At 66.7% G+C, this 55504-nt stretch carries 54 protein-coding genes (1 of these 54 cut by a window edge); 25 read left to right on the top strand and 29 right to left on the bottom strand.

Annotation, left to right across the window (positions count from 1 at the left end; translation table 11 throughout):
- Positions 1-669, top strand: the 3' portion of a protein-coding gene (locus tag CFB24_RS11915; RefSeq protein ID WP_088520846.1) for a bifunctional acetate--CoA ligase family protein/GNAT family N-acetyltransferase. Its footprint begins 2052 nt before the window's first position; only the last 669 of its 2721 coding nucleotides appear in the window; the start codon falls outside the window, past its left edge; its stop codon occupies positions 667-669.
- 57 nt (positions 670-726) lie between these two features.
- On the opposite strand, the gene CFB24_RS11910 is transcribed toward CFB24_RS11915, so the two are convergent.
- Positions 727-2130 (bottom strand): L,D-transpeptidase family protein, encoded by a 1404-nt coding sequence (locus tag CFB24_RS11910; protein WP_245295403.1) that lies wholly within the window; start codon positions 2128-2130, stop codon positions 727-729.
- 274 nt (positions 2131-2404) lie between these two features.
- On the opposite strand from CFB24_RS11910, the gene CFB24_RS11905 reads away from it, so the two are divergent.
- Positions 2405-3094, top strand: coding sequence for a DUF2076 family protein (locus tag CFB24_RS11905; RefSeq protein ID WP_244593319.1), 690 nt, complete (start codon positions 2405-2407; stop codon positions 3092-3094).
- Positions 3095-3275: 181 nt separating this feature from the next.
- Here CFB24_RS11905 and irrA read toward each other — a convergent pair whose 3' ends face one another.
- Positions 3276-3779, bottom strand: a complete 504-nt coding sequence (gene irrA, locus CFB24_RS11900) for an iron response transcriptional regulator IrrA (RefSeq protein ID WP_088520844.1) — start codon at positions 3777-3779, stop codon at positions 3276-3278.
- Between the two features lie 228 nt (positions 3780-4007).
- On the opposite strand from irrA, the gene fabA reads away from it, so the two are divergent.
- The 3 genes from fabA to fabI are packed head-to-tail and all read left to right on the top strand — an operon-like array spanning position 4008 to position 6623.
- Positions 4008-4520: a 3-hydroxyacyl-[acyl-carrier-protein] dehydratase FabA gene (gene fabA, locus CFB24_RS11895; RefSeq protein ID WP_088520843.1), complete on the top strand. Its 513-nt coding sequence runs from the start codon at positions 4008-4010 to the stop codon at positions 4518-4520.
- A gap of 48 nt (positions 4521-4568) precedes the next feature.
- Positions 4569-5789: a beta-ketoacyl-ACP synthase I gene (gene fabB, locus CFB24_RS11890; RefSeq protein WP_088520842.1), complete on the top strand. Its 1221-nt coding sequence runs from the start codon at positions 4569-4571 to the stop codon at positions 5787-5789.
- A 15-nt stretch (positions 5790-5804) separates the two neighbouring features.
- Positions 5805-6623 carry an enoyl-ACP reductase FabI gene (gene fabI / locus CFB24_RS11885; protein ID WP_088520841.1) on the top strand — a complete coding sequence of 273 codons (819 nt, stop codon included), beginning with the start codon at positions 5805-5807 and terminating at the stop codon, positions 6621-6623.
- A 79-nt stretch (positions 6624-6702) separates the two neighbouring features.
- On the opposite strand, the gene nth is transcribed toward fabI, so the two are convergent.
- Positions 6703-7377 carry an endonuclease III gene (gene nth, locus CFB24_RS11880; protein ID WP_244593320.1) on the bottom strand — a complete coding sequence of 225 codons (675 nt, stop codon included), beginning with the start codon at positions 7375-7377 and terminating at the stop codon, positions 6703-6705.
- A 173-nt stretch (positions 7378-7550) separates the two neighbouring features.
- On the opposite strand from nth, the gene CFB24_RS11875 reads away from it, so the two are divergent.
- Positions 7551-8249: a cyclic nucleotide-binding domain-containing protein gene (locus tag CFB24_RS11875; protein WP_088520839.1), complete on the top strand. Its 699-nt coding sequence runs from the start codon at positions 7551-7553 to the stop codon at positions 8247-8249.
- Between the two features lie 4 nt (positions 8250-8253).
- Here CFB24_RS11875 and CFB24_RS11870 read toward each other — a convergent pair whose 3' ends face one another.
- Together CFB24_RS11870 and CFB24_RS11865 are read right to left on the bottom strand one after the other, a co-directional pair.
- A complete protein-coding gene (locus CFB24_RS11870) occupies positions 8254-8568 on the bottom strand; it encodes a hypothetical protein (RefSeq protein ID WP_088520838.1) in 315 nt (104 codons plus the stop codon).
- Between the two features lie 87 nt (positions 8569-8655).
- On the bottom strand, positions 8656-8955 hold the full coding sequence (locus CFB24_RS11865; RefSeq protein WP_088520837.1) for a hypothetical protein: 300 nt from the start codon (positions 8953-8955) through the stop codon (positions 8656-8658).
- Positions 8956-9038: 83 nt separating this feature from the next.
- Here CFB24_RS11865 and CFB24_RS11860 point away from each other — a divergent pair, with 83 nt between their 5' ends.
- Together CFB24_RS11860 and CFB24_RS11855 are read left to right on the top strand one after the other, a co-directional pair.
- Positions 9039-9965 carry a hypothetical protein gene (locus tag CFB24_RS11860; protein ID WP_141098435.1) on the top strand — a complete coding sequence of 309 codons (927 nt, stop codon included), beginning with the start codon at positions 9039-9041 and terminating at the stop codon, positions 9963-9965.
- 139 nt (positions 9966-10104) lie between these two features.
- Positions 10105-10893 carry a DUF2189 domain-containing protein gene (locus CFB24_RS11855; protein ID WP_088520835.1) on the top strand — a complete coding sequence of 263 codons (789 nt, stop codon included), beginning with the start codon at positions 10105-10107 and terminating at the stop codon, positions 10891-10893.
- Between the two features lie 67 nt (positions 10894-10960).
- Here the strand turns inward: CFB24_RS11855 and CFB24_RS11850 are convergent, their stop codons facing one another.
- A complete protein-coding gene (locus CFB24_RS11850; protein ID WP_088520834.1) occupies positions 10961-11380 on the bottom strand; it encodes a four-helix bundle copper-binding protein in 420 nt (139 codons plus the stop codon).
- Positions 11381-11464: 84 nt separating this feature from the next.
- Here CFB24_RS11850 and CFB24_RS11845 point away from each other — a divergent pair, with 84 nt between their 5' ends.
- A complete protein-coding gene (locus tag CFB24_RS11845; protein ID WP_088520833.1) occupies positions 11465-12127 on the top strand; it encodes an SOS response-associated peptidase in 663 nt (220 codons plus the stop codon).
- A 144-nt stretch (positions 12128-12271) separates the two neighbouring features.
- Positions 12272-12703, top strand: coding sequence for a phasin family protein (locus CFB24_RS11840; protein WP_158255324.1), 432 nt, complete (start codon positions 12272-12274; stop codon positions 12701-12703).
- Positions 12704-12762: 59 nt separating this feature from the next.
- Here CFB24_RS11840 and CFB24_RS11835 read toward each other — a convergent pair whose 3' ends face one another.
- The 17 genes from CFB24_RS11835 to CFB24_RS11755 all read right to left on the bottom strand — a co-directional run bounded on the left by CFB24_RS11835 (position 12763) and on the right by CFB24_RS11755 (position 32969).
- Positions 12763-13683, bottom strand: a complete 921-nt coding sequence (locus CFB24_RS11835; RefSeq protein ID WP_088520831.1) for a PhzF family phenazine biosynthesis protein — start codon at positions 13681-13683, stop codon at positions 12763-12765.
- Positions 13658-14515, bottom strand: a complete 858-nt coding sequence (locus CFB24_RS11830) for a CDP-alcohol phosphatidyltransferase family protein (RefSeq protein ID WP_088520830.1) — start codon at positions 14513-14515, stop codon at positions 13658-13660. Before CFB24_RS11830 ends, CFB24_RS11835 begins: the two co-directional genes overlap by 26 nt.
- A 1-nt stretch (position 14516) precedes the next feature.
- Positions 14517-15257: a phosphatidylserine decarboxylase gene (locus CFB24_RS11825; RefSeq protein ID WP_264581128.1), complete on the bottom strand. Its 741-nt coding sequence runs from the start codon at positions 15255-15257 to the stop codon at positions 14517-14519.
- A 70-nt stretch (positions 15258-15327) separates the two neighbouring features.
- Positions 15328-15528, bottom strand: a complete 201-nt coding sequence (locus tag CFB24_RS11820; RefSeq protein WP_088520828.1) for a SlyX family protein — start codon at positions 15526-15528, stop codon at positions 15328-15330.
- A gap of 12 nt (positions 15529-15540) precedes the next feature.
- Positions 15541-17346: a DNA mismatch repair endonuclease MutL gene (gene mutL / locus CFB24_RS11815; protein ID WP_088520827.1), complete on the bottom strand. Its 1806-nt coding sequence runs from the start codon at positions 17344-17346 to the stop codon at positions 15541-15543.
- Positions 17347-17431: 85 nt separating this feature from the next.
- A complete protein-coding gene (locus CFB24_RS11810) occupies positions 17432-18712 on the bottom strand; it encodes a M16 family metallopeptidase (RefSeq protein WP_088520826.1) in 1281 nt (426 codons plus the stop codon).
- Positions 18713-18758: 46 nt separating this feature from the next.
- Positions 18759-20096, bottom strand: coding sequence for a M16 family metallopeptidase (locus tag CFB24_RS11805; RefSeq protein ID WP_425332130.1), 1338 nt, complete (start codon positions 20094-20096; stop codon positions 18759-18761).
- Between the two features lie 101 nt (positions 20097-20197).
- Positions 20198-21220, bottom strand: a complete 1023-nt coding sequence (locus tag CFB24_RS11800; RefSeq protein WP_088520825.1) for a hypothetical protein — start codon at positions 21218-21220, stop codon at positions 20198-20200.
- Positions 21221-21290: 70 nt separating this feature from the next.
- Positions 21291-21782 (bottom strand): signal peptidase II, encoded by a 492-nt coding sequence (gene lspA, locus CFB24_RS11795; RefSeq protein ID WP_158255325.1) that lies wholly within the window; start codon positions 21780-21782, stop codon positions 21291-21293.
- Positions 21779-24715 (bottom strand): isoleucine--tRNA ligase, encoded by a 2937-nt coding sequence (gene ileS, locus CFB24_RS11790; protein ID WP_088520824.1) that lies wholly within the window; start codon positions 24713-24715, stop codon positions 21779-21781. The genes lspA and ileS overlap by 4 nt, the downstream gene beginning before the upstream one ends.
- Positions 24716-24906: 191 nt before the next feature.
- On the bottom strand, positions 24907-26307 hold the full coding sequence (locus CFB24_RS11785; RefSeq protein ID WP_088520823.1) for an NAD(P)(+) transhydrogenase (Re/Si-specific) subunit beta: 1401 nt from the start codon (positions 26305-26307) through the stop codon (positions 24907-24909).
- Between the two features lie 3 nt (positions 26308-26310).
- Complete coding sequence (locus CFB24_RS11780; RefSeq protein ID WP_088520822.1) at positions 26311-26739, bottom strand: NAD(P) transhydrogenase subunit alpha part 2; 429 nt, start codon at positions 26737-26739, stop codon at positions 26311-26313.
- Between the two features lie 33 nt (positions 26740-26772).
- On the bottom strand, positions 26773-27906 hold the full coding sequence (locus tag CFB24_RS11775; RefSeq protein WP_088520821.1) for a Re/Si-specific NAD(P)(+) transhydrogenase subunit alpha: 1134 nt from the start codon (positions 27904-27906) through the stop codon (positions 26773-26775).
- Between the two features lie 353 nt (positions 27907-28259).
- Positions 28260-29618, bottom strand: coding sequence for an ABC1 kinase family protein (locus tag CFB24_RS11770; RefSeq protein WP_088520820.1), 1359 nt, complete (start codon positions 29616-29618; stop codon positions 28260-28262).
- A gap of 67 nt (positions 29619-29685) precedes the next feature.
- Positions 29686-30222: a YbhB/YbcL family Raf kinase inhibitor-like protein gene (locus CFB24_RS11765; RefSeq protein WP_244593321.1), complete on the bottom strand. Its 537-nt coding sequence runs from the start codon at positions 30220-30222 to the stop codon at positions 29686-29688.
- A gap of 12 nt (positions 30223-30234) precedes the next feature.
- Positions 30235-31176: an alpha/beta fold hydrolase gene (locus tag CFB24_RS11760; protein WP_088520818.1), complete on the bottom strand. Its 942-nt coding sequence runs from the start codon at positions 31174-31176 to the stop codon at positions 30235-30237.
- Positions 31176-32969, bottom strand: a complete 1794-nt coding sequence (locus CFB24_RS11755; protein WP_088520817.1) for a M3 family oligoendopeptidase — start codon at positions 32967-32969, stop codon at positions 31176-31178. The genes CFB24_RS11760 and CFB24_RS11755 overlap by 1 nt, the downstream gene beginning before the upstream one ends.
- A 135-nt stretch (positions 32970-33104) precedes the next feature.
- Here CFB24_RS11755 and CFB24_RS11750 point away from each other — a divergent pair, with 135 nt between their 5' ends.
- Together CFB24_RS11750 and CFB24_RS11745 are read left to right on the top strand one after the other, a co-directional pair.
- On the top strand, positions 33105-34586 hold the full coding sequence (locus CFB24_RS11750) for a sigma-54-dependent transcriptional regulator (protein ID WP_088520816.1): 1482 nt from the start codon (positions 33105-33107) through the stop codon (positions 34584-34586).
- Between the two features lie 112 nt (positions 34587-34698).
- Positions 34699-36165, top strand: a complete 1467-nt coding sequence (locus CFB24_RS11745; RefSeq protein ID WP_088520815.1) for a L,D-transpeptidase family protein — start codon at positions 34699-34701, stop codon at positions 36163-36165.
- 27 nt (positions 36166-36192) lie between these two features.
- Here the strand turns inward: CFB24_RS11745 and CFB24_RS11740 are convergent, their stop codons facing one another.
- Positions 36193-37815, bottom strand: a complete 1623-nt coding sequence (locus CFB24_RS11740) for a hypothetical protein (protein WP_088520814.1) — start codon at positions 37813-37815, stop codon at positions 36193-36195.
- A gap of 285 nt (positions 37816-38100) precedes the next feature.
- On the opposite strand from CFB24_RS11740, the gene CFB24_RS23385 reads away from it, so the two are divergent.
- From CFB24_RS23385 to CFB24_RS11725, 3 genes are all read left to right on the top strand, one after another.
- Positions 38101-39672: a peptidoglycan L,D-endopeptidase MepK gene (locus CFB24_RS23385; RefSeq protein WP_245295402.1), complete on the top strand. Its 1572-nt coding sequence runs from the start codon at positions 38101-38103 to the stop codon at positions 39670-39672.
- Between the two features lie 138 nt (positions 39673-39810).
- Positions 39811-39999, top strand: coding sequence for a hypothetical protein (locus CFB24_RS11730; RefSeq protein WP_088520813.1), 189 nt, complete (start codon positions 39811-39813; stop codon positions 39997-39999).
- A 39-nt stretch (positions 40000-40038) separates the two neighbouring features.
- The gene (locus tag CFB24_RS11725) at positions 40039-41229 is read left to right on the top strand and encodes an SGNH/GDSL hydrolase family protein (protein WP_088520812.1); all 1191 of its coding nucleotides are present in this window, start codon (positions 40039-40041) and stop codon (positions 41227-41229) included.
- Here the strand turns inward: CFB24_RS11725 and CFB24_RS11720 are convergent, their stop codons facing one another.
- Positions 41230-42210 (bottom strand): MaoC/PaaZ C-terminal domain-containing protein, encoded by a 981-nt coding sequence (locus CFB24_RS11720; RefSeq protein WP_088520811.1) that lies wholly within the window; start codon positions 42208-42210, stop codon positions 41230-41232.
- A gap of 204 nt (positions 42211-42414) precedes the next feature.
- Between CFB24_RS11720 and CFB24_RS11715 the strand changes: the two genes are divergently transcribed.
- Both CFB24_RS11715 and CFB24_RS11710 read left to right on the top strand, forming a co-directional pair.
- Positions 42415-43452, top strand: a complete 1038-nt coding sequence (locus CFB24_RS11715; protein WP_088520810.1) for a glycosyltransferase family 4 protein — start codon at positions 42415-42417, stop codon at positions 43450-43452.
- Between the two features lie 57 nt (positions 43453-43509).
- Positions 43510-44097, top strand: coding sequence for an alpha/beta hydrolase (locus CFB24_RS11710; protein ID WP_088520809.1), 588 nt, complete (start codon positions 43510-43512; stop codon positions 44095-44097).
- Here the strand turns inward: CFB24_RS11710 and CFB24_RS23065 are convergent.
- Positions 44094-44858: a transporter substrate-binding domain-containing protein gene (locus tag CFB24_RS23065; protein ID WP_170133753.1), complete on the bottom strand. Its 765-nt coding sequence runs from the start codon at positions 44856-44858 to the stop codon at positions 44094-44096. The two genes, CFB24_RS11710 and CFB24_RS23065, sit on opposite strands and share 4 nt — an antisense overlap.
- Positions 44859-45037: 179 nt before the next feature.
- Here CFB24_RS23065 and CFB24_RS11700 point away from each other — a divergent pair, with 179 nt between their 5' ends.
- The 4 genes from CFB24_RS11700 to CFB24_RS11685 all read left to right on the top strand — a co-directional run bounded on the left by CFB24_RS11700 (position 45038) and on the right by CFB24_RS11685 (position 49058).
- On the top strand, positions 45038-46939 hold the full coding sequence (locus CFB24_RS11700; protein WP_088520808.1) for a glycosyltransferase family 2 protein: 1902 nt from the start codon (positions 45038-45040) through the stop codon (positions 46937-46939).
- 11 nt (positions 46940-46950) lie between these two features.
- A complete protein-coding gene (locus CFB24_RS11695) occupies positions 46951-47295 on the top strand; it encodes a DUF6496 domain-containing protein (RefSeq protein WP_088520807.1) in 345 nt (114 codons plus the stop codon).
- Between the two features lie 147 nt (positions 47296-47442).
- Complete coding sequence (locus tag CFB24_RS11690) at positions 47443-48369, top strand: polyprenyl synthetase family protein (protein WP_088521000.1); 927 nt, start codon at positions 47443-47445, stop codon at positions 48367-48369.
- The gene (locus CFB24_RS11685) at positions 48366-49058 is read left to right on the top strand and encodes a DUF1345 domain-containing protein (RefSeq protein WP_244593353.1); all 693 of its coding nucleotides are present in this window, start codon (positions 48366-48368) and stop codon (positions 49056-49058) included. The genes CFB24_RS11690 and CFB24_RS11685 overlap by 4 nt, the downstream gene beginning before the upstream one ends.
- Here CFB24_RS11685 and CFB24_RS11680 read toward each other — a convergent pair.
- Both CFB24_RS11680 and ispG read right to left on the bottom strand, forming a co-directional pair.
- Positions 49045-50253 carry an MFS transporter gene (locus CFB24_RS11680; RefSeq protein WP_206605510.1) on the bottom strand — a complete coding sequence of 403 codons (1209 nt, stop codon included), beginning with the start codon at positions 50251-50253 and terminating at the stop codon, positions 49045-49047. The genes CFB24_RS11685 and CFB24_RS11680 overlap by 14 nt on opposite strands.
- A 15-nt stretch (positions 50254-50268) precedes the next feature.
- Positions 50269-51561 carry a flavodoxin-dependent (E)-4-hydroxy-3-methylbut-2-enyl-diphosphate synthase gene (gene ispG / locus CFB24_RS11675; protein WP_088520805.1) on the bottom strand — a complete coding sequence of 431 codons (1293 nt, stop codon included), beginning with the start codon at positions 51559-51561 and terminating at the stop codon, positions 50269-50271.
- A 209-nt stretch (positions 51562-51770) separates the two neighbouring features.
- On the opposite strand from ispG, the gene CFB24_RS11670 reads away from it, so the two are divergent.
- Genes CFB24_RS11670 through CFB24_RS11655 form a run of 4 tightly spaced genes read left to right on the top strand, consistent with a single transcriptional unit; the run spans position 51771 to position 55193 of the window.
- Positions 51771-52556 (top strand): 3-hydroxybutyrate dehydrogenase, encoded by a 786-nt coding sequence (locus CFB24_RS11670; protein WP_088520804.1) that lies wholly within the window; start codon positions 51771-51773, stop codon positions 52554-52556.
- Complete coding sequence (locus CFB24_RS11665; RefSeq protein ID WP_088520803.1) at positions 52556-53572, top strand: patatin-like phospholipase family protein; 1017 nt, start codon at positions 52556-52558, stop codon at positions 53570-53572. Before CFB24_RS11670 ends, CFB24_RS11665 begins: the two co-directional genes overlap by 1 nt.
- 41 nt (positions 53573-53613) lie before the next feature.
- Positions 53614-54354, top strand: a complete 741-nt coding sequence (locus CFB24_RS11660; protein ID WP_088520802.1) for a 3-deoxy-manno-octulosonate cytidylyltransferase — start codon at positions 53614-53616, stop codon at positions 54352-54354.
- Positions 54351-55193: a prephenate dehydratase gene (locus CFB24_RS11655; protein ID WP_088520801.1), complete on the top strand. Its 843-nt coding sequence runs from the start codon at positions 54351-54353 to the stop codon at positions 55191-55193. Before CFB24_RS11660 ends, CFB24_RS11655 begins: the two co-directional genes overlap by 4 nt.
- Here the strand turns inward: CFB24_RS11655 and CFB24_RS23060 are convergent.
- A complete protein-coding gene (locus tag CFB24_RS23060; RefSeq protein ID WP_158255364.1) occupies positions 55190-55354 on the bottom strand; it encodes a hypothetical protein in 165 nt (54 codons plus the stop codon). The genes CFB24_RS11655 and CFB24_RS23060 overlap by 4 nt on opposite strands.
- Positions 55355-55504 lie beyond the last annotated feature (150 nt).

The raw sequence follows: 55504 nt of genomic DNA, 5'->3' as shown, positions 1-55504 counted from the left end.
AATCCGGTTCTCGCCGACGCCGATGGCGTGGTGGTGGTGGATGCGCGCGTCTCGGTGGCGCCGTTCACAGGCCGTCTGGGCGTCGCCGCCGCCAATCCCCGCTTCGCGGTCGCGCCCTATCCCAAGGCGCAGGAGCGGCGCGCGGCGCTCAAGAACGGAACGCCGGTGCAATTGCGGCCGGTGCGGCCCGAAGACGAAGAAATGTACAAGGTTTTCTTCACCCATGTCGCCCCGGAGGATATTCGGCTGCGATTTTTCGGTCCGGTGAAGGAGTTTACCCACGCGTTCATCGCCCGCCTCATCCAGATCGATTACGCCCGCTCTTTCGTGATGGTCGCGGTGGAGGAGGCGACCGGGTTGATGCTGGGCGTGGTCAGGCTGATGCTCGACGCCGATCATGAGAAGGGCGAATACGCGATTCTGCTCCGCTCCGACATGAAAGGGCAGGGCCTGGGCTGGAAGTTGATGAAATATATGATCGAGTTCGCCCGCGCCGACGGCGTGCGCGAGATCGAGGGACAGGTCTTGAGCGAGAACGGGCCGATGCTGTCGATGAATCAGGCTTTGGGCTTCAAGATCATGGACGATCCGCACGAGCACGGCGTGAAGAAGGTCGTGCTCGATCTCACGGAGCCGCCGACGGAAGCTGCGATCCGCCCCGACAAGTGAGGCTGGCGTCAGCCTCACTTATTGGGTGAGAAAGGGTGGGGCTGCGCCTTACGGGCCTCAACCCCCGACATTATCCACATTATAAACGTCGTCGCGGAAATGCACGACGCCGTCGGCCGAGGCCCAGCCGGTCATATAGACCCAGATCACCGGCACCGGCGCGATCAGCTTGATGTCCTCGCGCGCGCCCGAGGCGATGCGTTGCTGGATTATGTCGCCGGTCCAGACGCCGCCGTTAGGGGCGGGGCTCTCGCGCAGCAGCCATGCGGCGAGATCGTAGACGCCCTGGACGCGGACGCAACCGTGCGACAGGAAGCGGTAATCGTTGGCGAACAGGTTCCGCGATGGCGTGTCGTGCATATAGACCGCATCGGGATTGGGCATGGCGATGCGGATCAGGCCGAGCGAATTGCCGGCGCCGGAATCCTGCCGCAGCGTGAAATTCTTGGCCTGGTCGGAATTCCAGTTGATCGCGCCAGGATTCACCTCCTGGCCCTTGTTGTTGAGAATGCGGATTCTCGCGCGCGAAAGATAGTTCGGCTGCGACCGCATTTTCGGAATGATCTCGTTCTTGATGATCGATTCCGGCACGGTCCAGGTCGGGTTGAGGTTGATGGCGACGATCTTGGCCGAAATTTGCGGCGAGTGATGTTCGGGACCGCCGACGATCGCCGTATAGCGGTGGGCGACATGGCCATATTCCACCGCATCGACGGCGGTCGAGGGCAGGTTGACGACGACATATTTTTCGCCGAACGGGAAGTTCATGCCCGCGAGCCGGTTGGCCGAGGACGCCAATTGCTTGAAACGGGTGCGAGCCGGGACGTTGAGCGCCCGCAGCGTCGCGCCGGCGACCACGCCGGTCTGGCGCAGGCCGTTACGGAACTGGAAGTGCTTAACGGCGGCCGTGAGCGCGGGACTCCAGCCGGCGCCATTGGCTTCGGCGCCGGCGAGATCGCCTTCGATCGCCAGACGCTTGCGCAGGGCCGCGACCTCCGCGCCTTTCGCGCCCGGCGACAGCGCCGAAACCGTCGGCCAGCCGCCGGCGTCGGCGATCGCCGCATAGCGTTCGGAGGCCTTGGCCGTCGCGAAGAAGGTTTCCGGCTGCAACACCGGCGTCGGATCGTCAGACAGCGCCATTTCGCGCGCCGGCGCGGCCGGCTTCGGCTTGGGCTTTTTCGGCGCCGGCGTGGGCGCGGCCGAGGCGGCCGGCACGGGCGCCGGTTCTGCTGGCGGGGGCGTCGGCGTTTGCGCGGCGGGCGCCGGGGCGGCGGGCGCGGGCGTCGAGGGCGCCGCAGGCGGGGCGACGGGCGCCGGCGTTTGCGCGGCGGGGGCCGGGGCGGCGGGCGCGGGCGCAGCCGCCGGGGGCGTCTGGGCGGATGGGGCCGGCGACAGCGGGCTCGTTTCGGCGCTCTGCGCCGAAACGCCGCTCGGCGCAGCGCCGAGCGCCGCGGCGGCCAAGACTCCGATCCAGTGATTCGCGCGTCTCATATTCGCCAACCCAATGTCCTGAACTTTGCGGTCAGCTATAAATCGGTCCAGACGGTCAAGGCCAGATGTTTGTTGGCCTGGCCTCGTATTCCGTTACGGCTGTGACCTTTTTACGCCGCCGCCTTGCGCAGGTCTTGCCGAAAGATGACGGAAATTTCATCCAGGCGTGTCTTTGCTTTGCCAAGAACCCGCCCCATATTGCCAGCGTTGGCCTCGCGCCGACGAAAAAACAGGGAAATGCGTCATGTCAATGTCGCCCGAAGAACGCCAGATGCTGACCGAATTGTTCGACCGTGTGCGCGGCCAGGCCGGCGCGCCGCGCGACAAGGAAGCGGACACGTTCATCGCCGATGCGGTGCGCGCCCAGCCCTACGCGCCCTATCTGCTGGCTCAGGCGGTTCTCGTTCAGGAACAGGCGCTGAAAGGCGCCGATCAGAAAATTCGCGATCTCGAAACCCGCCTCGCCCAGGCCGAGGAGGCTGCGCAGCAGCAGCAGCAGCAGCCGCAGCAAGGCGGCGGGTTTCTCGGTGGTTTGTTCGGCGGCGGGGGGCCGCGCGCAGCCGCGCAGCAACCGTCGCCTTGGGGCCGTCCGGGGCAGGAACCGCAGCAGCAGGCGCCTCAGCCCGGACCGTGGGGCGGCGCCCCCCAGGCGGGCGGCGGACTGTTCGGCAATGGCGGCGGCGGCTTCCTTAAGGGCGCGCTCGGCGCCGCCGCGGGCGTGGCCGGCGGCGTGTTGCTCGCGGATACGCTGAAAGGCGTGTTTGGCGGTCATGGCGGCGGTTTCGGCGCCGGCGGCTTCGGCGGCGGCGGCGGCGGCGAGACCATCGTCAACAATTATTATGAAGAACCGCAGGGCGGACAGAACCATCAGGACGCCAGTTATCAGGACGACGGAGGCTATGCCGGCGACGACGGCTACAGCGACGACGTCTGAGTTCGCGCGAAGTTTCGCCCCGCCGCCGGCGGGGCGGAAGATGTAGAATAAGCTATTGTGGTGAGGAGTTCCGTTTCGAACCATGGCCTCGAAACGAGAGTTTGTCATCAGACTAAGCCGCCCCGTCGCCTCCGGGGCGGCTTTTCGCTTTTCGAGCGGTCTTGCGCCCGCGCCGCCTTTCTCAGTTCGACGGGGGCGCGTCTTTTCGCCGCAGCCGCACCACCACGTCGATGCGGGCGATCTCCATGCCCTCAGGCGGTTCCGGTAGAGCGCGGAAGTCGATCAGTTCCTTGGGCAGGTCCACCAGCAGATGCGCCTCCTCCGTCAGGAAATGCTGGTGTTCGTCGATATTGGTGTCGAAATAGGTGCGGGCGCCGTCGATGGTCACCTCGCGCAGCAGGCCTGCGGATGTGAACTGATTCAGGGTGTTGTAAACCGTGGCGAGCGAAATTTGCGCGCCGGAGGCCTGCGCCTCCTCAAACAGTTTTTCGGCGGTGATATGCCGGTCGCCGCGTCCGAACAGCAGCCAGCCCAGGCGCATGCGCTGCTTGGTCGGCCTCAGACCGACCGCGTCGAGCTTGCCGCGCAGGTCGTGCAAGGGGCATCCCGCCAGATCGCTGTTCGACGGCTTGCGGGCGGCGCGCGGCTTGCGCGGGGCCGGCGCGGATGCCTGTGGTTTTTCCATGCGGTTTTTCCTGGCCGTTTTTCCGGGCGGTGGTCATTGGCGGGGCGATCCCCTACGCCCGCGCGGGCGGGCCGTGGGATTATAGAATTTCGAGCGCGCGGCCACAACCGAGCGCCTCTGCGTCAGCTTGACCCGATACGCGGTCTTTCGGCGCCGACCGCGCTATGCTAGAAGGCGCGGTTTTCAAATCGCGGCGCAGGCCGCAAGCCATCGGGGGATCGGCCAAAAATGGGGGAACGGCGCTTCAGTTTCGATTACCAGGACCTGCTTTCTTGCGGGCGCGGCGAATTGTTCGGTCCCGGCAACGCGCAATTGCCGTTGCCGCCCATGCTGATGTTCGACCGTATCGTCGAAATCAGCGAGGAGGGCGGCGCCAATGGCAAGGGCCACATCCGCGCCGAGTTCGACATCAAGCCCGATCTCTGGTTTTTCGGCTGCCATTTCCAGGGCGATCCGGTCATGCCCGGTTGCCTCGGTCTTGACGCTCTCTGGCAATTGACCGGCTTTTTCCTCGGCTGGCTCGGCTTGCCCGGACGCGGCCGGGCTCTGGGCGTCGGCGAGGTCAAATTCTCCGACCAGGTGTTGCCCACCGTCAAAAAGGTGGTTTATGGCGTCGACTTCAAGCGCGTCATGAAGGGCAAGCTTAAGCTGGGCATTGCCGATGGCTGGCTCGAAGCCGACGGCAAACGCATCTACGAGGTCAAGGACATGCGGGTCGGGCTTTTTCAACCGGCCGTCTGAGACATCCCAAAGGGAATGAGCGCCCCGTCGGGCGCAGGAGTTGGAAGCATGAGGCGCGTCGTCGTCACCGGTCTGGGCATCGTCTCCTCCATTGGCGACAATGCCGGGGAAGTTCTCACCTCGCTGCGTGAGGCCCGTTCGGGCATTTCGCGGGCGGAAAAATACGCTGAACTTGGCTTTCGCTGCCAGGTTCACGGCGCGCCCAAGCTGAATCCGGCCGACGTGGTCGACCGCCGCGCCATGCGGTTCCATGCCGACGGCACCGGCTGGAACCATGTCGCCATGGATCAGGCCATCGCCGATTCCGGCCTGGAGCCGGGCGATATCTCCAACCCGCGCACCGGCATCATCATGGGCTCGGGCGGTCCTTCGACTCGCACCGTGGTCGAATGCGCCGACATCACCCGCACCAAGGGGCCGAAAAAGGTCGGTCCGTTCGCCGTGCCGAAAAGCATGTCCTCGACCGCTTCCGCGACACTCGCCACCTGGTTCAAGATCAAGGGCGCGAACTATTCGATCTCGTCGGCCTGCGCGACCTCCTCGCATTGCATCGGCAATGCGGCGGAGATGATCCAGTATGGCAAGCAGGACGTGATGTTCGCCGGCGGCTGCGAGGAACTCGACTGGACGCTGTCCGTGCTGTTCGACGCCATGGGCGCGATGTCCTCGGCCTATAACGACACGCCGGAAAAAGCCTCGCGCGCTTATGACGCTGATCGCGACGGTTTCGTCATCGCCGGCGGCGCCGGCGTGCTGGTGCTCGAAGAGTACGAACACGCCAAGGCGCGCGGCGCGAAAATCTACGCCGAACTCGCCGGCTACGGCCTGACCTCCGACGGCCACGACATGGTGGCGCCGTCGGGCGAAGGCGCCGAGCGCTGCATGCGCATGGCCCTGGAAACGTGTAAAATTCCGATCGACTACATCAACCCGCACGCCACCGCGACGCCCGTCGGTGACGCCAAGGAGATCGAGGCGATGCGGCGCGTGTTCGGCGCCGACAAATGCCCGCCGATCGCCGCGACCAAATCGCTCACCGGCCATTCGCTCGGCGCCGCCGGCGTGCAGGAGGCGATTTATTCTCTGTTGATGCAGCAGAACAGCTTCATCTGCGAGAGCGCGAATATCGTCAATCTCGACCCGGCTTTCGCCGACATGAACATTGTCCGCGCGCGGCAGGACGGCAAGCAACTCGGCGCGGTGCTGTCCAATTCGTTCGGATTCGGGGGCACCAACGCCACCCTGATCTTCAAGCATGTCGACGCTTAAACAGAGTTTTTCCGCATGAGTGTTTCCGCCAAGGGACTAATGACCGGAAAGCGCGGCCTGATTATGGGCGTCGCCAACAGTCATTCCATCGCCTGGGGCATCGCCCAGGCGCTCGCGGCCGAAGGCGCGCAACTGGCCTTCACCTACCAGGGCGAAGCCTTGGGCAAGCGCGTCGCGCCGCTGGCCGAAAGCGTGGGATCGAAGCTGATCCTGCCTTGCGACGTCGAGGACATTTCCAGCGTGGACGCTTTGTTCGCCACGCTTGAGAAGGAATGGGGCTCGCTCGATTTCGTCGTCCACGCCATCGGCTTTTCCGACAAGAACGAACTGAAGGGCCGCTATATCGACGCCACCACGCGCGAGAATTTCTCGCGCACCATGGTGATTTCGGCCTTCTCCTTCACGGAGATCGCTCAGCGCGCGCACAAGCTGATGCCGCTCGGCGGCTCGCTGCTGACCCTCACTTACGGCGGCTCCACCCGCGTCATGCCCAATTACAATGTGATGGGCGTGGCCAAGGCGGCGCTGGAATCCAGCGTGCGCTATCTCGCCGCCGATCTCGGCGAGCAGGGCGTGCGCGTCAACGCCATTTCCGCCGGGCCGATCCGCACGCTGGCGGGCGCCGGCATTGCGGAAGCGCGCTTCATGTTCAATTTCCAGCGGGCGCACGCGCCCCTGCGCCGCACGGTCACGATCGAAGACGTCGGCGGCTCCGCGCTCTACCTGCTGTCCGACCTGTCGGCGGGGGTGACCGGCGAAATTCACTATGTCGACGCCGGCTACAACATCATCTCCATGCCGCAGCCCGGCAGCCTCAAGAGCGAAGGCGAATAAACGGGATCAGCGACGGCCGGGCGTGAAAAGTCCGGCCGCGCTTGCCGGCGCCATCGCGCGGACCCGCAAGGGCCGGCGGTCAGACGGTCGTTTTTTCGGGCCACAGGCAGAGATCGGCGATCGGACACAGCGGACAGTCCGGCTTGCGCGCCTTGCAGATGTAGCGCCCGTGCAGGATCAGCCAGTGATGGGCGTGCTGGAGATAATCGTCGGGAACGACGGCCAGCAGGCCCCGCTCCACGGCTTCCGGCGTCTTGCCCGGAGCGAGGGGAATGCGGTTGGAGACCCGGAACAAATGGGTGTCCACGGCGATGGTTTTCTCGCCAAAGGCGATGTTCAGGACGACATTGGCGGTCTTGCGCCCGACGCCGGGCAGGCTTTCGAGATCTTCGCGCGTTTTCGGGACCTGGCTGTCGAATCGCGCGATCAATTGCCGCGACAGTTCGATGACGTTCTTGGCCTTGGCGCGGAACAGGCCGATGGTCTTGATTTTCTCGCGCAGCGCCTCCTCGCCGAGCGCCAGCATTTTTTCGGGCGTGTCGGCCACCGGGAACAGCGATTTGGTGGCGCGGTTGACGCCGACGTCGGTCGCCTGCGCCGAGAATACCACGGCGACCAGCAGCGTGAACGGATTGACGTAATCGAGTTCGCCCCGGGGATGCGGGTTGCGCGCCGCCAATCGCGCGAAAATCTCGCGGATGCGGGCGGCGGCGTCGGCGGCTTTCCGGCCGCGCGTTCGGGGTGTTCCGGTCATGCTTTCGGAATAATTCATCCGCTGGCGCGGAACAAGCCGTCGGCTTGGTCTCGGGATTTTGCACAAAAAATCGGCATTATGGCCATCAGACTTTGACTGAAAGCAATGTTGATCAAATCCACGCTTGATAAAGGTTGTGTCGTTTTGACCTTCGAAAGGCGCCAGAGATTTCGATGCGTATGGAAGAGCGAGCGGAGGCCGCCCAATGTTCGTTTCTCGCGGCCTGCCGGCCCGAAACGGCGGAATTCCTGTTGCAGGGCGCGTTCCTGCAGCGGTTCCCTGCACACACGCAACTGACTCGCGAAGGCGAGCGGGCTGATTTTCTCTACGTTGTGCTCGGCGGCGCCGTCGAGCTTTACGCCAGTTGGCGCGATCGTGAGACCACGGTCGTCGTCCTCGGCCCCAATGATGGCGTGATCGACGCCTCGGTGGTGCTCGATCAGCCCTATCCGCAATCTGCGCGCACCCTGGAGGCTTCCCGCATCCTGATGGTGCCCTCCAAATCGGTGCGCCACGCGTTGGAGGCTGATGGCGGCTTCGCCGCCGCCTTCACGCGCGAGATCGCCCGCAGCTACAGCCAGATGGCGCAGGAGCTGAAAAATCAGAAATTGCGCACCAGCCTGGAGCGTCTGGCCAATTGGCTGGTGCAGCGCGATCGCGAAACCGGCGGGACTCGCCGCCTGGTGATTCCCTTCGAGAAAAAGATTCTCGCGGCGCGGCTCGGCATGGCGCCGGAGGTGCTGTCGCGCTCGTTCGCGGCGCTGGCCAAGTTCGGCGTGCGCGTCGATGGCGCGCAGGTGACGATTCGCGATCTGCCCGCGCTGGAGGATCTCGCGGGCGCGGAAAAACAGATGGTCGAAGAGGCGAGTTAAAGAATCAGTCGTGACGATTGGTGAGGAGCGCGCGCAGTTCCTGCGGATCGTGCGCGTCTTCCGGCAGCACGTCCTCGGCTTCGCCCGGCGCTTGCGCCTCAATCAGAGATTCGGCCTCGTCCGGCCGCTCGTCGGCTTCTTCGGCCGGCTTTGGCTCGTCGTCCGGCGCGGAGCGGTGACGCCGCCGTGCGGCCGCGTCCTCGTTGATCAGGAGCGCGGTGAACTCGCGCGTATCTTTCGCGGAGTCGCCTTCTTCCGACCGCGAGACGGCCGAGACGCGCGCATAAGGACCAATGCGACTCACCTGGGGCGTATCCATGGCGCGGCTCCCAATCGCTGCCCATGATACGCTAACCCGGAAGCCTTGCGCCAGTCTTGCGGCGCAGATGCGGGCGCCGCCTTGGGCTTAACGATAATAGGTCGTCGGATAGTTGCGCGTGGGATAATAGGTCGGCGACTCGTAGGTCGGCGTTTCCCAGGTCGGCTGGTTGATCTGCGGCGGCGGCGGCGGGCTTACGGCCGGCGGCGTTGCGACCGGCGGCGAATAGACCGGCGCCGATGGCTGCGGCGGGTAATAGGCCTGGGCGACGACGGCGGGACCCTGGATTCGCGATAGGATTGAACCGGAAAATTGCGCGTCGGCCGCGTTCCACAACCAGGAAATCAAAAAGCCGGATGACAGCAGCAGACCCAGGCGAAGCAACATAGCGACGCTCCTTAGGACTCGATTTTCAGTGCGGGCGATCCTAAGACCGGAAGCTGGATTGGAGCCTGCGGCGGAGAATGCCGATGCGACGCATGTTGGTTTGTTTCGCGCTGATGACGCTGACAGCGGCGGCGGAGGCCGCGCCGCGCTACTGCGACGAGGTCGCCGCAGCGATCAAGAATCGTCTGCGCACGGACGCGCAGTCCGGGTTGGCGGATCGCGGCGCGCCCGCCAGCGAGGCGGATCTGGCCGCGTTTCCGCTTGCCGCCGCCGACCGCGAGGCGCTGAAGGCGGCGTCCGTGCGACTCGCCCGCGCCGGCGGCGCCAAGGGGCTGGCGCTGATCGACGCCGAATCCGGCGCGGCGAATTGCCGCCGGCCCCTGCTGTTCAGTCTCGCTTCGGGCGAGACAAAAGCGCTGGCGGCGCCTGCGCCCGGCGATCCATTCGACCGTTGCGGTCACGGCGCCGTCGGGCTTGGCGCAGCGGGCGGCCGCGCTTTCTTCCTGCAAAGCGACGGCGGCGCTGACGATCTCGAACAGGCGGCCATTTTCGTTCAACAGGGCGAAACGCTCAGGAAAACCTGCAACATTTCCATTCGTTATACGCTGGAGTTCACCGCGACCGACGCCTTTTGCGCCACGCCGGATCTCTGTCGGCTCGGCCCGAAAGCGGCCGTATGGGCGCGGTCCTGGCGGGCGGGCGGTCCGGAATTGCTCGACCCGGCCTTCAGCCCGGCGGCGGCGCCGAAATCCGGCGACGCCGCCTCCGCCGCATTGCCGCTCGCCGGCGCGGCGGCGCAAACTTTCGCGTTCGACGCGCCCGAAAGCCATTTCGCCATTCTGGGCGAGCCCGCCGCCGATCGGCTTCGCATTGGCGCGGCGCGATCCGGTCCCGGCGTTCCCCCGGACGCGACCCTGGTCGCGCTCTACAAGGGGGATCGTCCCGTCGCCAGTTTTGTGGTGGCGCGCCGCCGCGGCGCGGCGGCGGCGGTGATCGCGCAACCCGACTGATCCCATCACTTCTGCGTGTGGCCGGTCGCTTCGCCTTGTGACGGCCGGGATTTTACGTTCGAATTTCCCCAGCGCAATCTGAGGCGCGCCCGACCTGAAGGCGCGCCCGATTTGACGACGCGCCAATTGGGGGGAGTTCATGGCCACTATCTTGCACAGCGACACGCCGCGTTGGCCTTATGCGGATCGCATCAATCGCGTCGATCTCGCCGACGTCCAACCCTGGTTCGAGCAGGGCTTCCGCGATTTCGCGGCGGCGCCTGCGGCAAGTCTTGTCTATGGCGGCGTGTTCGCCTGCCTGGGATTGGCGATCGCCGGCCTGCTCTGGTCCACGGACGCGCTTTATTTGCTGCTGCCGGCCTCCTGCGGCTTCCTGTTGCTCGGTCCGGCGCTGACGGTCGGCTTTCAGGCGATTAGCCGCGATCTCGAACGGGGCCGCAAACCGTCGCTGATCCATGCGTTCGGCGCCTGGCGCGAGGATGCGCCGGCGGTGTTCGGACTCGCCGCCGCGCTGCTTGGCGTGTTCCTGGTGTGGATGCGGCTGTCGCAGATTCTCTATGCGCTGGTGTTCCCGCCACAGGCCAGCCTGTCGCTGGACGGACTGCTCACGACGACGTTCGCCACCGCTGGCGGCTTGCAGTTTCTGGCGCTGTTTGGGCTGCTGGGCGCGGGATTCGCCGCGGTGGTTTTCGCCGGCGGGGCTTTTGCGCTGCAACTCATGCTCGACCGCAAGGTGGGGCTGATGGAAGCCGTCGGGACGAGTTTCGCCGCCGTCGCCGCCAACCCCGGCCCGATGGCGCTGTGGGCGGCCCTGCTCGCCGGTCTGGTGTTCGCGGGCATGGCGTTCTTTTACGTTGGATTGGCTGTGACCCTGCCGCTCGCCGGCCATGCCGCCTGGCGCGCCTATCGCGCCGTCATCAAGCGCTGAGGCGGACTTTCGCCAGGTTTCGGCATGAAGGCCCGGCAGTCCGGCGCCTTCGCGCCGAAGCGCATGATCAGGCCGCGGCCTTGCGACATTCCTCGGCGCAGGCCCGGCAGGACTCGGCGCAGGCCTTGCATTCGGCGGTCTCCGGGAATTTCTCGCATTCCTTCTGGCAGGCGAGGCAAATTTCCTCCGTCGCCTTGGCGAAGGCGGGAACGGCGGGCGAATTCAGCGCGGCGAGCGTTTGCAGCGCCCCACAGGCGGCGGCCACCTGGGTCGCGGTGTTGACGCAGCCGCTCATGGAGAGATCTTTCATCGCCAGCATGCCGACGCAATGGCGCAGGCAATCGTTGGCGGCGGCGACGCAATGGCCGCTGGCGTCCTGCAAAGCCTTGTATTTGGCCGGGTGCATCGAATGTTGACGCTCCTCGGCCAGCGCGGGCGTGGCCAGCGCCGCCGCCGCGACGGCCCCGAGAAATTCACGACGCTCCATGGCATCCTCTCCCCTCGCGGCCTTCCCGGCCGTTGTCGCCGGCATTATATCAAGCCCTGGCCTGACCGGAAGAATGGAGGCGCCATGTGCGGACGTTTTGCGCTCACCGCGCCGCCCGAAGCGGTGCGCGCCTATTTTCGCTTTCTTGAACAGCCCAATTTCCCGCCGCGCTACAATATTGCGCCGACGCAGCCGATCGCCCTGGTGGCCGCGCGCCGCGACGGACGCCATTTCATGCTGGCGCGGTGGGGCTTCCTTCCGGGCTTTGTCAAAGACGTCAAGAAATTCCCCTTGCTGATCAACGCCCGCGCCGAGACGCTGGCGGAAAAGCCCAGCTTTCGCGCGGCGCTGCGGCGGCGCCGCTGCCTGATTCCCGCCGACGCCTGGTATGAATGGCGCGCCAATCTGTCCGGCCCGAAAACGCCGTTTCTATTCCGCCGCGCCGACGGCGGGCTGCTGGCCTTCGCCGGGCTGTGGGAAACCTATCTCGACCCGTCGGGCGGCGAAATCGACACCGTGTGCGTCATCACGACCTCGGCCAATGGCGCGACCGCCGCGATCCACGACCGCATGCCGGCGATCCTGGCGCCCGAAGATTTCGACGCCTGGCTCAATCCCGACGAGACCGTCGCGCCGCGTCTTGCGCTGTTGCGGCCGGCGCCGGACGACGCCATCGTCTTTTACGCCATTTCACCCCGAATCAATCGCGCCGGCGAAGAGGGCGCGGAGCTGCAGGCGGCGGTTTGAGCGCGGAGGCGCCGCGTCGGGTAGATCTACGAGGTCTTCAGGCAGGAACTATCGCCGCGGCGCGGGGTTACCGGGGTCCAGCCCTGCGCGAGCAAGGGCGGCATGAGGGAAGGATCGACAATGGCGTCACCCCAGCAGCAGCCAATGGAACATACAGCGGTCTCCAGCTTCCGGACCTTTTTCGGCAGCGTGACCAGCGTCGGACGCAAGGCCCAGGAAATCGCGGGCGAATTTGCGAAAATGTCGGAGGAAAACATCGGGGCCGGCACCAAAGCCGCCGAGCGTTTGCGGAACGCGCAATCGCTTCAGGAGGTCACGACCATTCAGTCGGAATTGCTGAAGGAATCGTACGAAGCCACCACCAATCACTATCGCAAGATCGCCGAACTCGCGATCTCCACGCCTCAGGAACTGGCCCAATCGGCGCGCGAATTTGCGTCCACATTCGCTCAGGCCGGCCAGGAAGGCGCGCAGCAGGCTTCGGATCTCACCCGCAAGATGGGCGGCCATGCCGCCGATGTCGTTGAGAAAACCGCCGAAACCGCCCAATCGGCCGTACGCGGCGGCCGGGGGTAAAAGATAAATCCTGCACGCCTGCGTCAAATGGCCGCCGGAAAGTTCCCGGCGGCCTTTTATCATAGGGTCAATGTTCCTTCGCCCAGGATCACGCTGGCGCCGCCGACCTCCACCTGGATCAGCGCGCCCCGTTCGATCTGCAGTGTCAAGGCGATCAGACTCGGGCGGCCCATCGCATAGCCCTGCTCGATGCACAGGAGGTGTTCGCCATCTTCGGGGCGTTCGAACCTTTGGGCGATGGCCGCGAAGGCGATGGCGGCGACTCCGCTCGCGGCCTCCTCGGCCAGGGCTCCGTTCCGGGCGGCGTGGCTGGCGCCGAACACGCGGACTTGGACATGGTGGGCGGGATCGTCCGTCTCGCGTGTGTAAAGGCTGACCGGCGGGCGCGCCAGCGGCAGGATTTTGGCGAGCGCCCGGGCGTCGGGCGCGGCCCGGTCCAGCGCGGCCCGGTTCGCCACGGGAACGAAGGCGAAAGGCAGGCCGGCGCTGGCGAGCATGGGATGGTGCGCGTCGAAGCCGATCTCGTCGGGCGCGAGTCCGAGCGCCGCCGCGAGACGGACCGCACCGACGGGCGCGTCCACGATTTCCGGCGGATGCGGCGCGACGAATTGCGCCCGCAGCGCGCCATTGATGCGCGCGACTTCGCAAACGATCACGCCAATCTCCTCCTCCAGCGCCACGCGAATCGGGGCGCGGCCGAGCATGTCGCGCGCGCGTTCGAAGGCGATCAGCGCGGCGGCGCCGATGGTGGCGGCGCCGGCGAAAGGCCGTTCGACGGTGGGGGTGAAGATGCGCAGCCGCGCTGTGTTGACGGGATCGCGCGGCTTGAGCAGGAAGACGGTTTCCGGCAGGTTGAACTCGCGCGCGATCTGCTGCATGCGCGCGGGCGCGAGACCGTCGGCGTCGAGCACGACCGCTAGCGGGCGGCCCGCCAGCGGTCGTTCGGAGAAGACGTCAAGCCGGCGGTACTTGAGCGGCATCGGGCTCGTCTTTGCGCGCCGTCTCGCCAGCCCCGTCCGCCGCCGCGAGGGTCTTGTAGGCGCGGATCGAAGCGGGGATCATGCCGAGATAGAGCAGGCTGAGGCCGATCAGCATCTGCATCGGGAAGAAGGCCAGCATCACCAGCGCCGCCGCCACGACGAACAGCACGAAGATGAATTTGTCGCGCGGCACCCGTCCCAGGCTCTTGCCGGAATAATGCGGGATTCGGCTCGCCATCAGCAGCGCCACCAGCAGCACATAGCCCGCCTCCAGCACGGAGGCTTTCGGCGTGGTCTCGAAGCCGAACACCAGATGCAGGTAGAGCGGCAGCAGCACCACGATGGCGCCCGCCGGCGCCGGCATGCCCGTGAAGAACTTGGTCATCCAGGCGGGGCGGTCGGGATCGTCGATCATCACGTTGAACCGGGCGAGGCGCAGCGCGGCGGCGATGGCGAAGAACAGCACGGCGACCCAGCCGAGCGTCCCCAGCTGATGCAGCGACCAGAAATACAGCACGAGGCCCGGCGCCACGCCGAAGTCAATGAAATCGGCCAGCGAGTCCAGCTCCGCGCCGAATCGCGTCGAGCCCTTGAGCGCGCGGGCGATGCGCCCGTCCACGCCATCCAGCACGGCGGCGACGACAATGGCCAGCACCGCGCTTTCCAGATGGCCGTCCGCCGCCAGCCGAATCGCGGTCAGGCCCGCGCACAGCGCCAGCAGGGTGACGACATTGGGGATGACGAAACGCAGGGGCAGGCCGCGCAGCCCGCGCGGCCCGATTCGGGCGCGCGTGGGGTAAGGCTTGGCGTCGGCTTGGGGTTCTTGAGACATGTCATGCGACCTTGTAGGGCCGTTCCTGAGCGGCCGGTCCGTAGTCGGCCAAGACGGTTTCACCGGCTGTGGCGCGCGAGCCCAGGCCGACCATGAGACGCGCGCCCGGAGGCATGTAGACATCGACGCGCGAGCCGAAGCGGATCAGCCCGAAACGGTCGCCGACGCCGAGATTCTGGCCTTCGTGGACGAAGCTGAGGATGCGGCGGGCGATCAGGCCGGCGATCTGCACCACGCCGAACGTGCCCTGGGCGGCGTCGATCAGCAGGCCGTTGCGCTCATTGTCCTCGCTGGCCTTGTCCAGATCGGCGTTGACGAACACGCCGGGCTTGTAGGCGATGCGGGTGACGCGGCCGGTGACCGGCGCGCGGTTCACATGGCAGTCGAACACGCTCATGAAAATGCTGACGCGCTGCATCGGCTCCGGCCCGAGGCCGAGTTCCGGCGGCGGGGCGAATTGTCCGATCGAGCAGACGTAGCCGTCAGCCGGGGCGACCACCAGCCCGTCCTGCACCGGGGTGACGCGCTGAGGATCGCGGAAGAAATAGGCGCACCACAGCGTCGCGATCGCTCCGATCCAGCCGAGCGGCGACCAGATATAATGCAGGATCACGGCGCCGATGCCGAACAGGATGATGAAATTGCGGCCTTCCGGATGGACCGGGACAACCTGCTTGCGGATGGATTCGATCATGGACATGGAGGAGCCTCGGAAGAAAGTCCGGCGCTGTTTTGGCGCCAATTGACGATAAAGTCACGCACCACAACAGCGCAGGCGCGGCGCTCCCGGCAGGACGCTTCGTGAGGCCGCATCAGTAATGCGGCGGCGGGCGGTCGGGCGCCGTGCGCTGGCTCAAACCCTGCACGTCCTCGCGCAGGCGCAGCACCTCGCGCGTCAGCGCGTCAATGCGCGCCCATTGGCCGGCGACGAGATCGCTCAACTCCTGCACCGTGCGCTCCTGATGCGCATAAAGCGCTTCCAATTCGTCGACGCGCGCTTCAAGCGGCCCCATGATTGTTCCTTCTCATTTGCGGCCAAACAGCTTTTCAATATCCGCCAGCTTCAATTCGACATAGGTCGGGCGGCCGTGGTTGCACTGGCCGGCGCCGGGGGTGCGCTCCATTTCGCGCAATAACGCGTTCATTTCCTCCGGGGCGAGCCGCCGGCCCGCGCGGACGGAATGATGGCAGGCCATCGTCGCCAGCACATGGTCGAGTTTTTTCTCCAGCGGCGCGGCGGCGCCGTCCTCCGCCAGCGAGCAGGCGAGATCGCGCAGCAGCGCATCGAGCGCGCCGATTTTCAGCGCGGCCGGGGTTTCATGCACCGCGACGGCCCCCGGGCCGAACGGTTCAAGCGCGAGGCCGAGCGAAGCGAGCAGCGGTTCGGCTTCGACAAGGCGCGCGGCGTCGGCGGGGTCGAGATCGACGATATAGGGCGACAGCAGCGCCTGCCGCGCCACGCCAGCCTCGGCGCGTTGTTTTTTCAGGCGCTCGTAAACCAGCCGCTCATGGGCGGCGTGCTGGTCCACCAGCACCAGCCCGTCGCGGGTCTGCGCCACAATATAGGTCTCGTGCAACTGGGCCCGCGCCGCGCCGAGCGGGGCGTCGAGGGCTTCCTCCGCGATCGGCGCCAGATGCGGCCGCGCGTCGGCGGCGGGCGGCGCGCCGGGGCCGGCTTCCTCGAAGGCGAAGGCCTGCGACGGCCGCATTTGCGGCGCGAAGGGCGGTTCCGGCGCGGCGGGCGAGGCGCGCCAGTCCCAGTTTTTCGGCGCCGCCGGGCGGTTCTGCGCGAATTGCTCCAGCGCGCGCGGCGCCAGCGACGGCGTGGCGCGATGCAGCGCCGAGGCCAAAGCCTGTTTCAGCGCGCCAATGACAAAGCCGCGCACCAGCCCGGAATCGGCGAACCGCACTTCCGCCTTGGCCGGATGGACGTTGACGTCCACCTGCCGCGGCGGGCAGTCGAGGAACAGCGCCAGCGTCGGATGGCGGTCGCTGCTGAGAAAATCCATATAGGCGGCGCGGATCGCCCCGGCGAACAGCTTGTCCCGCACCGGCCGACCATTGACGAACACATATTGGGCGCTCGCGTTGGCGCGATGCCAGGTCGGCAGACCGGCGAAGCCCCACAGCCGCAGGTTTTCCCGGACCGCTTCGACTTGCAGCGCGTTTTCGCGGAATTCGCGGCCGAGAACCTGGGTCAACCGGGTCAGCAGCCCGTCGAATCCGTCCGGGCAGGCCTGATAATCGAAACCGGCGAGGCCGTCGCCGCCGAGCGAAAAACGCACGCCATGGTTGGCCATGGCGAGCCGCTTGAGCACATCGGCCACGGCCTGCGCCTCGGCCCGCGTGCTTTTCAGGAATTTCAGCCGCGCCGGGGTGGCGGCGAACAGGTCGCGCACCTCGACGCGCGCGCCAAACGGCAAAGCGGCGGGCTTGACCTCGCCGACCTCGCCGAACTCCACCTGCAGCCGCGCACCCTGCGCGGCGTGTTGCGGCCGCGCCTGGATGTCCAGCCGCGCCACGGCGGCGATGGAGGGCAGGGCCTCGCCGCGAAAGCCGAGCGTGGCGATATTGGTGAGGTCGCCGTCGGGAATTTTCGAGGTGGCGTGGCGCTCGACGCAGAGCCGCAAATCGGTCTCGTCCATGCCGGCGCCGTCATCGACGACGCGAATCAGGCTCTGGCCGCCGTTCTCAATGGTCACGTCGATGCGCGACGCCCCGGCGTCCAGCGCGTTCTCCACCAATTCCTTCACGGCGGCGGCGGGTCGCTCGACCACTTCGCCAGCGGCGATGCGGTCGGCGAGAATCGGATCAAGACGGCGGATGGTCATTCAGGCACGCCATTAAGGAACACTCGCTGATTTTGCAATCACGCCAACATTCCGGAGGAGACGTGCGGGGGCGCCGCGCGAACGATCAGCCCGCGTTGAGGCCCTCGGGACGTCCGACCACGGCGACCAGAAACTGCCCGTCGCCGAGCAGGCGCCTGGCGACGCGGCGGGCGTCCTCGATCGTCACCGCCTCGATCTCGGCGTTGCGGCGGTCGAGATAATCCGGCGCAAACCCCTCCTGCTGCAATTGCAGCAAGTGGCCCGCGATCTTGGTCGAGGTGTCGAAGCGCAGCGCATAGGAGCCGACGAGATATTTTTTCGCCTTCTCCAACTCGTCCGCGGTCGGGCCTTCCTCGGCCATGCGCCGGGCTTCCTCCGAGATCACCGACAGCGATTCGGCGGCGCGCTCGTTCTTGGTCGAAGTGGCGCCGATCAGGCCGGGCGAGGCTTTGGGCGTCGAAAGCATGGAATAGACCGAATAGGTCAGGCCGCGCTTCTCGCGCACCTCCTGCCACAGCCGCGAAGTGAAAGAGCCGCCGCCCCAGATGTGATTGACCACGGTGGCGGCGATGAAATCGGGGTCGTGGCGGGTCAAGCCGGGCCGGCCGTAACGGATATTGGCCTGGGGCACGTCGAGATCGACCAGCACGCGTCGGCCGAGTCCGGCGATGTTTGTTTGCGGCAGCGGGGCGCGTTCGGCTTGCGCCGGCAGGCCGGAGAACAGGGCGTCGAGCTTGGTTGCCAGCGTCGCCGCGTCGATGGCGCCGACCACCGCGATTTTCAAGGCGTCGCGCGCCAGCAGCTTGCGGTGCAGCGCCACCAGATCCTCGCGCCCGACCGTGTCCACTTCGCCCAGCTCGCCGCGCGGCGAGCGCGCATAGGGATGGTTCGGCCAGGCGGCGCGGCGCCAGGCCTGTCCCGCCATGGCGTCGGGATCCTTGGATTCGCGCTTCAGCATGGCGTTGATCTGGCCGCGCACCCGCTCAAGCGGTTCGGCGTCGAAGCGCGGCGCGTTGAGCGCCAGCGTCACCAACTCGAACGCTTTATCGAGATTGCGCGTCAGCGTCTGCAAATGGCCGGTGAGTTCGTCGCGGTCGGCGGAAAAATGCAGGCGGATGGCGTGATCGTCGAGCGCGCGCTGAAACTGCTCCGAATCGAGGTGGCCCGCGCCCTCGTCGAGCATGCCCGCCAGCATCGAGGCCGCGCCGGCCTTGCCTTGCGGATCCTGCGCGGCGCCGCCCTCGAAGGAGAATTCCAGCGCGACCAGCGGCACGGCGTAATCCTCCACCAGCCAGGCCTTGATCCCGAACGGGGTGACGATTTGCTGGACGCGCGAGGCGCGCGAGATTTTTGCAGGTGCGTTCATGGCGAGGCCTTGGGGCAAAAGATGAGAAGGGCTGGGGGATCGTGCTCTAGGCGGCTTGTTCGTCCTTGAGCAGATAGCCGCTGACGGCGCGCCGGCGGTTCAGCCATTTCGTCGCCTTCGCGACATCCTCCGATGTCACCGCCTCGATACGGCGGCTCCAGCCGAGCACGTCCTCGACGCCGCCGCCAATGGCGAGCGCCGCGCCGAACCAGCGGGCCAGGGCCATCTGGCTGTCCTGCGCATAGACCGAATCGGCGATTAGCCGGTTGATCGAGCGGTTCAGATCCTCGGACGAAATCCCGTCGCGGAACAGTTCGTCGAGCACGTCGTCGATCGCCGCTTCGAGATCGTGCAGCGACACGTCCTCGGTGGGAACGGCGTAAACGTAGAAGCGGCTGTCGTCGAGCGCCGACGCGTAATAATAGGCGCCGGCGGACACCGCGAGTTTGCGCTCCAGCACGAGGCGTCGATAGATCAGGCTGGTCGGGCCGCCGCCGAGATAATGCGACAGAACTTCCAGCGCCTCGGCTTCGCCCGGCGCCGCCGTGCGTTGGGACGGGGCGAGATAGATGCGCTCGAAGCTCGGCTGCTCCACCTTTTCGTCGGCCAGTTTCACCGTCCGCTCGGCGCGGGGCTCGGGTTCGCGCGGCCGGTCGCGCCGCGGCGCCTCGCCGCGCGCGGGAACCTTGCCATAGGTTTCGCGCGCCAGCTTTTCGACTTCCTCCAGCTCGACGTCGCCCGCGACCACCAGAATGGCGTTTTCGGGCGTGTAGAAGCGGCGGTAATAGTCGAGCGCGTCGTGACGGTTCAGAGTCTCGATCTCATGGCCCCAGCCGATGATCGGCACGCCATAGGCGTGATGGGTGAACAGGGCCGCGTTGAGCGCCTCGTCGAGCTGCGCGCTCGGATCGGCCTCGGTGCGCATGCGGCGCTCCTCCATCACCACGTCGCGCTCGGGCAGCACCACCTCGTCCGACAGGGTGAGGTTGGTCATGCGGTCGGCTTCATAATCCATCATCACGCCGAGATGCTCGCGGGCGATGCGCTGGAAATAGGCGGTGAAGTCGTAGGAGGTGAAGGCGTTCTCCTGGCCGCCGAGTTCGGCGACGAGATGGGAGAATTCGCCGGGCTTGTGCTTGTGGGTGCCCTTGAACATCAGATGTTCGAGGAAATGCGCGATGCCGCTCTTGCCGCGCGGATCGTCGGCCGAACCGTTGCGATACCACACCATATGCGTGACGACCGGGGCGCGGTGGTCGGGGATCACCACCACATCCATGCCGTTGGCGAGCCGGAAGGCGCTGATCTTCGGTCCGGCGTGCGCCCCCTCGCCCTCCGCCGGCGCTTCATGGGGCAGGGACGGCTGGGGCGATACGACGGTCACGGGCGGAATCCTGGTGCGGGGCGAACAGAAGCTTCACCCAATATAAGTGGCGAAAGCCGGAGCGACAGCCCCGGCTTGCAAAATTCTTGCCTGACGCGCCGTCAGAACCAGTTGAACCAGCCCTTCTTGCCTTCGTCCTGTTCGGTGAAGCCGGACACCTGGCCGTCGGGACCCCGAACCTTTTCCGTAAAGCTGGGCGGCGGCTGCGTCAGCGCCTCCGCGCTGGCGGGACGCGGCATGCGACGCTCCTCGACCGGGCGGGGCGGCGGCAGCGCGTCGCGGTTTTGGGGAATGGCGAGTTTGGAGCGTTCGGAATAGTCGGGAACGGGCTCGTCCGAGCCGCCGAGGCCGATCGCGTTGGTGGCGCGGTCGAACCAGCCCGACGGGGCGGGCGCGGGCGCAGCGACCGGCGCGGGCGCGGCAGGGGCGGGCGCCTCGGCGGCGGGCGCCGCCGTCCTGGATTTGCGCTCAGGTTTGGCTTGTCGCTCAGGTTTGGCTTGGCGGTCAGGCTTGGCCGGCGCGGTCACCTCGACGGGCGGCAGATTGCCGGCGGGCTGCGTCTCTGGCTTGTCGCCGAGGCCCAGGGCGCCGGTGGCCTTGTCGAACAGCGAGGGTTCGCTGGTTTGCGCCTGCGCCATAAAGCTGCGCGGGTCGGGCTGGCGCGCCGGTTCCAGCGCGCTGGAATCGAACAGGCGGTTGAGCAGGAATTTTTTCGGCATGCCGTTGGGAAGAGTTTCCTCCTCCGGCTCGGCCTGGGCGGGAGCGGCGCCAGAAGCCGCGCCGCCATTCGCGGCGGCGGGTTCGGCGCTCTGCGGGCTGGTGAGGCGGTTGATCAGCGATTGCCGGGGCATGTCCTGCCCAAACGCCTTTTGCTGCTCCGGCTGCGCCGCCGCCGGGGCGGCGACAGGTTCGGGCGCCGCGACGGCTTCGGCTTGCGGCGGGTGAGCGGGTTTGGCTTTCGCGGCGTGCTTCGGCTTGGCCTTGTGCGGCGCGGCGGCCGGCGCCTCTGCTCCGGTCGACGCTTTGTCGAACAGTGAATCTTCCGCCCACGCGGGCGTCGCAAGGCAAGCCGCTGCGCAAAGCGGCGCGGCCATCAAGGCGCTGATCCTGTTGTTCCTGGCCATGCACAAACCCCGCAATTCGACCGTTTCCAGCGTTATGGCCGCTTCTTGGCGAAATCGCGGCGAAGAAGCTTCAAGACGCTGCCGGCGCTTGACTCGTAAACGACTCATATATCAGCAGCACGGCCCCGGCAAATATCGCGGCGTCCGCAAAATTGAACACGTAATTGGCCAGCGGCCCCGCCCAGAACGGCGTGTGGAAATACAGGAAGTCGGCGACGGCGCCATGGGTCAGCCGGTCCTGGGCGTTGCCGAGCGCGCCGCCGATCAGGCAACCGAAGGCGGCGGCGGCGGCGTTGGTTTTCGCCCGCCACAGCAGGAAGCCCAGAAACACCGAGGCGGCGGCCGCCAGCCCGGCGAGCGCGTAACGGCCGAAATCGCCGTCCGAATGCAGCATCGTATAGGCGACGCCGCGATTCCAGCTCATGGTCAGCGCGAGAAACGGCGTCAGATCGAATCGCGGGGCGTCCGGGGTGTCGAGCAGGCCGATCGCCCAGATTTTCGACGCCTGGTCGACGGCGAAAACCGCCGCCGCCAAAGCAAAACCGGCGATCCGCCGGTTCACGCCGACACGCCCGCCGCGCGCAATTCGCGCAGCGCCTGGGCGTCGCGCAGGGTCACATCGGGGAAGTCGGGGTCGGCGCCGACCTCGGGCGAAATCCGCCAGGAGCGCGCGCATTTCTTGCCTTCGGCGCGGCGGCTGACCACGCCGACGCCGGGCGTCTCCGGCAGGGTGAAGGCGTTTTCGGGCGCCGCGCCGGCCACGATCTCGATGGACGAGGTGATGCAGACATCGGCGAAATTCACGCCCTCCAGCGCGGCGCGCAACGCCTCATCCGCGATGAAAACCTGCGGAGCGGCTTCGAGCGAGGCGCCGATGGTCTTGTTGGCGCGCTCGATTTCCAGCGCGCCGGTGACGACCGCGCGGATGCGGCGCACGGCTTTCCACTTGGTCGCCAGCGCCTCGTCGCGGCCGCTTTCCAGACCCTGCGGGAAGGTGGTGAGATGCACCGAGGCCTCGGCCTGCGGCCGGAACGCCAGCCAAGCCTCTTCCGCCGTAAAACACAGGATCGGCGCCAGCCATTTCAGCAACGCGTCGCACAGCATGTCGATGGCGGTGAGCGCCGCCTTGCGGGTCACGCTCGACGGCGGGTCGCAATAGAGGCAGTCCTTGCGGATATCGAAATAGAAGGCCGAAAGGTCGCCGGTCATGAAGGCGGTCAGCGTCGCCACCACCTTCTTGTAATCGAAGGCGGCATAGGCCTCGCGCACCTGCGCGTCCACTTCCGCGAGCCGGTGCAGCATATAGCGCTCCAGCTCCGGCATTTTTTCGCGCGCCACGGCCTGAGCCGGATCGAAATGCGCGAGCGCGCCCAGCATCCAGCGCAAGGTGTTGCGCAGCTTGCGGTAGGTCTCGGAGAAGGTCGAAAGGATTTCCTTGCCGATGCGCAGGTCGTCGGAATAGTCCGACGCCGCCACCCACAGCCGCAGAATGTCGGCGCCCGCGTCCTTGATCACCGTCTGCGGCGCCACGACATTGCCCAGCGACTTGGACATTTTGCGGCCCTTCTCGTCCAGCACGAAGCCGTGGGTGAGAACGGTGTCGTAAGGCGCTCTGCCGCGTGTGCCAGAACTTTCCAGCAGCGAGGAATGGAACCAGCCGCGATGCTGGTCGGAGCCTTCGAGATACATCACCTCGTCGGCGCCGCCGTCGTGATGGCGCTTGATCCCCGCCAGCGTCGGGAAATGTTTGGCGTCTTCCATCGTGAAGGCGTGGGTCGAACCGGAATCGAACCAGACGTCGAGCACGTCGTCGATCTTTTCGTAATCGGCGGGGTCGTGCTCGGGCTTGAGGAAACGCTCGGCGGCGCCGTCCTTGTACCAGGCGTCGGCGCCTTCTTCGGCGAAAGCCGCGACGATCCGTGCGTTGACGTTTTTGTCCACCAGGATTTCGTGGCCGCCCTTTTTCACGAACACGGCGATCGGCACGCCCCAGGCGCGCTGGCGCGACACCACCCAGTCCGGGCGGTTGGCGATCATGCCGGTGATGCGATTTTCGCCGGCGGCGGGCACCCATTTGGTCTTGGCGATTTCTTCCAGCGCGATCTCGCGCAGGGTGGCGCCGTTCGAGGTCTGAGCCCCGAAAGGTTTGTCCATCGCGATGAACCATTGCGGCGTGTTGCGGAAGATGACCGGCTTCTTCGAACGCCAGCTGTGCGGATATTGGTGCTTGAACCGCCCGCGCGCCAGCAGCGCGCCGGCCGCGATCAGGGCGTCCATCACGCGGGCGTTGGCGTCGCCCTTGTTCCCCTTGTCGTCGATGACGCGCGCGCCTTCAAAACCGGGGACTTCCTTGGTGTAAAAACCGTCGGCGTCCACCGTATAGGGGATGCGCGCGTCGATGCCGCGCTCGTGCAGCAGGCGGCTCGACGCCATCCAGATGTCAAAGTCTTCGCGGCCGTGGCCTGGCGCGGTGTGGACGAAGCCGGCGCCGGCGTCGTCGGTGACATGGTCGCCGTCGAGCAGCGGCACGCCGAACGTGTAGCCGAGATTTTTCAGCGGATGGTCGCAGGTGAGGCCGGCGAGTTCGTTTGCCGCAACCTCGCGCACCTTTTCAAAGGCGTCGACCTTGGCGGCTTTAAAAACGTCTTCGGCGAGCTTGTCGGCGAGGATGAATTCATCGCCCACCTTGGCCCAATTCCCTTCGGGCGCGGCGGTGACCCGATAAAGGCTGTAGCCGATGCGGTGCGAATAGGAGATGGCGCGATTGCCGGGGATGGTCCAGGGCGTGGTGGTCCAGATCACCACGCGCGCCGACGACCCGCGCACCGGGAAGGCGACAAAGATCCAATCGGACGTGTGGTCCTCGTATTCGACTTCCGCCTCGGCCAGCGCGGTCTTTTCCACCACCGACCACATCACCGGCTTGGAGCCGCGATAGAGCAGGCCGTTGCCGGCGAATTTGAGGATTTCCGACGCGATGATGCTCTCGGCGGCGTAATCCATCGTGGCGTAACGCCCGTCCCACTCGCCGGAGACGCCGAGCCGCTTGAATTCCTCGCGCTGGATGTTCAGCCAGTTTTCCGCAAAGGCGCGGCATTCCCGGCGGAATTCCACCACCGGCACTTCGTCCTTGTTGCGGCCCTTGGCGCGATATTGCTCCTCGATCTTCCATTCGATCGGCAGACCGTGGCAGTCCCAGCCGGGCACGTAATTGGCGTTCTTGCCGCTCATGCGCTGCGAGCGCACGACAATGTCCTTGAGGATTTTATTCAGCGCGTGGCCGATGTGGATGTTGCCGTTGGCGTAGGGCGGGCCGTCGTGCAGCACGAATTTCGGTTTTCCCGCGCCGGCTTCGCGAAACTTCGCGGTCAGGCCGGTCTGCTCCCAATGCGCCAGCAATTCCGGCTCCTTCTTCGGAAGGCCGGCGCGCATCGGAAAATCAGTTTTCGGCAGATAGAGCGTGGCGGAATAGTCGGGGCCGGTTTTCTCGGTCATTTCAGCATCTCGCGGCGAGGGAGGTCCATCGGTCAATCAAAATCCCGGCGCGCGCGAAATTTTACGCGCGGACCGGGCCGATAATTCGCCGGATGCATATGGCGGTGCGGAAGGACATGGCCGCCTTTTAACGAAAAAAGCCGCCGCTGGTAAGAGCGGCGGCCTAATTTTGTCACGCTGAACCCTAAAGGTTAGTGCGCCATCGCCTTGACGACGCTCTCGACCACCTTCTTGGCGTCGCCGAACAGCATCATGGTGTTGTCCTTGAAGAACAGCTCGTTTTCGACGCCGGCATAGCCCGAGGACATGCCGCGCTTGACGAACATCACCGTCTTGGCCTTTTCGACGTCGAGGATCGGCATGCCATAGATCGGCGAGGACTTGTCGGTCTTGGCGGCCGGGTTGGTCACGTCATTGGCGCCGATCACGAAGGCCACGTCGGCCTGCGCGAATTCGGTGTTGATGTCCTCCAGTTCGAACACTTCGTCATAGGGGACATTGGCTTCCGCCAGCAGCACGTTCATGTGGCCGGGCATGCGGCCCGCGACCGGATGAATGGCGTATTTGACTTCCACGCCTTCTTCCTTGAGCAGGTCGGCCATTTCGCGCAGGGCATGCTGCGCCTGCGCCACCGCCATGCCATAGCCGGGCACGATGATGACCTTCTGCGCGTTCTGCATGATATAGGCCGCGTCATCCGCCGAACCCTGCTTGACCGGACGCGCTTCCGCCTTGCCGCTGGCCACCGCCGCATCCTCGCCGCCGAAGCCGCCGAGGATGACCGAGATGAAGCTGCGGTTCATGCCCTTGCACATGATGTAGGACAGAATGGCGCCCGACGAACCGACGAGCGCGCCGGTGATGATCAAGGCCATGTTGCCGAGCGTAAAGCCGATGCCGGCCGCCGCCCAACCCGAATAGGAGTTGAGCATGGACACGACCACGGGCATGTCGGCGCCGCCGATCGGCACGATCAGCAACACGCCGAGGGCCAGCGACACCAGCACGATCGCCCAGAACAGCACTTCGCTGCCGGACAGGAAGAAGCCCAGGATGAACAGGGCCAGGCCCGCGCCCAGGGCGACATTGATGGTGTGGCGCTGCGGCAGCAGGATCGGCTTGCCGGCCATGCGGCCGTCGAGCTTCAGGAAGGCGATGACTGAACCTGTGAACGTGATCGCGCCGATCGCCGCGCCGAGCGACATTTCGATCAGGCTGGCGGCGTGAATGTCGCCGGGGATGCCGATGCCGAACGCCTGCGGCGCGTAGAGCGCGGAGCCGGCCACCAGCACGGCGGCGAGGCCGACCAGCGAGTGGAAGAAGGCCACGAGCTGCGGCATTTTGGTCATTTCGACCTTGCGCGCCAGATAGGCGCCGGCGCCGCCGCCGATGCCGAAGCCCAGAACCAGCAGGATGAAGCTGAGGAAGCTGGACGGCGGGCGCAGGGCGAGCGTCGTGACGATGGCGATCGCCATGCCGATCATGCCGTAGCGGTTGCCCTGGCGCGAGGTGGTCGGATGCGACAGGCCGCGCAGGGCGAGGATGAACAGGACGCCGGAAACGAGATAGAGCAGGGCTGCGAGATTGGCCATGACTCAGCCCTTCTTCTTGTACATGGCGAGCATGCGCTCGGTGACGAGGAAGCCGCCGAAAATATTCACCGAGGCGAGGATGAGGGCGAAAAAGCCGAACGCCTGCGCCCATCCCGACCCCTCGCTATTGACGAGATCGACGCCGACCGCGAGCAGGGCGCCGACCACGATGACCGACGAAATGGCGTTGGTCACCGACATCAGCGGCGTGTGCAGGGCGGGGGTCACCGACCAGACCACGTAATAGCCGACGAACACGGCGAGGACGAAAATCGCCAGCCGGAAGATGAAGGGGTCGATGGCGCCGCCGCTGACGGCATGGGCCGTCGCCGCCATCTGGTCGGCGTAGTTCTGCGCGGCGTCGGCCGCGCTGCGCAGGGCCTGCGCGGCGGTTTGCGCGTGCTCAGCCACGCTTTGGGGGTCACTGGACATAGGCTTCTCCAGGCAATTCAGGGGGAAAGGGCGTTAGCCCGCGAAATTCGGATGAACCACGGCGCCGCCCTTGGTCAGCAGCGTGGCCTTGATCAAATCGTCTTCCTCATTGACGACAATGGCCTTGTTTTCCTTGTCGATCATGGTTTCGAGGAAGGTGAGCAGGTTTTTCGCATAAAGCTGCGACGCCGTGGCGGCCACATCGCCGGCGAGGTTCAGCGGGCCGAGCACTTTGACGCCGTTGGGGCTGAGCACGGTTTCGCCGGCCTTGGTCAGGTCGCAATTGCCGCCGCGCTCCGCCGCCATATCGACGATGACCGAGCCGGGGCGCATCGAGGCGACCATGTCGGCCGAAACGAGCTTCGGCGCGGGACGGCCGGGGATCAGCGCGGTGGTGATGACAATGTCCTGCTTGGCGATATGGGTGGCGACCAGCGCCGCCTGTTTCGCCTGATATTCCTTGGACATTTCCTTGGCGTAGCCGCCGGCGGTCTGCGCCTGCTTGAACTCGTCGTCCTCGACGGCGAGGAATTTGCCGCCGAGCGACTCCACCTGCTCCTTGGTGGCCGGCCGCACGTCGGTCGCCGTCACCACCGCGCCGAGGCGCTTGGCGGTGGCGATGGCCTGCAGGCCGGCGACGCCGACGCCCATCACGAACACTTTGGCGGCGGGCACTGTGCCGGCGGCGGTCATCATCATCGGCAGCACGCGATTGAACTGCTCGGCGCCCTCGATCACCGCGCGATAGCCGGCGAGATTGGCCTGCGACGACAGCACGTCCATGCTCTGGGCGCGGGTGATGCGCGGCATCAACTCCATGGCGAAGGCGCGCACGCCGGCGCCGGCGAGCGCCTTGAGCAGCCGTTCCTGGCCATAGGGGTCCATCAGCGACAGCACGACCGCGTCGGGGTTGACGCCGACGAGGGCCTGAGGCTCCGGGCGGCGCACGGTCAGCACGACATCGGCGCCGGCGACGGTCGCCGCATTGTCGGCGGCGATTGTCGCGCCGGCCTTCTCGAAATCGGCGTCGGTGAGGCCGGCCTTGGCGCCAGCGCCTTTCTGGACCACGACTTCGGCGCCGAAGCCGATATATTTCTTGACGGTGTCGGGGGTCGCCGCGACGCGCCCTTCCTGGGCGCGGGTTTCGGCGGGAACGGCAATACGCATGAACAACTCCGATTGAGCCCGCTTTGCGGCGGGTCTGGACGTTTCCGCCCGCTGCCGGGCAGGGACGGGTTAGTGCGTGTGACGAGCGGCGGACCGGAAAAGGACGAGCGCTGTCGCCTCCCGATCCGGCGGCGAGGCCAACGGATCGATCGACCTGATTTGCGCCGTCATTATCCTCTCCTTCGGCAAAACATTCTTGTCGCGGGCGCCTTGCCGACACAATTTCTTGGTCGGCGCAATTTCTTGCTATGGCTGCGACCTAACGCCACTGCCATAGCCAAAGGGCAATTGATATAGAACTTTTTGTCCTGGAGCAAAGGCTTTGCGGCCTTGACGTCCTGATTCGGCTGGGGTCAGCCGCGCGGGTCCGAGGGCGTCCATCCCACCTGTTCCAGCAAAGCTTGTTGCCGCTTCGCCACGGATTCGACTGAAAAATCCGCCAGGGCCTCCTCGAACAGCCGGTGAAAATTCATCTGCGCGCGCAGGTGCAGGAAGGCGCCGCTCAGGCCGAGCGCGGCGCGGTGCATGAACACGAAGGCGCGTGGCAGCCGGACTGGGCCAAATTGTCGCAGGCGCCGGCGCACCTCCTTGGCTTCGGCGCGGCCATAGGCGCCGACGGCGACATCTTCGGCGACGGCGCGCACGCGGTCGTCGAGCAGCGGGCCGAGCAGGAACCGCGCCCAGAACGACAGCGCCTCGATCAGGTCGGGGTTGAGGTTCTCGAAGCCCCATTCGCTGTACGCTTGGGCGGCGCTGGCGCCGTCCCCATCGCGCAGGGCGCGGTAGAGCCGGATGATTCCGCCGACCACAACGGGCGGAAACACCCGGATGCAGCCGTAGTCGAGCAGGTTGACGCCGACCGCCTCGCCGTCGCGGAAAATGGTGTAATTGCCGAGATGGGGATCGCCGTGGATCACGCCGAATTGCGCGAAGGGCCGCCACCACGCCATGAAAATCGCCCGCGTCGCCGCATTGCGCTCGTCCTGGCTGGCATGGTCCTTGAAGCTGAGCAGCTTTTCGCCGTCCAGCCACGACAGCGCCAGCAGCCGTCCGGTCGACAGGTCGGCGCGCACGGCGGGAATGCGGAGGTCGTCGCGGCCGCCGAGCATGACGCCGTAAAGCGCGGCGTTCTGCGCCTCGCGGCGGTAATCCAGCTCCTCGCGCAGCCGCGTCGCCAGTTCGGCATAGGCGTCGCTGGCGTCGACGGAGCCATTGAGGCGGCGTTGCAGCGCGATCGCCCAGTCGAGCTGGGCGAGATCGGCCTCCACCGCCGAGGCCATGTCGGGATATTGCAGCTTTAACGCGACTTCGGCGCCGTCGAGCGTGGTGGCGCGATGCACCTGGCCGAGCGAGGCGGCGAAGGTCGGCTTCATCTCGAAGGTCTGAAAGCGCCGGCGCCAGTCGGGGCCGAGTTCGGAGGTCATGCGCCGCGCGACAAAAGCCGCGCCCATCGGCGGCGCCTCGCTTTGCAATTCGGCCAGGGCTTCGGCGTATTCCTCGGGCAGGATTTCGGGGATGGTGGCGAGAAACTGCCCCGCCTTCATCAGCGGCCCCTTGAGACCGCCGAGCGTCGCCGCGAGCTTTTTCGGATCGGGGTCGCGGCCCAACAGCCGCCCCGCGACGAGCCGGGCGGCGACGCCCCCGGCCTGCGCCCCCACGGCGGCGTAGCGGGCGGCGCGGGCGCCGAAACGGTTGCGTTCGTCGTCGGTCATATCTGTTCTCGATGCAGGGCGCGGGGCGGCTCCTTCTCCCCGCTTGCGGGGAGAGGGGACTGGTTCGTCATCTGCCGTAAACGCCCGTCAACGTGGACTTGGCCAACGCATTGGCGTTGACGACAAACCCGGTCAGCGAGGCCGTGGCGTTGGGCGGCAGGTCGAGTTTGGCAGATTTCAACGCATAAATGGTGAAATTGTAATGGTGCGGCTTGTCGCCCTGGGGTGGGCACGGGCCGCCATAGCCGGGGGCGCCGAAATCGGTGGCGATTTCCCTGGCGCCGTCGGGGAGTTTGGCGCCGCGCGGCAGGGAATGGACGCTGGCGGGAATGTCGGTGACCACCCAATGCCAGAAGCCTGCGCCGCCGGTGGGCGCGTCGGGATCGTGGACCAGCAGGGCGAAGCTTTGGGTTCCTTCCGGCGCGCCGCTCCAGTCCAGCGCCGGCGAGAGATTGCCGCCGGCGCAGCCGAAGCCCTTGAAGACGAAAGTGTCGGCGATGGTCGCGCCGGGGGCGATGTCGGCGCTCTTAAGTTCAAAGGCCGCAGCGCCGCCGCACGCGGCGGCGAGCAGGGCGCCCGCGCCGATCCACGACTTCCAGTTCAAGGCGGTCTCCATTCATTGTCGCGCCAAGGCGGCGCGGATAAAGGCTTCGCATTTTTTCGGCTGGGTGATCGGCAGGCAATGGCCGCCCTCGATCACGGTTAATTTCGTCTGCGGCGCCACGGCGCAAAACGCTTCGCCCTGCGTTTTCAGGTCAAGCAGGCGGTCGCCGGAGCCGAACAGGATGCTGACAGGGGTTTTAAGCGTGGCGTAGCGCGCGCCCATCGCGCCGAGTTCGCGCTCTTGCGCGGGAATCTCGCGCGCCCCGGCGAGCAGCGCGTCGGCGCGGATCGGCAGCAGGCCGCCGGCGCCGCGCCAGAAACCGCGCGGCGGGGTTTCCGGCGCGAACCCGGGATTGGACGGCGAAGCGGCGCGCAGCACCGACATCAGCGGTCCGAACAGCCACGCGCTGATCCAGCGCGAAATCCGTCCCTGCTCCGCCATGAACTTGTAAAACGGCGAGGACAGGAAATGCGTGAAAGGCGCGATCAGCGCGAGACCGGCGATGCGCGCGCCGTGATCGAGCGCCAGCGCCAGCGCAATCGCGCCGCCAAGCGAATGGCCGATCACCAACGGCTGGCGCAAGCCGATCTTGTCCATGAAGGCGGCGAGCACGGCGGCGTTGGCCGCAATGGTGGGCGAGCGCGCCGCCTGGGAATAGCCGCAACCGGGCCGGTCGACCAGCACCACGCGGCGCTCGGGAAACAGCGCGGCCAAGCCGAAGGAAAAATGGTTCAACTGCCCCAGCCAGCCATGGACGAACAGCAGCGGCGGTCCGTCCTGTCCGGGCTTGTCGCCGGTGTCGACATAATGCAGCCGCAGCCCCTCGACCTCCATGAAGCGGCCGACCGGCGGAACCAGCCGCTCGATCAGCTTGGCGAACAGCAGGTTGAACGCCGCCAGCGCGGCGACGCCCGCCGCCGTCCACAGCAGGAGGAGCCAGAGCAGCACAAGCATCAGAGCTTTTCCAGCTCGTCGATCATGCCCTCGATCATCGACAGGCCGATGGCCCAGAACGAGGGGTCGCGGGCGTCGAGGCCGAACGGCGCCAGCAATTCGCTGTAATGTTTCGAGCCGCCGGCCGACAGCAGCGCGAAATATTTCTCGACGAAGCCCGGCTCGGCCTGCTGGTAAACGCCATAAAGCGAATTCACCAGGCAATCGCCGAACGCATAAGCGTAGACGTAGAACGGCGAATGGATGAAGTGCGGGATATAGGCCCAGTAGGTTTCGTAGCCGGGGCCGAATTCGATCGCCGGTCCCAGGCTTTCGCCCTGCACGCTCATCCAGAGATCGCAGATTTGCTCGGCGGTAAGTTCGCCGTTCTTGCGCTCGATATGCAGTTTCCGCTCAAAACTGTAGAACGCGATCTGGCGCACCACCGTATTGAGCATGTCCTCGACCTTGGACGCCAGCATGGCCCGGCGCTCGGCCGGGTCCCTGGCCGCCGCCAGCAGGGCGCGGAAGGTCAGCATTTCCCCGAACACGGAGGCGGTTTCGGCCAGGGTCAGCGGCGTCGGCGCCATCAGCGGCCCCTGCGGCGCCGCGAGCACCTGATGCACGCCATGGCCCAGTTCATGCGCCAGCGTCATCACGTCGCGCGGCTTGCCCTGGTAATTGACCAGCACATAGGGGTGGACGCTCGGGCTGGTCGGATGGGCGAAGGCGCCTGGCGCCTTGCCGGGCCGCACCGGCGCGTCGATCCAGCGGTCGTCGAAAAACCGCCGGGCGATATTGGCCATGTCGGGCGAGAAGCGGGCATAGGCGGAGAGCACGGCGTCGCGCGCCTGGGTCCAGCTGTAATCGGTCTGGGGCGCGTCGGGCAGGGGCGCGTTGCGGTCCCAGTACATCAGCTTGTCTTTGCCGAACCAGCGCGCCTTCAGGGCGTAATAGCGGTGCGACAGCCGGGGATAGGCGGCGCGGACCGCGCTGACCATCGCTTCGACCACCTCGCCCTCGACGCGGTTGGACAGGTGGCGGGAATCCGCCACGTCCTGAAAACCGCGCCATTGGTCGGAAATCGCCTTGTCCTTGGCGAGCACGTTGGACACCAGCGTGAACAGCCCGAGCTTGTCCTTGAGCGTCGCGCCAATGGCTTTGGCGGCGGTCTCGCGGAGGGCGGGATTGCGGTCCTGCAGCAGGTTCAGCGCCGGTTCGAGCGTCAGCTCCTTGCCGTCGATGGCGAAGCGCAGCCCGGCGATGGTTTCGTCGAACAGCCGGTTCCAGGCGGAATGGCCGGTGACGGATTTTTCGTGAAACAGCTGCTCGATGCGGTCTTCGAGCTGATACGGTTTTTCGCGCCTGAGATCCTCGATCCAGGGGCGGTAATGGTCGAGCGGCGGCTGCGCCAGCGCCGCCGTCAGCGCGTCGTCGTCGAGCCGGTTCAGTTCGAGCTGGAAGAACAGCAGGTCCGTCGAGGCGGCGGTGATTTTTTCCTGCGCGTCGCCGTAAAATTTGGCGCGCGCGGGATCGACCGTGTTTTCCGAATAGACCAGGCCCGCATAGGACATGATTCGGGTGATCAGGTCGTCGATCCGCTCGTAAGCCGCGATGGCGTCGAACAGGCCGGCGCCGCCTTCGGCCAGCAGGCTGGCCAGCTTGCCGCGATAGGTTTCGGCGAAGGCGCGGCAGTCGCGCGCGGCCTTTGCGAGATCGGCGGCGACTTCGGGCGAATCGAGGCCGGGATAGAGATCGTCGAGGCGCCAGACCGGCAGGTCGTCGGAAGCGCGGAGCAGAGAATCAGTGGTCATATGGCGAGGAGGCTCGATTTTAAGGCCCAGGTTCATTTCATATTGGCGCGTTTGGCGCGGGGATCAACCGTCTTCGCGCCATTAACATCGCGTTTACCGTGATGCCCCAGCATAGAAGAAACGCGAAAGAGAAAAATGACTTCCACCGTTCTGATCGCCGACGATGATCCGGTCCAGCGCCGCTTGCTCGAAGCCATGGTGCGCCGGTTCGGGTACGGAGTCGAGACGGTCGAGGGCGGAGAGCCCGCGCTCGACCGGCTGCAGTCCGTCGACAGCGCGCCGGTCGACCTGCTGATTCTCGATCTGGTCATGCCCGATCTCGACGGCATGGGGGTGCTCGGCCGGATGCGCGAGCGCGGCATCAACACGCCGGTGATCGTGCAGACGGCGCATGGCTCGATCGAAACCGTGATTTCCGCCATGCGCGCCGGCGCGCTCGATTTCGTGGTCAAGCCGGTCGGGGCCGAGCGGCTGCAGATTTCCATCAAGAACGCGCTGCGCTTCGACGCTTTGGAGGACGAGATCCGCCGCATCGGCCGCAAGGCCGCGGGGGCGCTGACCTTCAAGGATATTTTCACCCGCTCCGAAGACATGATGCGCGCGGTGCGCCTGGGCGAGCGCGCCGCCAAGTCGAACATTCCCGTGCTGATCGAGGGCGAATCGGGCGTCGGCAAGGAACTGATGGCGCGCGCCATCCAAGGCGGCTCGGACCGCAAAGGAAAACCCTTCGTCACCGTCAATTGCGGGGCGCTGCCGCAAAATCTGGTCGAATCCATCCTGTTCGGCCATGAGAAGGGCGCCTTCACCGGCGCGACCGAAAAGCACACCGGCAAATTCGTCGAGGCCAATGGCGGCACGCTGTTCCTGGACGAAGTCGGAGAATTGCCGCTCGACGCCCAGGTCAAGCTTCTACGCGCCTTGCAGGAGGGCGAGATCGACCCCGTGGGGGCGCGCAAATCCGTGCGGGTCGACGTGCGGCTGATTTCCGCCACCAACAAGAATTTGATCGAACTGGTGCAGAAGGGCGCGTTCCGGGAAGACCTCTATTACCGGCTCAACGTCTTTCCGATCTCCATCCCGCCGCTGCGGGCGCGCCGCGCCGATGTTCCCGATCTGGCGCGCCGGTTCCTGGCGCGGTTCGCGGCGGAGGAGGGCAAGCGCCTGCGCGGCCTGACCGCCGAGACCCTGTCGATGCTGTCGACCTATGACTGGCCGGGCAATGTCCGGCAGTTGGAAAACGCCCTGTTTCGCGCGGTCGTTCTGTCTGACGGCGACGAATTGACCGTGGCGGAATTTCCCCAGATCGCCGCTCATGTCGAGGGGTTCGACGTGCGCGTGCCGCCGGCGCCGGCGCCGGTGGGCGCGGCGCAGCAAAAGGAAATCGTCCGGGTCGAGGTGCGCGATCCCAACGTGCTCCGGCTGCTCGACGAAAATGGCGATGTGCGCAAGCTGGACGCCCTGGAAGAGGAAGTCATCCGCTTCGCCCTGACCCATTATCGCGGGCAGATGTCGGAGATGGCGCGCAAGCTGGGCATCGGGCGTTCGACGCTCTACCGCAAGATGAAGGATTACGGCTTGGCCGAAGAGCATAGGGACGGCGGCGCTGACGCTGCGTAAAAAATACAGGCGCCCGCGCGACGGGCGTTGCATTTGACGCGCAATCTGCTCTTGATGGAGCAAAGTCGCCGCCTCCGCCGTTTGTTGTTCGGAGCCGACACGAGGTTCACACATGCGATCGCCTGTCGATTTTCCGGCGCGCGCCGAGGCGCAAGCCTTGAAGGCCGCCGTTCTCGCGCTTGGCGTGTTTCTGGCCGCCGGCGGGACCGGGCGCGGCCAGACGGCGGTCGATCCGCCGCCGCCCCCGTCCCCTGAAAACGCCGAGAACGCCGAAAGGGCGGGGCCGCAAAAGCCCGCCGCCCATGCGGCGATCCGCGCCGCGCTGATCCAGGCCGCCGACCAGCCGATGTCGGAGGAGCAGCGCGCCGTGCTCCGCGACGTCGACGCGTTCTACGCCGGCAATGGCGACGCGCCGATCTTCTTCACCGAGGCCGGCTGGACCGATCAGGCGCGCGGCGCGTTCGACAGGTTGCAGAAGGCGCCCGACGATGGCCTCGATCTGCGCGCGTGGCGCGTCTATTCGCTCGACATGGCCCCGACGCCGGCGCTGGCGGCGGGCGAAGTCGCGCTGGCGCAGGCGGTCGCGGCCTACGCCTTCCAGGCCAGCGGCGGCCGGATCGAGCCCGCGCGCGTCAACAAACTGATCGGCCTGCGCCCCGACGTGGTGTCCGCCGAACGGGCGCTGACGGAAGTGTCGAAGGCGGCCGACGCCGACGCCCAACTCGCCGCCTACAATCCGCAAACCCCGGGCTACCAGGCGCTGCGGGACAGGCTGGGCGCGATGCGCGACGCCACGGCCTCGATCCGGTTCGCCGCCCAGGAAGCTTCGCGCGACGCCAGGCGCCGCGCCAGCGACGCGCGCTCGCCGGTGGCGGGGGCGCTGGCGCGCGGGCGGCAGGAGGCCGACCTTCTCGCCAATATGGAAATGTGGCGCTGGATGCCGCGCGAACTCGGGTCGGACCGGATCATGGTCAATGTTCCCGAATATGCCGCGCGCCTTTATCGCGGCGGCGCTCTGGCGGCGACCAACAGGATCATCGTCGGCAAGCCGAACACGCCGACGCCGCTGTTCTCCGACCGGATGGAATATGTCGTCGTCAATCCGTCCTGGTACGTGCCGCAGAGCATCGTCAAGAAGGAGATGATGGGCCGCTCCCTGGAGGGCTATGACGTCGTCTGGCAGAACGGAATGATGCATGTGCGCCAGCCGCCCGGCGAGCGCAACGCTCTGGGACGGTTGAAGTTCATCTTCCCCAACGCCTATGCCGTTTACATGCACGACACGCCGAGCCGGAGCCTGTTCGCGACGACGCGGCGCGCCTACAGCCACGGCTGCATGCGGGTCGACCAGCCGCTGGCCTGGGCCGTCGCCGTTCTGGGGCCGCAGAGCGGCTGGAGCGAGAAGCGTATCGAGAAAATGTACGGCAAGAGCGAGCGGCGCGTCGATCTGCCCGCGCCGCTGCCGATCTACATCGGCTATTTCACCGAGCGGGTGGATGAGAACGGCCAGTTGCAAGCGTTTGAGGACGTCTACGGCTACGCGGCCGAGGTAAAGAAGCGGCTCGGGCTCGGCGGCTGAGTTCAGCCGAGCCCGGATCGTTTTCGCTTAGAGGTTTTTCGGATTGCCCTTGAGGATGGTGTAGCGCTTGCCGTCGCCGTCCTCGTCGATGAAGGTGGCGGCGTCGCCCGCCACTTCCAGCTTGTAGCAGGTCTCGGTCTTCTCGCCGGGGAAGATGAAGCAGACGTTTTCGCCGCGCAAAATCCACTTGCCGGTGGCGGTCTCGTCGTCGTCGAGCTGCTTCACCAGTCCGCCGGGACCGTAAAATTCGCTCAGGGGCAAGCCGTCGGAATCCTTACCGCTGATGGTGTTGCCGACCAGCGCGGCCCAGGCGGCGGCGCCGGTGAGCTTGGTTTGCCCGGAAACGGCGGGCGCCGCCGGAGGCGCGGCTGTCGGCGTTGCGGTCATGGGCGCCGCCAACGGGGGGAGGGCGCCATCCGCGTCCGCCGTCACGTCGAAACGCGCGGCGATCTGCGCGGGATCCTTCATCTCCTGCAAGTCCGAGACTTTGGGCGCCGGCGGCTTGGCGGCGAGCGCCAGCGTCAGGCTCTTGCCGTTGGCGACGAATTTCAGCACGGCCTGCGAAAACGTCGTCGCCGCCGGAATGTTCGGCGCCAGCATCGGCGCCTGGGCCGCGATCATGCTCCATTCGGCCTTGATCGCGTCGGGCGTCTGGTTTTTCGACAGCGCCGTCAGCGCCAGGGCTTTTTCCAGCGCGCCGGCGTTGACCAGCTTGAGCGTGAGCGCCTGCAGCTCCGACGCCTGGAAGGCGGCGGCGCGCGCGGCGGGATCGCCGGCGAAGGCGCTGGCGTCGAGCCCGCCGAACCGGCCGCTCAGAGCGATCGACCCGAGTTTCGCCAGGTCGATGGAATAGTCGTCGAGCGCAAACGTCTTGTTCGCCGCCTGATAGGCGCCGGAGAATTTCACATTCGCTTCGATCTTGTCGTAGCCGAGCGCCGTCAGGGCGGCGCCCGCCTGCGAAGCCTTGGGCATCGTCACGCTCAAGCCGCTGGCGTTGAACGAGAACTTTGTGGGGGTGTCGCCGTCGAAATTCTGCGCCGCCTCGGCCGAGGCGAGGTGGACGCGGATCAGATTGCCGCCGTCCGCGCCCGCCGGCGTGCCCTTGTCGGGCGCGGTCAGGTCGAATCCGCTCCAGGCGGCATGGTTGATTCGGGCGCTGGCGCCGGCGGCGTCGCCGGCCTTGATCGCCTCGGCCAGATGCTTGATCTGCACGCCGTCGAGCGTCACGCCCTGGCTTTTCAGAACCACGGAGCCGCCGGTGTCGCCGGGAATGTCGGCGTCGACGCCGCCGAGCGTCAGATGCGCCGCCGATCCCTGATCGACGCCCTCGGCCGCGAAATCGTGGAACGTCACCGCGCCGGGCTTGTCGGAGGTCAGGACGGCCTCGGGCGCGGCGATCCGGGCGGCCTTGAGCTTGCCGATAAGTTCGGCGGCGGCGTCGCGCGGCAGCGCGCCGGAGAACAGTTTCGTCGCCTCCTCAACGGTGATGTTGGCGTCCTTCAGCTCGATATGCTTGAACGTGAGCTTGGCGTCGGCGCCCGTCGGCAGCGAGACATTGTCGAGGGCGATGTCGGCGGCCTGGGCCGAAGCGGGCGCGAGGGCGGCCAGCAGGACAAGCCTGGCGAGAGGGGGCGAGCGGAAGCTGGGCATCGGCGATCCTTGATTCGGCCCGTCGTGTCGGGCGGCGCGGCGATCTTAAGAGCGGGACGCCCGCCGCGTCAAAACCCGTTTCCGGGCAAAACTCCTTGGGCGTGGCTTTTTCGCCTCTGTTGGTGTATGGAGGGCGCCCGAAACGAAGCGTTAACGATTTTCATCAATGGTCCGGCAATCTGGTCGCACGTCAGCGCGAGCAAGCCAGTGGGAGCGCGATTGATTTTGGCAAACCTCAAGGCGGGCCTGTTTCGAACCCCTTCCAGGCCAGCCGGTCGCGGCGGGATGTCCAGGATCTCATCGCTCTGGCGCGGCCGGGGCAAGGCCTGCGCGACGCTGCTCGCCCTATTCGCCACCCTCGCGCCCAACGCGCTGGAATCGGCGGCGGCCAATGGCGACACCCGCACGATCTACCTCTATCATTCCCACAGCAAGGAAAGCATAGCCGCGACCTTCCGGGTCAACGGGCATTACGACGCCGAAACCCTGGAAAAGCTCAATTGGTTCCTGCGCGACTGGCGCAATGACCAGCCGACGCACATGGACCCCCGGCTGTTCGACGTGCTGTGGGAGGCTTATCGCTCGACCGAACGCATGGGGCCGGACGATCCGATCGTCGTGGTCTCGGCCTATCGCTGCCCGGCCACCAACGCCATGCTGCGCCGCCGCTCGCGCGCGGTGGCCGAACATTCGCAGCACATGCTCGGCAAGGCGATGGACACGACCATGCCCGGCCTGTCGATGGAGAAACTGCGCGAGATCGGCATGCGCATGCAGCGCGGCGGCGTCGGCTATTATCCGCGCGCCAACACGCCTTTCGTGCATCTCGACGTGGGCGGCGTCCGCCACTGGCCGCGCATGACCTACGATCAGCTCGCCCGCCTGTTCCCTGACGGCAAAACCGTGCATATCGCCAGCAACGGCAAGCTGCTGCCCGGCTATGAAGAGGCCCGCGCCGAAATTCTCGCGCGCGGCGGCGAAGCCATTTCGGTCGCCGAGGCCGAAAAATCCGGCGGCGGCCTGCGCGGCTTCTTCGCCTCGCTGTTTGGCGGCGGCGGCGAGGACGAGGACGAAGCGCGCGAAAGCGTTCCGGCCAAGCCGACCCGCGTCGCGTCGCGCGCGCCGGCGCCGCAAGCGGCCGAAGAGGACGAGGGCGTTTCGCAGGTCGACCCGCAACGCCGGCTGATGGCCAAGGCCGAAACGGATTTGCCGCGCGGCGAGACTTATATGAGCGCGTCGGCCGCGCCCGCGCCCGCCGTGGCGCCCGCTCAGCCGGAGGCGCGGACCGTCGCGCCGGCGCCCGCCCGGCTCGAATCGGCCAAGCCCGAGCCGATCGAAGATCAAACGGCGGAACCCGCGCCGGAAAAACCGCATCCGCTCGACGCAGCGCCGCAGCCGCCCCGGCGTCCCGCCGCGCTGGAGCCTGTGGTCGCCGACGCGCCGCAGCCGCCGCCCCGGCCCATCGGTCTGACGGCGCTGCCGCCGGTCATCGCCCAGGGCGGAAAAGACGCCAAGACGGCGGCGCGCCCCCCCGAGTCGAATCCGGCGCTCGCCTACGCCACGCCGCTACCGCCGCCCCGGCCTTCCGCGCCGGCCTTGCGCCCGGCCGCCAAGGCCGAACAAAGCCGAATCGAGCGCGCCAGCGTCCAGCCCGCGCCGCCCGCGCGCGTCGGCCCCGCTGCGCCCGCGCCGGCCTCCACGCCCCAACGCGCCCGCGCCGCCGCCGCCGCGCCCGCATTGCGCGCCGCCGCGCGCGGCGACGTGCTGGCCGGCGCGCCGGCGGCGGGAGCGGCCGCGCGCTTTGGCGCGAACGACAACGTGTTGGGAACTCAGGGCTTTTCCAAAGCTAAGCCTTGAGCTGCGCTTTTCCGCATCATGGTTAGGACGGCTTTAACGCGTCCCGGGGCATTTATGCCTCGTCGGCGCCTGGTCGCTTGAAGCGCCCCGCGATGGGCCGCGCGCCGGACCCGTTCCATCCATTTCGCCGAGCGCGCCATGACTTCAGCCCCAATCGACGCCCGTTACTTTGCGCAGTCCCAACGCGTCCGCCGCGTCAATCCGGCGGCCTGCCGGCTCGCGCCGCTGCTGCGTCTGGCTCTGATGGTGGCGCTGGGCGGCGCGCTGGCCTCCGTCGCCCTCAGCCCGAGACTCACCCAGGCCGGGGCGGCGAGCGCCCGGATCTAAGGCGCTCGCCTCGCCCGGGCGAACGCGGTATAACGGCTTATGCCCAATCCGCCGCCTCGTCGCCTGTTGGCCGCCCTATGCGCCGTTTTCCTCGCCGGTCCGGCGCAGGCGCAGGATTCGTTCTCGGATTTTTTCAGCTCGCTGTTCGGCCCGCCTCCCATGCAGCGCGCCCAACCGCGCCCGGTCGGGCCGAGGATCAAGCCGGCGCCGCGCCCGCTGGCGCAGCCGGCGCCGCCGAAACGCCAGGCCCGGCCGGCGCGGGAGCGGCGCGACGTCAGGACCGCCGCGCCCGCCGCCGCCGCGCCGGGACAAACGCCGGCGACGCCGGCGGCGGCGGCGAGCTTTCGCGTCGCGGTGATCGGCGATTCCGAGGCCTCGCGCCTCGCCGAGGGGCTGGACGACGCCTTCGCCGACGATCCCCGCGTCGCCGTCATCGACAAGGCGAAGGACGACAGCGGGCTGGTGCGCAACGATTTTTACGACTGGCGCAAGGAAGTCGCGGCGCTGCTCGACGGCCCCGATCATTTCGACCTGGTGGTGATCCAGATCGGCGTCAACGACAATCAAAAGCTCCGCCTCGACCCCGACCACCAGCTCGAGCCGCTGTCGAAAGCCTTCAATGAGGTCTATGCGCAGCGGGTGGACGAAATCGCCGCCGCCTTCCGCGACAAGAACATCCCGCTGGTCTGGGTCGGCCTGCCGATCATGAGCAGCCCCGGCCTGTCCAATGCGGCGCTGGTGTTCAACGAAATCGCCAAACAGCATGCGACGGCGGCCGGCGCGCGCTACGTCGATCTGTGGGACGCCTTTTCGGACGTGAATTCCGCCTACAAGGCCTCCGGTCCGGATATCAACGGCGCGATCGTGCGGTTGCGCGGCCCCGACGGCGTGCATTTCACCCTCGCGGGCGCGCGCAAGGCCGCGCATTTCATCGAGCCGGAAGTCAAGCGCGTGCTGGAGGCCAAGCTGCAGCCGCCGCCCGACGCCGTCCCGCCGGACCAATCCGCGCCCCCCGAGGCGGTTGCGCCGGCGCCTGAAAAACCGGCCCCGGAAAAACCGCTGGCGGGCAAGATCACGCCCCTCAACGAGCCGATCCTTTCACCCGGCGGCGCGCTCGCCGAGGCGCCCAAAGCGAGCGCGTCGGTCGCCGACAAGCCAGCCGCCGCCGCGCCCGGCCGTTCCGACGATTTTTCCTTGCCGCGGGCGCCGGCGCCGCAGCCAAGCCCCTGATCACGCCACGATCGGCGTGATCACCGCCGCCGTGAACTCCATCACCAGCGCGCCGCGCTGGTTGACGGCGCGATTGAGGCTTTGCACCAGCCCCAGCCCGGGCTTGGAGGTGGGGCGCTTGGCGATCACCTGGGTCGAGAAGCGGATGCGGTCGCCGACCAGCACCGGCTTGCGCCAGACCAGATTGGCGAAGCCCGGCGAGGCCCGGCTCGGCACGTCGCCGCCCGCCACCTCCCGGCGCAGCGCGATGAATTGCCGCATCCAGCAGCAGGCCGTCTGCAGCCCCGCCGCCGACATCGCGCCGAGCACATGCTTGCGTCCTTCCGCCTCGTCGAGATGGAACGGGAAGGGGTCGAACTCCTGCGCATAGGCGCGGATGAAGGCGGCGGAAAACTGCTTTTCGCCGAGATCCGCATAGGCGCCGACCCGCGCGAGCCGGTAATCGTCGGGCAGGGCGGCGAAACGGTCGTCGATGCGCGGCGGCGGCTCGGGCGGGATGGGGCGCGGCGCGATCTCGGCGGGCGGCGCCGCCAGCGGTTCGCGCCGGCCGAACAGGATCGAACTGACTTGCCGCATGACCTCCACGCCGTCCTGGTTGCGCAGGATCGTCTCGAACTTGACGACGCCGGCGTCGAGGCGCGAGCGCAGATCGGTCTTCTCCAGCGTGCGGGTTTCGGCGCGCAGCACGTCGCCGGGGCGCACCGGGGCGAGCCAGCGGTTGTCCTCAATGCCGATTCCGGCGAGGCAGGCGCTGCCGCCCAGCCAGTCGTCGGTCATCATCCGCATCAGGGCCGAGCAGGTGTGCCAGCCCGAGGCGGCGAGGCCGCCGAGCAGGCTGTGCTTCGCCAGTTCGGCGTCCATGTGGAACGTCTGCGCGTCATATTCCGCCGCGAAGGCGATGATCGCCTCCTCGGTGAAGCGATAGGCGCCATAGGTTCGGGTTTCGCCCGGCGTGAAATCCTCGAAATGGATCAGGCTCATTCAGGCTTCCTCCCGTTTGCGGCATCCTGCCCGTGCGCGCCGGCGATGACAATGGCGCCGCCGCAAGCGAAGGTTGCGGCAATTTGACATTGCGGCCGCGCCGCGCCGGCGTTTTATTATTTCGGTCACACGCCGCTGTTATGGCGCTGTCATGAACCGCCGCCCTTCCCCACGGAGACGCCGGCTTACGCAGGCTTTGGTCACATGAAAATCTGCATTGTCAGCGACGCCTGGAAGCCTCAGGTCAATGGCGTGGCCATCACCCTCGCCAATTTGATCGCCGCGGGCGAAAAACTCGGCGTCGAATTCGCCGTGATCGGCCCCGACCGCTTCCCGACCATCGCGGCGCCGACCTATCCCGAAATCCGTCTGGCGCTGGCCGGTCCGGGCGCGGTGGGCGAGCGCATCCGCGCCGAGCGCCCCGATCACATCCACATCGCCACTGAAGGCCCGCTCGGCGTCGCCGCCGCCTATTGGTGCCCGCGCAACGGCGAAATCTTCACCACCTCCTATCACACCCGCTTCCCCGAATATGTCGAGGCGCGCTGGCCGATTCCCGCCGCCTGGTCCTATGCCGCGCTGAAAAAATTCCATTCCGGCGGCGCCGGCCTGATGGTGGCGACCCAGACTCTGTCCGACGAGCTGTTCGCACGCGGTTTTCCGCGCCCGATGCTCTGGCCGCGCGGCGTCGATGAAAACCTGTTCTCGCCGCGCGCCGGGCTTCCCGTCGAACTGGCCTCTCTGCCGCGCCCGTTCTTCCTCTATTGCGGCCGTCTCGCGCCGGAAAAGAACATCGAGGCGTTCCTGAGCCTCGATCTGCCCGGCTCCAAGATCGTGGTCGGCGACGGGCCGTCGCGGGCGGAGCTGGAGGCGAAATTCCCGCAGGCCGCCTTCGTGGGCGTCAAGTCGCGCGGCGAACTCGCGCCCTATTATTCCGCCGCCGATGTCTTCGTCTTTCCCAGCCGCACCGACACGTTCGGCAATGTCATGCTGGAGGCGCTGGCCTGCGGCGCGCCGGTCGCGGCCTATCCGGTCACCGGCCCGATCGACGTGATCACCGACCCGAAGATCGGCGTGCTCGACGCCGACTTGCGCGCGGCCTGCCTGGCGGCGCTGAAACTGTCGCGCGCCGATTGCCGCGCCCACGCCTTGCGCTACACCTGGCCGGAAAGCGCCAAAATATTTCTCGACAATGTTGTTCGCGCCCGGGCTGATGCGTTGTCCCGAAAGGCGTCCGCCTGAGGGGAGCCGCATGCTGGTCGATGATGAGGGAGCGGCCTGTCCGCGCGGAGGCGTTCAATGAGCCGGCCGCTGATCGTTCTGCTGCATGGCGTCCACGCCGATGGCGCGAACCTCGATCCGTTGCGGGATTTCCTGCGCGACGCCTTGCCCGGCGTCGATGTCGTCGCGCCCGACGCGCCCTTTGCGACGCCGATGGGTTTTCAGTGGTTCAGCCTCGACGGCGTCACGCCGGAAAACAGATTGAGCCGGCTCGTCGAGGGGCGCGCGGCGTTCGACGCTGTGCTGGCGCCGTTGGCGGCGGGCCGTGAACGATTGGGGCTGCTGGGCTTTTCGCAGGGCGGCATGATGGCGCTAGATGCTTTGGTCACTGGGCGCTGGCCGGTCGCGGCCGTCGCCGGCTTCTCGACCCGGCTGGCCTCGCCGCCGCCGTTCGCGCCGACCGCCGCGCCTGTTTTGCTGGTGCATGGCGACGACGATTCGGTGATTCCCGCCGGGGAAGGCGTGGCGGCGGGGCAGGCGTTGCGCGCGCTCGGCCTGCGCGTCGACACGCATGTCCTGCCCGGCGTCGATCATTGCATTACGACGGAAGGCATGCGGCTGGCGGCGGCGTTTTTCGCGGCCAACCTGCCGGTCGTGACCAGTTAATAAATGCCGTTGGGGAAGTATTTCAGGTAAAGCTCGGTGAGCCGACCGGTTTCGTCGAGCTTTTGCAGCGCCCAGTTGAGCCGGCGCCGCCGGTCGCGATCGTCCGGCCGCACGCCGACGCCGACGCCCTCGCCGAAATAGGCCGGCTCCATCCAGTCGCCGCCGACGAAGACGCAGCCGGGCGTCGCATTCATCCAGAGACTGAGCGAAATGGCGTCGCCGAAGCCGGCGTCCACCTGCCGGTCGAGCACCGCCCGCATCATTTTGTCACGCGTGTCGTAAGGAATCACAACCGCGCGCGGGAAGAATTTGCGCAAAAATGCTTCATGGGCGCCCCCCGCCTCGACGCCGATTTTCTTCTCGGCCAGACCTTCGGGCCGCATGTCGAGCTTGTTGGCGTCCGCCCCCGCGACGAATCGCGCCGGGGTGAAATAATAGGGTTCGGTGAAGATCGCGCGGCGTCCGGCGGCGGCGGGTTTGAGCGAGGCGATCAGCGCATCGCCCTCTCCCGCCTCCAGCGCGTCGAGCAAATTGTCCCACCGCCGCGGCTGAATGGTGCAGTTCGCCTGCAATTGCTCGCAAATGGCGCGGGCGACTTCGATGTTGAAGCCGGCCAGCGCGCCCTGGGCGTCGACGAAGGCGAATGGCGGATAATCGTCGCTGGTCAGGAAGCGCAGGGTCGGCTTGTCCTGCCCCGCGGGCTTGTCCGGCGCCGGCGGTTGGACGCGGCGATGCGGGTCGGAGAAGGCCGGCAGGAACATAGTTTCCGCGCGTCTGTCGTCCGCATTGCAACCTGACGCGAGAAAAACATTAAATATCAGGGCGATCGTCGACGTGAGCTTGGCGCGGCGCTTCAACTTCTGGATATATTGCTGGTGAAACACAACCGCCATTTCGGCCTCGGAGCTTGGTCTCCCCCTCTTATCACAGGCACAGGTCCTTGCAGGCGCCCGCGACGACAAAAAATGCGCCGCCCCCGGAGATCGCCTTTCTTGCGGAGGCTGGCGTCGATCCGGGGCTTCTGACTTGGTCGGGGCGCCGCGCCCGCTACCAGGGCGTCGGCGCGGACGAGCTGATGATCGCCGAAGGCCTGATCGCCGAGGATTTCTACTACCGCGCGCTGGCGCGGCGGCTGAACTGCGCCTGCCTCGAAGGCGCCGCCTCGCTCGCGCCCGGTTTCGACTATCGCGCCGCCCTGCGCGCCAATGTCGCCCGCGCCGATCCTGACAAGGAAAGCTTCGACTGGATTCTGTCGCCGCGCGGCAAACAGGTGCGCGACCTTCTCGCTCTGCCCGGCGGCGCGCGCGGCCGCATCGCGGTTTGCGCGCCCAAGACGTTTTCCGCATTGGCGCGCGCGGCGGGCAAGAGCGCGCTCGCCGACGACGCGGCCTTCGCCCTGCCGCGCGCCGCCCCGCGCCTGTCGGCCTGCGCGCCGCAATTGCGCTGGAGCAACATCGCCTTCATTCTGGCGAGCTTCGCGCTGCTCGCGGGCGTGATGACGGCCTGGCGCGACCTGTTCGCCGTGGCGGCGCTCGCCCTGTCGGCGGTGTTTTACGGCGGCATTTACGTGCGGCTGTGCGCCGCCGCCGCATCGCCGCCGAATGGCGCGGCCGCCGCGCCGCGCCTGCGCGAGGCCGATCTGCCCAGCTATACGATCATCGCGCCGATGTACCGGGAGGCCGGCGTCGCCGCGCAATGCGTCCATGCGCTGCGCGCGCTCGACTATCCCGCCGCCAAGCTCGACATCAAGCTGGTGGTCGAGGAGGACGATACGGAGACCTTTGCGGCGCTGCGCGACGCCGGGCTCGCGCCTTATATGGAAGTGGTGATCGCCCCCGCCGGCGCGCCGCGCACCAAGCCGCGCGCGCTCAATGTCGCCCTGCCGCTGGCGCGCGGCGAGCTTCTGGCGATTTTCGACGCGGAGGACCGGCCCGAGCGGGGCCAGTTGCGGGTGGCGGCGGAACGATTCGCGGTTTCGCCGCCCCAGGTCGCCTGCCTGCAGGCGCGGCTCGCCATCGACAATGGCCATGAGAGCTGGCTGGCCTATTTCTTCGCCATTTCCTATGCGGCGCTGTTCGACGTCATCAATCCCGGCCTGGGCGAACTCGGCCTGCCCATGCCGCTCGGGGGCACGTCGAATCACTTCCGCACCGCGCTGCTGCGGCGCATGATCGGCTGGGACGCCTGGAACGTCACCGAGGACGCCGATCTCGGCCTGCGTTTCGCCCGTTTCGGCTATGAGGTGCGCGCCATCGAATCCACCACTTACGAGGATGCGCCGGTTTCCCTGTCGGCCTGGCTCGGCCAGCGCGCGCGCTGGATGAAGGGCTGGATGCAGACGCTCGCGGTCTTTCTGCGAACGCCGCGGGCGCAGATTCGCAAGATGGGCTGGTTCCAGGCCTTCGCCGCGTTCTGCGCCATGGCGACCCTGCTCGCCGGGCCGCTGTTCGGACCGTTCTACGGGCTGCGGCTGTTTTATGATTTCACGTCCGGCGACCTGCTCGATCCCCATGACTGGCGCGACGTGATCGTGTCCGGCTTCGGCCTGTCGGTCGCCTTCTTCGGCCTGCTCGCCTTCGCGCTGCCCAATGTCCTGGGCATGAAGCGGCGGGGGCTCAGGCCGTCGCTGGTTCTTCTGCTGACGCCGGCCTACCTGCTGCTGGTGTCCTTCGCCGCCTGGCGGGCGTTGTGGGAGTGGACGCGCAAGCCTTTCGCCTGGACCAAGACCGACCACGCGCCCCGACCGGCGGGCGCGCGGTCTTATTTTTTTCTCAACCGGGCGCAACCGCTTGCGGGGACGCAATCGCCTTCGGCTTTTGCGGGTTTTGCCGATGGGGATTGAGGAGGCCGATCATGCCCAAGCCATCGCAGCAGAAGGAGACGGTCGCGCGCGTCATGCATGAATTCAAGCACGGCGAACTCGCAAGCTCGACCGGCAGGAAAGTCACGAATCCGAAACAGGCGATCGCCATCGGCCTGCATGAGGCCGGCGCGTCGCGGGACGAGACGCCCCGCAAGAACGCCGAAAACCGGCGCAAGACCAAAGACCGGGAAGCCCAGGGCGCCATCGCGCGGGCGCGCGACGAGAGCCGGGGGGCGGACAGCAAGGCCGATTTGTACGCGGAGGCGCGGCGGCGCAATGTTCCCGGCCGCTCCCACATGTCCAAGGCCGAACTGCGCCGCGCCGTTCAGGGCTGAGTCGCGGCGCGGGCCGCCTTCCGGCTGGGGCGGCGCCGGCCCGCCCGAAAAAACGGCCCGGATTAACGACGCGCCGTTTCCGCGCTTGACCAGGCTCAAACCTTGGGGCAAGCCAAGGCATTGGTTTGCACAAGCTTGGGTATGGTCATGTCGGGAGAGGTTTTACGCGACGCATTTTCATCCCGACTGGTCGCGGTCGCCGAATCGACGGAACAGATGCTCGACCGGCTGTTGTCGCCGCATTTGCTGCCGGGCGAAAAGACCCGCCCGCCGCGCCTGCTGGAGGCGATTCGCTACGGCTCGCTCGGCGGCGGCAAGCGTCTCAGGCCGTTCCTGCTGGTCGAGACCGCGCGCATGCTCGGCGCCGAGGGCGAGGGCGTTCTCCGCGCCGCCTGCGCGCTGGAAATGATCCATTGCTATTCGCTGGTCCATGACGACCTGCCGGCCATGGACAATGACGATCTGCGCCGGGGGCGGCCGACCTGCCACAAGGCGTTCGACGAGGCCTGCGCCATTCTCGCCGGCGACGCCCTGCTCACCTATGCGTTCGACGTGATCGCCGATACGCCGACCCATCCCGATCCGGCGGTGCGCGCCGATCTCACCGTCATGCTCGCCCGCGCGGCGGGCCTGGGCGGCATGGTCGGCGGGCAGGCGCTCGATCTGGAGGCGGAATCGCGCAAGGAGCCGCATAGCCGCGAATTCGTCATGCTCATGCAGTCGATGAAGACCGGCGCGCTGCTTTTGAACGCCGTTGAGGCGGGCGCGCGAATCGGCGGCGCCGACGCCGCGCAGCGCGCGGCTCTCAGCCATTACGGCGCCCTGTTGGGCGCGGCTTTCCAGGTGGCGGACGACATTCTCGACGCCGAGGGCGACACCGCCGCTTTGGGCAAGCGCGCCGGCAAGGACGCCGACCGCAATAAGGCGACCCTGGTCGCCGTGCTCGGCATCGACGAGGCGCGCAAGCGCCGCGACGCCCTGGCGCGCGAGGCGATCGAAGCCCTGAGCGGCTTTGGCGACAAGGCGTCGATTCTGGTCGAGGCCGCCCGCTTCACCGCCTTGAGAAAATCTTGAGCGACGCGCCGGCGCCTCGTTCGTCCCGATTTGCGCGGACGATCAGGGCGCGGCCGCGCCTGTTTCTGTCCACGCTGCTGGGCCTCGCGGTCGGCCTGCTGCTGCCGGAGCACTGGCGCGGGGTGACGCGCGGGCTGCTCGGATGGAATGTGGCGTGCTGGACCTATCTCATCGCGGCGGCGGTGATGATCTTGCGATCCGAGCACAAGGATATTCATCGCCGCGCCGCCTTGCAGGATGACGGACGCTACACGGTGCTGGCGCTCACGGCGCTCGCCGCCGGCTGCTCGTTCGGCGCGATTTTCTTCCAGCTCGCCACGGTCAAGGGCGCCGATTCCAGCCTGCGCGGCGCGCATATCGCTTTGGCGACGTCGACCATCATCGGATCCTGGCTGCTGGTGCATCTCGTCTTCGCGCTGCACTACGCTCATGAATTCTATCGCTGCGCCAAGGAGGAGGCCGGGACGTGGATCGGCGGAATCGTCTTTCCCGGCGAGGACCGGCCGGATTATCCCGACTTTCTCTATTTCTCCTATGTGATCGGCGTCGCCTGCGCCACCGCCGACGTCAACATCGCCAGCCGCCCCTTGCGCCGGCTGGCGCTGGTTCATTGCGTCTTGGCGTTTTTCTACAACAACGCCGTGTTGGCGATGACCATCAATATCGCGGCGAGCTTTATCGGCGGCTGACGCCCATCCGCAGCGCCAGCGGCCCCAGCGCCGCGACCGCGCCGAGCGAGGCGAAGGCCAGCCCCCAGGCGAAGCCGCTGCCGGCGCCGCCAAAAGCATCGAGAATGGCGCCAAAAGCGATGGGCCCGCAAAAGCCGGCGCCAAACCCGAGCAGGGAATGCACCGCCATGGTCGCGCCGCGCCGTTCGGGATCGGCGACCAGCACCGCGCCGGTCGTCAGGGCCGCCGAATCGAGCTGGATCAAACCGTTATAGAGCAGCATCAGCCCGACTGCGGCGAGATAGGGCAGGGCGGCGCTGAAGCCGATCGTAAACGCCAGCGCGGCCGAGGCCAGCATGGCCAACGCGCACCAGCGGCGCCGTCCGAACCTCACCGCCATATCCGCGCCGAACACGCTGGCGGCCATGGCGATCAGGGTTGCGATGGTTGCGACTGTCGTCGGCGTGGGGCCGGAGGCGCCGGGATGCCGCAGCAGCGCGAAGCCAAGAAACGCCACCATCCACGAGCGGGCGCCGAACAATTCCCAGACATGCGCGGCATAGCCGAGCACATAGCCCATGGCGGCGCGGTTTCTGAATACGGCGGCGAAATCGAACGGATTGGTTTTTTGCTTCTGTTCCGGCGGCTTGACGGCGGGCAACACCAGCGCGATCAGCATGGCGGAAGCCGCCGCCGCGCCGGCGGCGGAGAAAAAGGCCGCGCGCCAGCCGAACAGGTCGGCGAGAACGCCGGTCGCCAGAAACGAGCCGGACGTCCCCAGCGAAAAGCTCGCCGTGTAAAAACTGATCCAGCGCGGCTGCCGTTCGGCGGCGATGCGGTCCACCAGCGCCTTTAAACCGGGCATATACGTTCCGGCGAGGCCGATTCCGCCGAGAAAGCGCCAGAGCAGGGCGGAGTAAAAGCCCTGCGCGGTCAGGGCGAAACCCAGCGTGGACACAGCGGCGCAGAGCGCGCCCAACAGATAGACGTTCTTTGCGTCGATCCGGTCGGTCCAGGCGGTCAGCAGCGGAACCGCCAGCGTATAGCCCGCGAAAATCGCGCCCGAAATCCAACCGGCCTGGGTGTTGGACAGGCCCCATTCCGCGATGAAGGTCGGAAGCAGAGCGGGGAAGGCGAACACGCCGACCATGGTGAGTACTTCCGCCGCGCACAGGCAGATCACCGCCTGCGCGTCGGTGCGTCCGTCATCCGCCATGGCGCCGCGCGCGGATCACTCCGCCGCCGTCTCGACCTTGCCGAAGCGTTGGGCGACGTAATCGGTGACGAGCTTTTCAAACTCCTGCGCAATGCCTTCGCCGCGCAGGGTTTTCACCTTCTTGCCGTCGATGAACACCGGCGCCGCCGGGGTTTCGCCGGTGCCCGGCAGGGAAATGCCGATATCGGCGTGCTTGGATTCGCCGGGGCCGTTGACGATGCAGCCCATCACCGCGACATTCAGCGTCTCCACGCCCGGATAGACCTTCTTCCACTCGGGCATGCGCTCGCGGATCATGGTCTGGATGTCGCGCGCCAGTTCCTGGAACACGGTCGAGGTGGTGCGGCCGCAGCCGGGGCAGGCCGCGACCAGCGGCACGAAGGTGCGGAAACCCATGGTTTGCAGGATTTCCTGCGCCACCTGCACTTCCAGCGTGCGGTCGCCGCCGGGCTGCGGCGTCAGCGACACGCGGATGGTGTCGCCAATGCCCTGCTGCAACAGGATGCCGAGGGCGGCGGAGGAGGCGACGATGCCCTTGGAGCCCATGCCGGCCTCGGTCAGGCCGAGATGCAGCGCGTAATCCGACCGCTGCGCCACCATGCGATAGACCGAAACCAGATCCTGCACGTTGGACACCTTGGCGGACAGGATGATGCGGTCGCGCTTGAGGCCGATTTCCTCGGCGCGGGCGGCGGACAGCAGCGCCGAGCGGGTCATGGCCTCGCGCATCACCGCGCGGGCGTCCACCGGCTTGGCGGCCTTGGAGTTCTCGTCCATCAGCTCGGTCAGCATCTCCTGGTCGAGCGAACCCCAGTTGGCGCCGATGCGCACGGCCTTGTCGTGCTTGATCGCCAGTTCGACGATGGCGGCGAACTGCGTGTCCTTCTTTTCCTTGAACCCGACATTGCCGGGGTTGATGCGATATTTGGCGAGCGCCTCGGCGCAGGCCGGATATTCGGTGAGCAGCTTGTGGCCGATATAATGGAAATCGCCGACCAGCGGGACGTTGATCCCCATCTTTTCGAGCTTTTCCCGAATATGCGGCACGGCGGCCGCAGCTTCCTCGCGGTCCACGGTGATGCGCACCAGTTCGGAGCCGGCCTGGGCCAGCGCCGCAACCTGCTTTACGGTGGAGTCGACATCGGCCGTGTCGGTGTTGGTCATGCTCTGCACCACGATGGGCGCGCCGCCGCCGACGATCACGGCGCCTGAGCCTTCGCCGACCCGCACGGCCACGCTCTTGCGGCGGGACAGCGGTTCGGCGGCGATTTCGGTTTCGCAAAGCGGCGGGAAACTTTGTTCGGTCATTGCGGCGAAGTCCTGTGGGCGAAATTGGCTTCTCTATTACAGGCGTTTGGCGACCAAGTGAATAGAACGGCGGAAATGAGCCGATGTTCGCATCGCCGCAGGAAAACGCGCGCTGGCGGCGGCGCAAGCGGCTCAGTCCAAGGGCTGGGCTGAAATGTGCGGCCCCCGGACTATATTAAGGTGGCCATTTCAGGATCAGGGAGATTTCCATGTCGCTCTCGGGCAAGACCGCCGTCGTCACCGGCTCCACCTCGGGCATAGGCCTCGCTATCGCCCGCGCCTTCGCCAAGGAAGGGTGCAATGTCGTGATCAACGGCTTTGGCGAAGTCGCCGCCATCGAGGCCGAGCGGTCGAAGATCGAAACGGAGTTTGGCGTCAAGGCGGCCTATGACGGCGCCGACATGACCAAGCCGGCCGAAATCGCCGGGCTGGTCCACAACGCCGAACAGACGTTCGGCTCGGTCGATATTCTCGTCAACAACGCCGGCATCCAGTTCGTCTCCCCGATCGAGGACTTCCCGGTCGAGAAGTGGGACCAGATCATCGCCATCAACCTGTCCTCCGCCTTCCACACCATTCACGCCGCCATTCCCGGCATGAAGGCGCGCAAATGGGGCCGCATCATCAACACCGCCTCGGCCCATTCGCTGATCGCCTCGCCGTTCAAGTCGGCCTATGTCGCGGCCAAGCACGGCATAGCCGGCCTCACCAAGACGGCCGCGCTGGAGCTGGCCACCTTCGGGGTGACGGTGAACTGCATTTCGCCCGGCTATGTCTGGACGCCCCTGGTCGAAAGGCAGATTCCCGACACGATGAAGGCGCGCAATCTCACCAAGGAACAGGTCATCAACGATGTCCTGCTGGCGGCGCAGCCGACCAAGGAATTCGTCACCGTCGATCAGGTCGCCGCGCTCGCGGTGTTCCTCGCCTCCGACGCCGCCTCGCAGATCACCGGCGCCAATATTTCCATGGACGGCGGCTGGACCGCCGCCTGATGACGGCCGCCCCGCGAAAAACCATCAATCTGGCGCTGCAGGGCGGCGGCGCCCACGGCGCCTTCACCTGGGGCGTGCTCGACGCGCTGCTCGACGACGGCCGTTTCGACGTGACCGGCCTGAGCGGGACCAGCGCGGGGGCGATGAACGCCGTCAATTTCGCCGAGGGTTTGCGCAAGGGCGGCGCGTCCGGCGCCAAAGCGCAACTCGCGGCCTTCTGGAAGGGGGCGAGCCTCGACGGCGATCTGCCCAAAGCCGGGCGGATGGTGATCGACGGGCTGATGGCCTGCTGGTCGGCGACTCCCGCCGCCGCCCTCATGCAGCAGACGGCGAGTCTGTTCGCGCCGGCCGAACTCAATCCGATGGACATCAACCCGCTGCGCCATGTGCTGCGCGACGGGGTGGATTTCGACAAATTGCGCGCGAGCGCCGGCCCGAAACTGTTCATCGCCGCCACGGCGGTCGAAACCGGCAAGGTGCGGGTGTTCCATCGCGAGGAGCTGACGCTCGACATGGTGATGGCGTCCGCCTGCCTGCCCACGGTTTTCCGCGCGGTGGAGATCGACGGCGAGCCCTATTGGGACGGCGGCTATATGGGCAATCCCGTGCTGTTCCCGTTCTTTTATGAAACGAGTTGCGTCGATATCATTCTGGTGCAGATCAATCCGATCACCCGCAAGGGCGCGCCCGACACCGCCGCCGAAATCGCCGGGCGCGTCGATGAGATCACGTTCAACGCCTCGCTGTTGCAGGAATTGCGCGCCATCGACTTCGTGCGGCGGCTGATCGCGGAGGGGCGGCTGACCGGGACGGCCTACAAGGCGATCCGCGTTCACGTGATCGAGGCGCAGGACGAGCTGAACCAATTCGGCGCCGCCAGCAAGATGAACGCGGATTACGATTTCTTCCTGCAATTGCGCGAGATCGGGGTGAAGGCGGCGCAACGCTTCGTCGCCGCGCATTATGACGATATTGGCGTGCGGCCGACGCTCGATCTGCGGGAAACATTGAGCTAGATGCTATGCGCGCGGCCCGGCAGGGCTTATAAGCGCGCGAAATGCTGAACGCCCTTGTCGTCATTCCCGCCCGGCTGGCCTCGACGCGCCTGCCGAACAAACCGCTCGCGAATATCTGCGGCGCGCCGATGATCGTCCAGGTCCTGCGCCGCGCCAGGGAGGCGGAGATCGGCCCGGTTCTCGTCGCCGCCGATGGCGAGGAGATCGCGGCGGCCGTGCGCGCCGCCGGCGGGGAGGCCGTCGTCACCGATCCCGATCTGCCCTCCGGCTCCGACCGGATCGCGGCGGCGCTGCGGTCGTATGATCCCGAGGGCCGCTACGCCACCATCGTCAATGTCCAGGGCGACCTGCCGACCATCGACCCCGCCGCCGTGCGCGCCGCGCTGGCGCCGCTGTCCGAGCCGCGCGTGGACATCGCCACCCTGGCGGCGCGGATCGTGCGCGAAGAGGAGCGGACCGATTCCAATGTGGTGAAGGCGGTCGGCTCGCCCCTGAGCGCGACGCGCCTGCGCGCGCTCTATTTCACCCGCGCCACCGCGCCCTGGGGCGCCGGCGATCTGTTCCACCATATCGGGCTTTACGCCTATCGCCGCGCGGCGCTGGAGCGGTTCGTCGCCTTGCCGCCCTCGGCGCTGGAGAAGCGGGAGAAACTGGAGCAGTTGCGGGCGCTGGAGGCGGGCATGCGCATCGACGTGGAGATCGTCGAAACCGTGCCGCTCGGCGTGGACGCGCGCGACGATCTGGAGCGGGCGCGCGCGATACTTGAGGACAGGAAACAGTGACCAGCAAGATCATCGCTTATCAGGGCGAACCCGGCGCCAATTCGCATATGGCCTGCGCCGATGTGTTCCCGGGATGGGACACCTTGCCCTGCGCCAGTTTCGAGGATGCTTTCGCCGCCATTGGCGAAGGCCGCGCCGAGCTGGGCATGATCCCGATCGAGAATTCGCTGAACGGCCGCGTCGCGGACATCCACCATTTCCTGCCCAACTCCGGCCTGCACATCGTCGGCGAATATTTCCTGCCGATCCACTTTCACCTGCTGGGTCTGAAGGGCGCGAAGATCGAAGACCTGCGCAGCGTTTACAGCCACGTCCACGCGCTCGGCCAATGCCGCAAGATCATCCGGCGGCATGGCCTCAAGCCTGTGGTCACCGGCGACACCGCGGGGTCGGCCCGCGAAGTGGCGGAATGGGGCGACAAGAGCCGGGCCTCGCTGGCGCCGATGATGGCGGCGGAGATTTACGGCCTCGACGTGCTCGCCCGTTTCGTCGAGGACGAGGCCCACAATACCACGCGCTTCGTGGTTCTGTCGCGCGAGGCGCGCCGTCCGCCGCTCGGGGCCGGGCCGACGCTGACCACTTTCGTGTTCCGCGTGAGGAACGTGCCGGCGGCGCTTTACAAGGCGCTCGGCGCCTTCGCCACCAACACCATCAACATGACCAAGATTGAAAGCTACATGGTCAACGGCAAGTTCGCCGCCAGCCAGTTCCTGGTCGATGTCGAGGGCCATCCCGAGGACGCGAATCTGGCGCGCGCCCTGGAGGAATTGCGGTTCTTCAGCGAGGAAGTGCGGATTCTCGGCGCCTATCCGGCGCATCCGTTTCGCGCGGGGACTTAACCCTTGCGAATCGGGAACAAGTCGAGCGCGTTTTGCGCGGTGAGCGCGTCGTTGAAGTCGAGATAAAACGCCATCAAGGCTGAAAACGCCATGGCTGAAAACATCAGCGGGTTCGCTTTCATCATGTTGAAGGTCGGGATGGCGGTGTAGAGAGGCGACATGGCGTTTCTCCAATTGTTTGGAACGCCATTGACGCCTTGAGGTTCATAAGAACTTTAGGCCATCGACTCATTAAACCGGCACCATATGCGAAAGGCGGCGAGCTTGACGCCTGCGAGGAAGTTGTCGGCTCGCTTGTCGTAGCGGGTGGC

It is taken from the genome of Rhodoblastus acidophilus (assembly GCF_900187365.1).
Taxonomy (GTDB): domain Bacteria; phylum Pseudomonadota; class Alphaproteobacteria; order Rhizobiales; family Beijerinckiaceae; genus Rhodoblastus; species Rhodoblastus acidophilus.
The sequence above is the reverse complement of the archived record's forward strand: the minus strand, read 5'-3'. Positions and strand labels throughout refer to the sequence as shown.

What these genes read in the sequence shown, in the direction of transcription:
- CFB24_RS11720 (WP_088520811.1), bottom strand. Translation starts at nt 42,210, where the DNA reads ATGAGCCTGATCCATTTCGAGGATTTCACGCCGGGCGAAACCCGAACC.
- CFB24_RS11845 (WP_088520833.1), top strand. Translation starts at nt 11,465, where the DNA reads ATGTGCGGACGTTTTGCGCTCACCGCGCCGCCCGAAGCGGTGCGCGCC.
- CFB24_RS11665 (WP_088520803.1), top strand. Translation starts at nt 52,556, where the DNA reads ATGACGGCCGCCCCGCGAAAAACCATCAATCTGGCGCTGCAGGGCGGC.
- irrA (WP_088520844.1), bottom strand. Translation starts at nt 3,779, where the DNA reads ATGGAAAAACCACAGGCATCCGCGCCGGCCCCGCGCAAGCCGCGCGCC.
- CFB24_RS11870 (WP_088520838.1), bottom strand. Translation starts at nt 8,568, where the DNA reads ATGGATACGCCCCAGGTGAGTCGCATTGGTCCTTATGCGCGCGTCTCG.
- CFB24_RS11770 (WP_088520820.1), bottom strand. Translation starts at nt 29,618, where the DNA reads ATGACCGACGACGAACGCAACCGTTTCGGCGCCCGCGCCGCCCGCTAC.
- CFB24_RS11750 (WP_088520816.1), top strand. Translation starts at nt 33,105, where the DNA reads ATGACTTCCACCGTTCTGATCGCCGACGATGATCCGGTCCAGCGCCGC.
- CFB24_RS11730 (WP_088520813.1), top strand. Translation starts at nt 39,811, where the DNA reads ATGACTTCAGCCCCAATCGACGCCCGTTACTTTGCGCAGTCCCAACGC.
- CFB24_RS11855 (WP_088520835.1), top strand. Translation starts at nt 10,105, where the DNA reads ATGGCCACTATCTTGCACAGCGACACGCCGCGTTGGCCTTATGCGGAT.
- CFB24_RS11725 (WP_088520812.1), top strand. Translation starts at nt 40,039, where the DNA reads ATGCCCAATCCGCCGCCTCGTCGCCTGTTGGCCGCCCTATGCGCCGTT.
- CFB24_RS11785 (WP_088520823.1), bottom strand. Translation starts at nt 26,307, where the DNA reads ATGGCCAATCTCGCAGCCCTGCTCTATCTCGTTTCCGGCGTCCTGTTC.
- CFB24_RS11715 (WP_088520810.1), top strand. Translation starts at nt 42,415, where the DNA reads ATGAAAATCTGCATTGTCAGCGACGCCTGGAAGCCTCAGGTCAATGGC.
- CFB24_RS11690 (WP_088521000.1), top strand. Translation starts at nt 47,443, where the DNA reads ATGTCGGGAGAGGTTTTACGCGACGCATTTTCATCCCGACTGGTCGCG.
- CFB24_RS11740 (WP_088520814.1), bottom strand. Translation starts at nt 37,815, where the DNA reads ATGCCCAGCTTCCGCTCGCCCCCTCTCGCCAGGCTTGTCCTGCTGGCC.
- CFB24_RS11865 (WP_088520837.1), bottom strand. Translation starts at nt 8,955, where the DNA reads ATGTTGCTTCGCCTGGGTCTGCTGCTGTCATCCGGCTTTTTGATTTCC.
- CFB24_RS11760 (WP_088520818.1), bottom strand. Translation starts at nt 31,176, where the DNA reads ATGCTTGTGCTGCTCTGGCTCCTCCTGCTGTGGACGGCGGCGGGCGTC.
- CFB24_RS11755 (WP_088520817.1), bottom strand. Translation starts at nt 32,969, where the DNA reads ATGACCACTGATTCTCTGCTCCGCGCTTCCGACGACCTGCCGGTCTGG.
- fabA (WP_088520843.1), top strand. Translation starts at nt 4,008, where the DNA reads ATGGGGGAACGGCGCTTCAGTTTCGATTACCAGGACCTGCTTTCTTGC.
- ispG (WP_088520805.1), bottom strand. Translation starts at nt 51,561, where the DNA reads ATGACCGAACAAAGTTTCCCGCCGCTTTGCGAAACCGAAATCGCCGCC.
- CFB24_RS23060 (WP_158255364.1), bottom strand. Translation starts at nt 55,354, where the DNA reads ATGTCGCCTCTCTACACCGCCATCCCGACCTTCAACATGATGAAAGCG.
- fabB (WP_088520842.1), top strand. Translation starts at nt 4,569, where the DNA reads ATGAGGCGCGTCGTCGTCACCGGTCTGGGCATCGTCTCCTCCATTGGC.
- CFB24_RS11820 (WP_088520828.1), bottom strand. Translation starts at nt 15,528, where the DNA reads ATGGGGCCGCTTGAAGCGCGCGTCGACGAATTGGAAGCGCTTTATGCG.
- nth (WP_244593320.1), bottom strand. Translation starts at nt 7,377, where the DNA reads ATGACCGGAACACCCCGAACGCGCGGCCGGAAAGCCGCCGACGCCGCC.
- CFB24_RS11745 (WP_088520815.1), top strand. Translation starts at nt 34,699, where the DNA reads ATGCGATCGCCTGTCGATTTTCCGGCGCGCGCCGAGGCGCAAGCCTTG.
- CFB24_RS23065 (WP_170133753.1), bottom strand. Translation starts at nt 44,858, where the DNA reads ATGTTCCTGCCGGCCTTCTCCGACCCGCATCGCCGCGTCCAACCGCCG.
- mutL (WP_088520827.1), bottom strand. Translation starts at nt 17,346, where the DNA reads ATGACCATCCGCCGTCTTGATCCGATTCTCGCCGACCGCATCGCCGCT.
- CFB24_RS11660 (WP_088520802.1), top strand. Translation starts at nt 53,614, where the DNA reads ATGCTGAACGCCCTTGTCGTCATTCCCGCCCGGCTGGCCTCGACGCGC.
- CFB24_RS11680 (WP_206605510.1), bottom strand. Translation starts at nt 50,253, where the DNA reads ATGGCGGATGACGGACGCACCGACGCGCAGGCGGTGATCTGCCTGTGC.
- CFB24_RS11775 (WP_088520821.1), bottom strand. Translation starts at nt 27,906, where the DNA reads ATGCGTATTGCCGTTCCCGCCGAAACCCGCGCCCAGGAAGGGCGCGTC.
- CFB24_RS11780 (WP_088520822.1), bottom strand. Translation starts at nt 26,739, where the DNA reads ATGTCCAGTGACCCCCAAAGCGTGGCTGAGCACGCGCAAACCGCCGCG.
- CFB24_RS11860 (WP_141098435.1), top strand. Translation starts at nt 9,039, where the DNA reads ATGCGACGCATGTTGGTTTGTTTCGCGCTGATGACGCTGACAGCGGCG.
- CFB24_RS11850 (WP_088520834.1), bottom strand. Translation starts at nt 11,380, where the DNA reads ATGGAGCGTCGTGAATTTCTCGGGGCCGTCGCGGCGGCGGCGCTGGCC.
- CFB24_RS11810 (WP_088520826.1), bottom strand. Translation starts at nt 18,712, where the DNA reads ATGAACGCACCTGCAAAAATCTCGCGCGCCTCGCGCGTCCAGCAAATC.
- CFB24_RS23385 (WP_245295402.1), top strand. Translation starts at nt 38,101, where the DNA reads ATGTCCAGGATCTCATCGCTCTGGCGCGGCCGGGGCAAGGCCTGCGCG.
- CFB24_RS11670 (WP_088520804.1), top strand. Translation starts at nt 51,771, where the DNA reads ATGTCGCTCTCGGGCAAGACCGCCGTCGTCACCGGCTCCACCTCGGGC.
- fabI (WP_088520841.1), top strand. Translation starts at nt 5,805, where the DNA reads ATGAGTGTTTCCGCCAAGGGACTAATGACCGGAAAGCGCGGCCTGATT.
- CFB24_RS11875 (WP_088520839.1), top strand. Translation starts at nt 7,551, where the DNA reads ATGCGTATGGAAGAGCGAGCGGAGGCCGCCCAATGTTCGTTTCTCGCG.
- CFB24_RS11905 (WP_244593319.1), top strand. Translation starts at nt 2,405, where the DNA reads ATGTCAATGTCGCCCGAAGAACGCCAGATGCTGACCGAATTGTTCGAC.
- CFB24_RS11710 (WP_088520809.1), top strand. Translation starts at nt 43,510, where the DNA reads ATGAGCCGGCCGCTGATCGTTCTGCTGCATGGCGTCCACGCCGATGGC.
- CFB24_RS11835 (WP_088520831.1), bottom strand. Translation starts at nt 13,683, where the DNA reads ATGCCGCTCAAGTACCGCCGGCTTGACGTCTTCTCCGAACGACCGCTG.
- CFB24_RS11830 (WP_088520830.1), bottom strand. Translation starts at nt 14,515, where the DNA reads ATGTCTCAAGAACCCCAAGCCGACGCCAAGCCTTACCCCACGCGCGCC.
- CFB24_RS11695 (WP_088520807.1), top strand. Translation starts at nt 46,951, where the DNA reads ATGCCCAAGCCATCGCAGCAGAAGGAGACGGTCGCGCGCGTCATGCAT.
- CFB24_RS11840 (WP_158255324.1), top strand. Translation starts at nt 12,272, where the DNA reads ATGGAACATACAGCGGTCTCCAGCTTCCGGACCTTTTTCGGCAGCGTG.
- ileS (WP_088520824.1), bottom strand. Translation starts at nt 24,715, where the DNA reads ATGACCGAGAAAACCGGCCCCGACTATTCCGCCACGCTCTATCTGCCG.
- CFB24_RS11800 (WP_088520825.1), bottom strand. Translation starts at nt 21,220, where the DNA reads ATGGCCAGGAACAACAGGATCAGCGCCTTGATGGCCGCGCCGCTTTGC.